Genomic DNA, 57,024 nt, shown 5'->3' on the forward strand with positions numbered 1-57,024 from the left:
CAATGCGGTCGACGCCCTGGAGCTTGAGCAGCACCCGGGTGCCGTTCTGGGGGCTGAGGCGCTCCACGCCGAAGCGGTAGAGCTTGCCCGAGCCCACGGGCCGCTCCAGGTAGACTTCCTGCACGCCGAGGTAATCGGCGGGGTTGTCTACGTCGAGCTCGGCCACTACCTGGCCGCGCAGGCCGTGGGTTTTCACCACGTAGCCCAGCTCGTAGCTTTCGTCAAGGTTCATGGAAAGGCTTAAGGAGGGAAACAAGATGCGCCGGGCGGGTAAAAAGAGTAGGAGTCTGAGAGCCTCCACCAGGGAAAACTCTCAAACTCCTAACCTCATTAACTCTTAAACCGGCGCTTAGGCGTTTTCTTCGGCGGTTTCGGCCGGAGCTTCGGTGTTCTCGGCAGCCTCTTCGGCGGCCGGAGCCGGGTTCAGGGCAGCCTGAGCGGCGGCTTGCTTAGCGCGCAGGGCCTCGGCGCGGGCTTCGCGTACCTTGGTTTCGGCGGCCAGCTGCTGCTTGCGCACTTCGTCCTTGGCGGCACCTACGTTGGTGCGCTTGTCCTCAATCTTGGCGTTCTTCTCGTCGATCCACTGCTGGTAGCGCTGGTCGGCGGCGTCCTGCGTGATGGCGCCTTTGATTACGCCCAGCTGCAGGTGCTTGCGCATCAGCACGCCGCGGTACGACAACATGGCGCGTACCGTATCGGTGGGCTGGGCACCCTTCATGATCCAATCGAAAGCCTTGTCGGCGTCGAAGTTGATGCTGGCGGGGTTGGTCAGGGGGTTGTACGTACCGATCTTCTCGATGAAGCGGCCGTCACGCGGAGCGCGCGAGTCAGCAACAACGATGTCGTACATAGCGGCCTTTTTGCGGCCGCGGCGGGCGAGGCGGATTTTAACTGCCATAAACCGTAGTGGTTAGGTGACGCATCCCGTGCGTCGGGTGAAAAAAGATTTGGGACGGCAAAGGTAGGCAAAAGCCCCGGCTTTGCGAAGGCCCCAGCTACTATAAAAGCAAAAGGCCCCGCAGCTTGGTGGCGGGGCCTTCGGTACCAACAAAACGGCCGGCTAGGCGGCCATGCGCTCGGGCTCCTGGGCCGACTTCTGTTTCTTGAGCCGGATGATGCCGACTTTATCCAAGGTCCAGATGACGGGGTAGGTGGGGTCCAGCTCCCACCACTTCACCCCAAAGTTCACCCGCATAGGCAGCTTGTGGTGGTTGTTCTGAAACAGCTCGCCGCCGGTCAGAAAGTCGAAAAACAGCGAGTTGCGCGACTTGTCGTGGTTGTCGAAGTTCTGGTAGCCGTACTTGTGGCCGCTCCAGTTCACAATGGCGCCGTGAATGGGGCCCATCAGGAAGTGAATGGGCAGCAGCAGGAACATCCACCACTGGGTAGCGAAGGCCACGTAAAAAAGCACGTAGGCCGCGCCCCAGGCCACCCGCGAGGCCCAATGGTCGCCGATGCGCTCCACGAAGCGCCAGGTGGGGTAGTCGCCCTCGAAGCGCTTGGCCAGCTCGTACTCGTTGTTGAGCACCGAGTTGTAGATGTTCTTGGTCTTCCACATCATCGTGAAGGCGTTCGACGAGTAGTGGGGCGAGTGGGGGTCTTTCTCGGTGTCGGAGAAGGCGTGGTGCATGCGGTGCAGTAGCGCGTAGGCCCGCGGCGAGAGGTACGAAGAGCCCTGCGCCACGTAGGTCAGCCCGAAGAAGAATCGCTCCCAGAAGCGGCTCATGGTGTACATCTTGTGCGCGGCGTAGCGGTGCAGGTAAAACGTCTGCACGAACAGCGACAAATACCAGTGCCCGACGAAGAACAGCAGGATCGGCATGGGTGAAACAAGAAAAGATGGAAAAGCCGGTTGACGCGCCTAACAACACGCCCGCGGACGTTTGGTTCATTGCGCCCCGCAAACCTACGGCCGCCCCGCCCACTTAAAAAGCTGACTTTCATCAGCCCCGCGGGCTTCGGCCTGATTCCCAGTTGCTCAGGCCGCTGGCCGCCACCCGCAACGACCGGCCAAGTGGTTCCTGGCTCGGCCTACGACAGCGTCAGCTCGCGCACTACGTCCCACACCGGCGCGTCGGGTAGTGGGGCCTCGATGGTCATTTCCTGGTTGGTAACCGGGTGCTTGAACTGCAGGCGCCGGGCGTGCAGGGCAATGCTGATGTCGGGCAGCGGAGCCATGGCGCCGTATTTCACGTCGCCGGCAATGGGCGTGCCCAGGCCGGTGGCCAGCTGCACCCGAATCTGGTGCGGGCGGCCGGTGATGGGGTTGATTTCGAGCAGGTAGCGGTGGCCGGCCTGGGCCAGGGTTTTGTAGTGCAGCTCGGCGCGCTGGCCCTGGGCGTGCTTCTGCGGATAGGCCTTGGTTACGTTGCGCATGGGGTCCTTCAGCAGCCAGTGCACCAGGGTCCCCTCGCTGGGCTCGGGCGCCTTGCCCACCAGCGCCCAGTAGGTTTTGTGCATGTGGTTGTCGCGGAACATCTCGTTCAGGCGGCTCAGGGCCTTGCTGGTTTTGGCCAGCACCACGATGCCCGTTACGGGGCGGTCGATGCGGTGGCACACGCCCACGAAGGCGTTGCCGGGCTTTTTGTACTTGAGCCGCAGGTATTCGGCGGCTTTCGAGGAAAGGGGCTCGTCGCCGGTGTCGTCGGCCTGCACCAGGGTGCCGGCGGTTTTGTTGACGATGAGCAGGTGGTTGTCTTCGAACAGAATTTCTTTCTGCTCCGACCAGATGGCAGGTCTGTTCACTGAGGGTAGGAAGCTTAAAGCCCGGCGCCGGAAGCGGCGTCTGTCGTCCGCCAGGGCGGGCGGAGAGGGGAGAGCCGGCTCCCGGGCACGAGGCCCGGAATGAAGCGGCCGCGCAGGCCGCCGGGGTACGTAGGTTAAGTGGCCGAATCGTCGGCCGGCGCGGGTGGGGCGTACCAGTCGATGCGCCGCGAGAGCAGCATCACGGTGGCCAGTACCCCCAGCAACCCGAGGCTGCCAATCAGCAGGGCGTAATCCTGCAGCTGCAGCACCACAAACACGAAGCCGTAAACCAGCACCAGCACCCCGGCCGTGACCAGGGTGAGCTGCCGCCGGCGGAAAATGCTGGCGGCATAGGCAGTAACCAGCCCGATGATGGCGGCTCCGGCCAGCAAATATGCCACATTAAACGCCATATGTTCGGAGAAGGCCAGCAGCAGGGTATAAAAAATAATCAGGGCCAGGCCCACCAGAATGTACTGGAAGGGGTGAATGCGCCGCCGGTTGAGCACTTCCACGAAGAAAAAGATGAGGAAGGTGAGTGTGATGGGCAGCAGGGCGTACTTGGCGGCGCGCATGTTTTTCTGGTACTCGTCCACCGGCACAATCAGGCGGGTGCCGAAGGTGGAGCCGTCGATCTGGGGGCGGTAGTCGGCGGTGCGCCAGCGCTGGGGGTAGCTGCGGTTCAGGTGCAGCACCTGCCAGTCGGCCGTGAAGCCCTGGGCCGATACGGTGCGGGCGCGGGGCAGAAAGGCGCCCGCGAAGCTGGGGTCGGGCCAGGGGGCGGAGAGGTGCACGCGGGTTTCGCGGCCCAGCGGGGCAAAAAACAGGGCCGAGCTGCCGTTAAGATCGAGCGCGAAGGAAAAGCGGTGGCGGGCCTGCAGGGCGGCTGCATCGGGCAGGGGCACGCGGGCGCTCATGGCCTCGGTGGCCGCGCCGCCGGCCGGCGTTACGTCGATGCTCACCGCGGCCGAGGCATAGCGCTCCAGCTGCCGGGTTTCGTCGGCCAGGGTGCCGAACTGCGGCGCCGAGGCGGCGGGCAGGGCGTCGGGCGAGGCCACGCCCGGCTCGAAGGGGTAGGCCGCGCCGTTCCAGCGCAAACTCAGCCCTGTGCGAATACCCTTCATGTCGCTCAGCCCCACGGCCACGAAGGCCTCGTTCCAGCGGATGTCGGCGGCGGGCAGATTCCAGTCGGCCAGCGAGGCGGTGTTGAACGAGCCGCTCACCTGCAGCTGCGAGCGATACACCACCACGTCGTAGATGCCGCGGCGGCGCTTTTCGGGGGCGAGCGTGCCGGTTACGGCGAGCGTGTCGGGCAGGAAACAGGCGTAGGCGGTGGTTTCGAGCAGGCGGTTCTTGTCGTCGCGCTCGAGGCGGCGGTAGGGCAGCACCAGTACCGGCCCGGTGAGCTGCTGCGGCCCACCCCATTTGGCGCTGACCTCGGCGGTGGCCTGGTCGCGGGTCTGGGCGCGCTCGGCAATGAGGTTTTCCACCATCGAGGCCGGAATCAGCAACAGCAGCATCAGAATGGCCAGGCTGAGCAGCTTGATGGTGACGGACTGGCGCAGCCAGGCGTTCAGGCGCTCGAAGAAGGAGGGAGGAGTGGGGTGCATGCTAAAGGGAACTGCCTACTGAATCCTGAAATTGCCGCCTCCGGCAAAATGCTCAGCTATTTCGCTGGTGCGAAACAAGTAAGCTTTTCCCGTGTAGCGCTGCAACGGTTCGGGCCATTGGCTCAGCGTGTCGTTATCCTCGATAAGGTCAGCCAGCGTATCGAAATCGGTCTGGCCAATGAATTCGAAGAACTGCGCTGTCTCAATAACCAGCATTAATCCACTGTCCGAACAGAATTCGTGCAGGTCGTCGGGGGTAGCCGTGGCGCTATGCACAATCCTGGCGAGTTCAAATACGCGGTGGTCGGCCTGGAATAAGGCATATGGATCATCGCAATAAGGAAAGACTTTGGCTCTGGCGGCCAACAGGTTTTCACTGCGCCACTCGTCACGGGGTAAGCTGCAGAAGTCGTCGGTGTTTAGCGCGTCGATGAATACGTAGGTCGTGCCCGGAACGAGCAGCATGCTTTTGTCCATTGGTTAATCGGTACCAAGCCGGCAAAGCGCCCTGAGCGCAGCCGCAGCCTCTTATACATTGAAGCCCGATAGAATCAGGCGTCAGCAGTAAATAGGCTGCGCTCAGCCTGACCGTTTCCGGATGCTAAATACGCGCAGGCCTTAGTACGCCTCGTCGGCGGTGGGGAAGTCGCGGCTTTTCACGTCGGCAATGTAGCGCTGCACCGCGTCGTGCATCAGGTCACCCAGCTCGGCGTAGCGACGCAGGAAGCGGGGCTTGAATTCCTTGGTAATGCCCAGCATGTCGTGCACCACCAGCACCTGCCCGTCCACGTCGGGGCCGGCGCCGATGCCGATAACCGGGATGGTAAGCTGCTCGGCCACCTGCTTGGCCAGGGTGGAGGGAATTTTTTCCAGCACCAGCGAGAAGCAGCCGATTTCCTCCAGCAGCTTGGCGTCCTCGATCAGTTTCTGGGCCTCGGTTTCTTCCTTGGCGCGCACGGTGTAGGTGCCAAACTTGTAGATGCTCTGCGGGGTGAGGCCCAGGTGGCCCATCACTGGAATGCCGGCCGTGAGAATGCGGATGATGCTTTCCTTGATTTCGGCGCCGCCCTCGAGCTTGATGCCGTGCGCGCCCGACTCCTTCATGATGCGGATGGCCGAGCGCAGGGCCTCCGACGAGTTGCCCTGGTACGAGCCGAAAGGCAGGTCGACCACCACGAAGGCGCGCTTGACGGCCCGCACCACCGAGGCGGCGTGGTAGATCATCTGGTCGAGGGTGATGGGCAGCGTGGTTTCGTGGCCGGCCATCACGTTGGAGGCCGAGTCGCCCACCAGCAACACGTCCACGCCGGCGCCGTCCAGAATCTGGGCCATCGAGTAGTCGTAGGCCGTGAGCATGGAGATTTTCTCGCCGCGCTGCTTCATGGTTTGCAGCTGGTGGGTGGTCACGCGCTTGATTTCCTTGTGCTGCGACATGGTCTTGGGGGGCTTTGTTGGGGGCTTTGTTGGGGGCTTAGGGTCTGGGGGCTTGGCGCGCAAACAACCTTGCCGCCCCCGCAAAACTGCCGATTATTCTTCGGACCGCGGGCTGCCCGAAGCAGGGCGCCCGGTTCGCGGCCAGACCTGAGGCTCTTACAATACCACAAAAGCCCGGTGCGACTACTCGCGCCGGGTGCACGCAGTTATAAATGCGGCTCCCGCCCCGGCGGCAGAGGCTTCCGCAGTTGAAAGTGTCGCCCCCGCCCAGGCGGCAGGGGGCCTCATCAGGTGGAAATATTGCCCCCGCCCAGGCCGCAAGGGGTTCACCAGTCCGAAAAGTGCCCGCCGTCAACTCGTGAGGGCCTTACGCAACTGCGGGAGTGGCCCATGCCAACTCACGAGGGGCTTCCGGGAGTGCGGAAGTGCCCCGCGCCAACTCACGAGGGGCTTCCGCAGTTGCAAAAACGGTCCGCGTCAACTCACGAGAGGCTTCAGTAATTCCGGAAGCGCCTCGCGTCAACTCGCGACGGCCTTTCGGAAGTGCGGAAATGCCCCGCGAGACGACGTGAAACCCGCCCCCGCCGCAACCCCCTGCCCCCGGGCCAGTACCACCCTGGCAACTGGCAACTGGCAACTGGCAACTGGCAACTGGCAACTGGCAACTGGCAACTGTCACCCGCTTAACGGTTCAGGAACGTGCGGTTGCGGTTCAGCTTCAGGTCCTGCAGCAGCGACGACTTGGCGCCGATGGTCACGTTGAAGCCCTGGCGGGCGCCGAACAAATCAAACCACTGCCCCGAAATCTGCCAGCAGTGCAGGTCGCGGAAGAAGTCGAGGTTGGTAAACGACACGTTGCGGTTGGTGAAGTCGTAGCCCGTGCTGTAGCCGATGCGCATCTTGTCGGTGAGCTTGAGCTGGCCCTGCAAGCCCAGCGTCACCACTGACCACGAGCGGGGCCGCGGCTGGCCGCGGGGCACCGGGGCGGGGTTGGTGAAGCTGGTGTTCAGCGAGGCGTTCAGCGACCAGGGAATGGTGAAGTCCACGTAGTCCTCGTAGGGGTCCACGGGGTTGGGGTTGCCCAGCTCGGGGTTGTTGGCCGGGGCCACGCGCGGCTCGCGGTCGGCGGCGCGCTTGCTGCGCTGGTTGCTGTCGAACTGGTAGGTCAGGTTGAAGTTGGCGCGCTCGAGGCGGGCCAGGCGCGGCCGGGCCTGGCTGATCAGCAGCTGGTCGTAGGGGCGGCCCAGGGTATCGCGCTGGTAGAGGTTGAAGCTGGCGCCCACGTTCAAATTCAGCTTCTGGGCCACCTGGGTGCGCATGTTCACGTCGATGGGCTGCCAGTTCAATGAGTCGCCAATAGCGGCAAAGTCGTAGCCGCCGCGGAAGTCGAGCCCGTCGAGCAGACTCACTTTCTTGAAGGGCTCGGTGCCGGTGGTGTCGCGCTGGTTGCGCACCTTCATTTCCACCTGGTTGGTGATGCCGAACGAGAGGCGGCTGGAGCGGGTGCCGGTGGGTACGCCCCCACCCAGGCCGGCAAAGCGCGAGAAGCTGCGCTTGCCGTAGAGGCGGCCGGTGGCGTCGGTGAGGTCGCCCAGGAACAGGCTGCGCTCATACAGCCGCTCGTTGGCCGTGTAGTTGGGCGAGTAGCTGTAGTCGATGCTGGGGGAGAGGCGGTGGCGCAGGGCCTGAATCTTGCGCGTGCCCTTGCGCACCACCGTGCCGAACAGGTTGGTTTGCAGCGAGGCCCCCGCCGAGTAGCTGCCCACGGCGTAGAAGCCGCGGGTGGTATCTACGCGCACAGCCTGGGCCTCGGGCAGGTACTCGTAGTTCAGGCGCTTGAGAAACCAGGCCTGGCTGTAGCGCGCCGAGGGCGTGAAGTTGAGGTGCTTCAGGATGGGGTAGTTGCCCAGCGCAATCTGGAAGTTGTGCTGCAGGTCGGTCTGGCTGTTGCGCAGCAGGGTGCCCAGGTTGCCCAGGCGCACCGGCACCTGCCGCGAGGTGGCGCTGCCGCCCAGCACCGGCAAACCACCCTCCAGGTTGCGGGCCGCAATGGTGTTCGACACCCGGTTCTGCCCCGTGAAGTCGTAGCCCACCGAGAGCTGCTCGAACCACTTGCCGCGGGCGGGCAAACCCAGCAGGTCGTAGAAATACTGGCGGGCCACGCCCAGGGTCACGCTCGGCAGCGTAGCGCTGATGTCGCCGGTCTGGGTATTGAGCGTCTGGTTGAGCACCACCGAGTAGTTGATGGGCAGGTTGCGCAGCTGCTTGGAGTAGTTGATGGACGAGTTGAACGAGGGCGTGAGGTAGTTGCGCACGTTCAGCGAGTTCTGCTGGTTGTAGGCCGCGGCCCCGGTTTGCACGCTGGCCGAAAAGCGGCCGCCGCCGGGGCGGGCCACCGGGTTGTGGCTCCAGTTCAGCCAGAAGGTGCGCGGCTTAAAGGTTTGCAGCGGCGCCACGTCGGGGCTCACCGCGCCGCGGGGCAGCAGGGGCTGGCCGGGCCGCTCGGCGTAGTCGAAGCTCAGGCGGCCGTCGTAGGTGTAGCGCTTGCGGTAGGTCAGCTCGGTGGTCACGTTCCAGCCCCCGAAGGCATCGGCCGCGCCGGAGTAGATGTCGCCGGTCACGCGCACGCCGATGTACTCGTTGGCCGCCCAGTAGTAGCCGCCATTGCGCAGGAAGAAGCCCCGGTCGATGGCCTGCCCGAAGGTGGGAATGATCAGGCCCGAGGCACGGCTCTTGCCCGGGGTGGGGAAGTAGCCGAACAAAAAGCCCAGAGGCGTGGGAATGTCGCCGATGATGAGGTTGAATGGCCCGGTAACCACCTTTTCCTTGGGTATCACCTTCATCTTGCTGGCGTTGATGAAGAAGTGCGGATGCTCCAGATTGCAGGTGGTGTAGCGCCCGTTGCGGCCGAAGATTTCGTTGAGCTCGTTTTTCTTTACCACCCCGGCGTGCACGAATCCCTCGCCCTGCTGGGTAATGGCGTCGGTGATGCGCCCGCGCTTGGTTTTGAGGTTGTAGGCAATGCGCCCGGCCTGGTAGGCCTCGGCCCCGCTCTTGAAGAAGGGACGGCCCTGCACCTTGCCGGTGGAGTCGGCCTGGCCCTCGGCCGTAATCAGGTTCTGGCCGTAGTTGACGGTGATGCGGGCCGCCTCCAGGTTCATATCGCCGTAGTTAATGACGGCCTCGCGGTAGAGGTCGGCCACCCGGGTCTGCACGTCGAAGCGAATCGAGTCCTGGGCCTTGTACTTGACGGTGGTTTCGATGTCGCCCTTGGGGCCGCCCACGCCCACGCGCAGCGAATCGGGCGAGCCGCTCACGGCCACGGCGGTATCGGGGCGGGCCGCCGCGGGCCGGGCCGGACGGGCTTGGCCGGGAGTTTGCTGAGCCGCGGCCGTCAGGCTTAGCAGCAGGGCGATGCCCAGCAGCAGCCCCCGCCAGCGCGTTCCGGCGCCGGCAGTCCTGTTTTCACCCAATAGCGCAACGCCCTTCACGCAGATTTATTCGCTTATTTTGTGGCTAAGTGTGCAAAAGTAGCGGGTTAGCGCCCCATCTAACGAACTCCGTGCGGAATATTGTCCTTCTTGGCGCCGTCCTGCTGGCCCTGTTTTCGGGCCCGGCGGCCAGCGTGGCCCAGGAGCCCGCCTCCGACTCCCTGCATACCCCGCCGCGCCGCGACACGCCGGCCGGCTACCGCCTGCGCACGGTGGTGCTCGACGCGGGCCACGGCGGCAAGGACCGCGGCTGCGCCGGCCGCTCGGCCCGCGAGGCCGACGTGTCGCTGAAGATCGTGCTGGAGCTGGGCCGCCTCATCGAGGAGCACCTGCCCGACGTGAAGGTGGTGTACACCCGCAAAACCGACGTGTTCGTGGAGCTGGCCGACCGCGCCGGCATTGCCAACCGGCACAACGCCGACGTGTTTATCTCGGTGCACTGCAACGCTGGCCCCGCCGCCGCCCGCGGCACCGAGGTGTGGACCATGGGCCCGCACAAGACCGACGCCAACCTGGACGTGGCCAAGCGCGAAAACGCCGTTATTCTGCAGGAAGACAACTACAAAACCCGCTACAACGGCTTCGACCCCCGCTCGCCGCAGAGCCACATTTTGTTTTCGCTTTACCAGAGCGCCCACCTCGACAACTCCCTGCGCCTGGCCGCCAAGGTCGACCACGAGTTCCGCCATTCGGTGAAGCGCCACTCGCGCGGAGTCAAGCAGGCCGGCTTCCTGGTGCTGTGGAAGTCGACCATGCCCTCGGTGCTCATCGAAGCCGGTTTCCTGACCAATCCGGCCGAGGAGCAGTATCTGAACGATAAGTCGGGGCAGTCGTATATGGCCTCGGGCATTTACCGGGCGTTTCGTACTTACAAGCAGGAGCTGGAGGCCATGAACACCGCCGACTAGCTGCTGTTGCCTGCCCGGGTGTTAGCTTGGGCCCGCGCCCGGCGCCCGCCGTATCCTCTCACCCCTCTTGCCCCGCGCTCCTGTGTCTAAAGAAGCTAAAGTTGCCCTGCTGGCCATCGTCGCCCTTGCGGCCTTGTTCGTCGGCTTTAAATTCCTGAAAGGCAGCAACGTTTTCTCGTCCGATAAAACCTACTACGCCACCTATGCCAGCGTGGAGGGGCTGCCGCTGTCGGCGCCCATTCTGCTCAACGGCATTCAGGTGGGCCAGGTGCGCGCCCTCGATCTGCAGCCCGAAAAGGGCAACAGCGTACGGGCCTCCCTCGATATTCGCAAGGATATCGTGCTGGGCGACTCCACCGTAGCCAGCCTCAACGGCTCGTTGCTGGGCTCCAAAACCATTGTGCTCATTCAGCACGGCCCCAACTCCAAGAACTTCGAGGGCGGCGAAGAGCTCAAGTCCTACACCGTGGCCAGCATCACCGACGCCTTTCAGGCCAAGGCCCTGCCCGTGCTGGGCACCGTCGACTCGACTTTGCTGAAGGTGAACAGCTTTCTGAGCAAGGAAGCCCGCATCAGCCTGCAGCAGACCCTGCTCAACGCCCAGGGCTCGACCGAGGCGCTGCGCAACCTGCTGGTCATGAACCAGCGCAACGTCAACCAGATTACCGCCAACATGGCCGAGCTGACCCGCTCGCTCAACGCCACCGAGAAGAAGTTCGACCGCCTGGCCGACAACCTGGCTTTGATAACCGACACGCTGAAGGCCGCGCCGCTGGCCAGCACCGTGCGCCGACTCAACACCACCGTGGGCGAGGCGCAGATAGCCATGAAGTCGCTCAACCAGTCGCTGACCAGCACCAAAGGCTCGCTGGGCAAGCTCATGAACGACGACTCGCTTTACACCAACCTGAACGCCACCGCCGCCAGCTCCAACGCCCTGCTCATCGATCTGAAGGCCAACCCCAAGCGCTACGTGCACTTCTCGGTGTTTGGCGGGGGCGGGAAAGAGAAGAAAAAGAGCGAAACCGAGGTCAAGAAAAACGGCAGCGTGGAACGCGAAACCAAGACCATTACCCAGACGGGTGACTCGGTGGTGAAGCCCTAACGCCCCTGCGCTTTACCTGACCAGAATGAAAAGCCCGCGCCACCCGGCGCGGGCTTTTTTGTGGCTGAAGCACGGCAAACTCCTCTCCTTATTTGAAGGAGGAGACGCTTCGGCTTTAGCCGGAGCAGGGGTGGTTTTGTCGGTGCTGATGCCTGGGGCATTCGGGTAGGTTTAGCCCGCAGAGGGCGCAGAAGCTTCCGCAGAAGGCGCTGAGCTGTTCTGATCCAACCAACGTCTGCTCCTCCTGAAACCAAGAGGAAACGACCTGCCTTCACGCCTCCTAACGCTCGTTAGGCTGATGCCCGAAATCAATTACCTTTGAACTGCTTCCGCCCCGGCGGTTTTTCCCCGTTTTCCACTGCCTCCGCTTTCCCCGTGAACCAACCCGCAGCCCCTTCCCGCCAGGACCTCGAATTCAACAAAAACGAAGACAGCAACAAGCAGCTTTCCTTTCAGCTGCGCCAGCGCCTGAAGAAGGTGGAGCTGGGCGGCGGCGAAAAGCGCATTGCGGCCCACAAGGCCAAGGGCAAGCTCACGGCCCGCGAGCGAATCAGCTACCTCATCGACAAAGGCTCGGAAACCGTCGAAATCGGCGCGTTTGCCGGTGAGGGCATGTACCCGGAAGAAGGCGGCTGCCCGAGCGGCGGCGTGGTGGTGGTTATCGGCCACGTGCAGGGCCGCCAGTGCGTCATCGTGGCCAACGACGCGACGGTGAAGGCCGGGGCCTGGTTCCCGATTACGGCCAAGAAAAACCTGCGGGCCCAGGAAATCAGCATCGAAAACAAGCTGCCCATTATTTACCTGGTCGATTCGGCCGGCGTGTACCTGCCCATGCAGGACGAGATTTTCCCCGACAAGGAGCACTTCGGCCGCATCTTCCGCAACAACGCGGTAATGTCGTCGATGGGCATTGTGCAGCTGGCGGCCATCATGGGCCCCTGCGTGGCCGGCGGCGCTTACCTGCCCATTATGTCCGACGAGGCCATGATCGTGGACGGCACCGGCTCGGTGTTTCTGGCGGGCTCCTACCTGGTGAAGTCGGCCATCGGCGAAAGCATCGACAACGAGACGCTGGGCGGGGCCACCACGCACTCCGAAATTTCGGGCGTAACGGACTACAAGTTCCAGAATGACGAGGAGTGCCTGGACCACATCCGCAACATCTTCGACAAGATGGGCGGGCAGGCCACGGCCGGCTTCTCGCGCAAAGCCCCGCAGGCGCCGGCCCACGACGAAAAGGAAATCTACGGCCTGCTGCCCTCCGACCGCGTGAAGCCCTACGACATGATGGACCTTATCCATCGTCTCGTGGACAACTCGGAGTTTGAGCCCTACAAGGACCTGTACGGCCAGACGCTGATTTGTGGGCTGGCGCGTATCGACGGCTGGGCCGTGGGCATCGTGGCCAACCAGCGCAAAATCGTGAAGAGCAAGAAGGGCGCCATGCAGATGGGCGGAGTCATCTACTCCGATTCGGCCGACAAGGCGGCGCGCTTCATCATGAACTGCAACCAGAAGAAGATTCCGCTGGTGTTTCTGCACGACGTATCGGGCTTCATGGTCGGCTCGCAGTCGGAGCACGGCGGCATCATCAAGGACGGGGCGAAAATGGTCAACGCCATGGCCAACTCGGTGGTGCCCAAGTTCTCGGTCATCATCGGCAACTCGTACGGGGCCGGCAACTACGCCATGTGCGGCAAGGCCTACGACCCCCGCCTGATTGTGGCCTGGCCCACGGCCCAGCTGGCGGTGATGAGCGGCGCGGCGGCGGCCAACACGCTGCTGCAGATTCAGGTGGCCTCGCTCAAAGCCAAGGGCGAGCAAATCACGCCCGAAGCCGAAAAGGAGCTGCTCGACCGCATCAAGGCCCGCTACGAGGAGCAACTCTCGCCCTACTACGCGGCGGCCCGCCTCTGGGTCGATGCCGTGATTGACCCGCTGGAAACCCGTCGCGTCATCTCCCAGGGCATCGAAATGGCGAATCACGCACCCATTGAAAAGCAATACAACGTGGGGGTAATTCAGGTGTGATAACCATTCTGCTGGAGAATGAGCCCCAGTTTCGGTGGCAAACTGATGTAGACAACCTGCTGCCGGTAATTCGTCTGCAAGTTGAAGAGTTGAACTGGGTTATTTCTAATCTGGAATGCTGGCACCTCAAAGACGTTGTGCCAGCGGTGACAGTTTGGGGAGAACAGATGGAGCACTACTATTCATACATAGTGGTGCCCGGCAAGACGCTGTACGACACTATCGTCGGTAAAGACCTCCAAATAGTGTGGGGTGTTTTTTGCGGCGTACCAGGCAACGTGCCAGAACTGTCAAAAGACGAAGTCCCGTACGCTGATGGGAATCGAAAGCTTTGGACTGAGCCCGAATCATTCCAACTGGCTTATTCTGAAATAGAAATTGTGTGCTTCGATAGCTCCGCAACTATCGTAAAGTTTCGGGATGAAGAGCTGGGTCGTCAGTTTCTGGAATCATTCCCGGATGGAGAGATTATGCGAGGCTCTGCGGCTGAATAGAGTTTTGTAAGCTGCCTGACCTACTTCGTCACTGACAATGGACAAAGTCTATTCCTTCGACTGGTACGACGGGGTAAGAGGCGGGGTAGCTACGTACAACGGGCAGCCCTGCTACTTCGAAAGTCAATGCGTGGATATCTATTCGCAAGGCGTCGACTGGTTTAAGTTGAGCCCGATATCAGAGGAAGTCTTTAAGCAAGAAATTGAGCAGTGGGCTTTGTGGCGCAAATACGAAGCTGCCTTTCATGCGGGGCAGATTGGTATTGAACAGCATCCTTTCTTGCCGGAAGACAGGGAAAGAGGAGAGGAGCTAAAAAAGCAGCTTGAGTATCAGCTTGTAATTAATGAGCAAAATTTCATGATAGCCCAAGCTGAGTTTCTGGCTTTAGATGAGCAGATACAGCAAGCTGAGGGAGCTGAATTGGAGGTGCGTTGGACTATTCTTGTTGCACCGCCTTCGGCCAGCTGGCGCGCCAGCTACAATAGGTAACTTGAAGTACTCCGCTAGTTTGGGTAAGCAGGCGCTTGTCAAACCAGAATTCACTGCACTAAAAATCTGCCCAGGCAATGTCTCGCTCACGCCGCCGTAACCCCATTTTAGCCGTAACCAACGCCGACTCGGAGAAGCAGAATAAGCGCGACGCCAACAGAGTGCTACGCCGCAAAGTGCGGCAGGGACGCCTTTACCTGACGCTGCGCGAGGTGAGCAATGTGTGGGGCTTCGATAAGGATGGCAAACACTTTCAGCGCAGTGCCGAGGCTAAGCGGATGCGTAAATAGCGGCGCTGACCTCAGGCTACTGATGCCCGCAGCCACAAACGCCCCGGCCACCCAGCCGCACTAAATCAGCAACCCCGTGAATCTTAAATCGGCTATTCAGAGCTTGTTCAGTCGGGTGCGCTCATCCGCCAACGCCATCATCTCGCCCGAGTTTATTCCGAACAACCCTGGCGAGTGGCAATACACCTCCAACGACTGGCGCATTACCCGGCGCACCCACGTAGCGACACCCTTTACCCGGGACGGCTTGCAGCAGTGGCAAAACAAGAAGTATACCCATCTGCGGTTGCGGGCCGACGATGCCCGGCGGCTGTACCTGGAAATTCGCTACACCTGGCCCGATGACGTGTATTACAGCCTGCACGAGCTGCAGGCCACCGAAGCCGAGGCCGCGGAGCGAGGCGGCGTGTACCTGGCGGAGTTTGCGCTGGCCGACGACGGTTCGGCGGAGCTGGTTGTGCAGCAGGTGCCGGCAGTACTGGGCTACATCTGCTTTAAGCTGGAAGGCGTAACCACGGAGGAACGCCAGGCCCTGCGCAGCCTGATAGCCGACCAGTACTGCCTGTAGCCTTGCTGTGGGGCGGCGCCTTGCACCGGCCCAACCCGATTGCAGGCCCTTACAGCCACAAACGCCCCGGCTACCCAGCCGGGGCGTTTGCTTGCTAACAGTAGCTAAGCATTGGTCACGTTCTAAGCGCGTCCTTCACTGCCCCAAAGCTCGGGCGCGGGTGTGAAGCCGGTGTTGCCGGCGCGTGATGCTTGCGTGATGGATGCTGGGTGCCAAGTCAGCCCGCCATCAGGCACGCATTTAGCGCAGCGTAACGCGTGCCCAGTTTTGCCGGGAGGCTGCGCCTCCTCCGCCAGAACGACTCTGTGGCCAAACGGCCCAGCCCTGTCTTGCCGCTGGAGCGGCAGGGGAGGCCCAGCTTCCACCTCATGCCGGACACGCGCGTTACGGCTTCGCCTAACGGTATTGCTCGGCGGCCTGCTGCTTGTTGCTGAATCCAACCGAAAAACTCTGGAAGGTCCAGACAAGATTGTTTTTGCCCTCCGGAGTTTTCCCAATGCCCCAAACAAGGTTAATTGGACCGTCCGGAGTTTTCTCGATGCCCCAAACAAGGTTGTTTCGGCCATCCGGAGTTTTTCGGTGGCATAAAACAACCTTGTTTCGGCCACCCGAAGTTTTCCGGAAGCCTGAAACAAGGTTGTTTTTGCCACCCGGAGTTTTCCGGGGGTATAAAACAACCATTCTTCAGCCAACGAGAGTTTTCCGGTTGGCTGAAGAATGGTTGGACAGGGGAGTGAAGGTTTTTGGATGGTGCGGAGGATGACGAAGTGTAGGCTGACTACCGCGAACAGCAAAAGCGGCGGAACAGCCGAACCTGGTGCCCGGCCGCCTACCTTCGCTGCGATGAAAACCCTCGTACTGCTGGCCGGCCTCGCGCTGACTGTTGTTGCTGCTTCCGGGCAGGATCTGAAAAAGACTGCCCGCGAAGTGGCCGCCGCCCGGCCCAAGCCCACGGTGGAAGTGATGGTGCTCGGTAGCACGCATTTCGGCCAGAACAGCTACAAAAACGCCCCCACCGGCGACCTGCTCAGCGCGCCGCGGCAGCGCGAAGTGGCCGAGATAAACCGGCTGCTGCTCAAGTTCCGGCCCGACCTGATCATGATCGAAAATACCCCCGAGGAGCAGCCCGGCGTGGACAGCCTCTACGCGCTCTACCAGGCCGGTAAGGTTGAGCTGAAAGACCTGGAGTACGGCCGCGCCGAGCGGTTTCAGTTTGGCTACCAGCTGGCCAAAACCCTGGGCCACCCGCGCATTTTCGGAGTCGATTGCTACGAAAGCGTTTCGAACCGCATTCTGACCCAGGGCGACAACATCGAGGAATTTCAGCGGGAAGCCGGCAAGTTCTCGGCCCTGGGCAAGGAGCCCGATGCGGCGTTTCGGGAGCGTAACCTGCCGCTGAAGGACTTTCTGGTTTTCCTCAACGACCCCGCCGTACTCGACTTCACCTACCGGGTAATGTTCGTGAACCCGGCGCGGGTGCAGCACGGCCGGTTTGCCAACCCGCCCGCGCAGTACGTCGACACGGCCTTCGTGAACCCGCGCTACATCGGGGCCGAGTACATTTCGCTGTTCTACGAGCGCGACCTGAAGGTGTACTCCAACATCGTGACCACCCAGCAGCGCGAAAAAGGCCGGCGCATCCTGGTTATCATGGGCCAGCGCCACGCGGCCGTGCTGCCCAAAATCTTCGCCCACGACCCTCAGTACAAGGTGGTGCCCGTGGGCAGGTACTTGCGCTAGGCAGCGCTTGGCCATAACTGCCCGGAGTGGTATACTTGGTAGTCCGGCCCCGGCCGGGAAGGTCAACCCCAGCCCTCAGTGCCATGCAGCTTTCCGCCCGCGTCAGCAGCCGCTACCAGCAGCACGAAGTTGAAGTGCAAACCAACGGCGTCGCCAAAACCCTGACGCTGGTGCCCAAGCCCGAGGGCTACGGCTCGGTTGTAAACGGGGGAGAGCTGCTGCTGCTGGCCCTGGCTACCTGCTTCTGCAACGACCTCTACCGCGAAGCCGCCCGGCGCGGGTTGCTGCTGGATGGGGTAGAGGTGGAAGTAACCGGCGAGTTTGGCGCCGCGGGCGAGCCGGGCCGCAACTTCCGCTACCGCGCCCGGGTGCAGTCGGGCGCGCCCGCCGCCGCTATCGACGAGCTGATTCAGCACACCGACCGCGTGGCCGAGGTGCACAACACCCTGCGCCGGGGCCTGGAAGTAGTGCTGCAGCCGGCCACCGACGAGCCCGCGTGAGTGCGGGCCGGGCTGCCCGGCAAAGCGCAAAAGCCCCGGCTCCCTTTAGACCGGGGCTTTGCTTCAGCATGCGGGTAACACCCCGTCGGGTGGCACTTCACTCACCCCAAAGCTCGGGCGCAGAAATGACTGGAATGTTACCCCGGCGTTACGGTTTCGGTACCGGCATTCCGCCAGTTGCTTTTGGCTCGCCAACGGCGGGTTCGGGCCGGGTGAGGCGGCCGCATTTCGCTTTCTTTGACGCCGCTTGCCCGTCGCCGGCCCCTAGTGGGCCGCGGCGCGCCAACTGACCGAGCCGATGAAAACCGAGAAAGAAAAGATGCTGGCCGGGGAGCCGTACCTGGCCTACGACCCCGAACTGCTGGCCGAGCGCACCCGCGCCAAGCAGCTGCTGCACCGCCTCAACGTCACCGAGTACCTGCTCACCGATGCGGCCCGCGCGGTGCTGCGCGAGCTGCTGCCCCACGCGCCCCGCAGCCTCTACATCGAGCCACCCTTTCACTGCGACTACGGCTACAATATTCACTGCGGGGAAAATGTGTACTTCAACGTCAACTGCGTGGTGCTCGACGTGATGCCCGTGCACATTGGCTCCCACGTGCTGTTTGGGCCCGGCGCGCAGCTCTACACCGCCACCCACCCGCTCGATGCCACCGCCCGGCGCACGGTGGAGTCGGCCCGCGCCATCACCATCGGCGACGACTGCTGGATCGGGGGCGGGGCCATCATCTGCCCGGGCGTGACCATCGGCCACCGTTGCGTCATCGGGGCCGGCGCCGTGGTCACCCGCGACGTGCCCGACGACTCGCTGGCCGTGGGCAACCCCGCCCGCGTCGTGCGCCGCCTGTAGCAGTTTTTCCTCAGTACACCTTGTTGCGCTGTTTTGCGCCAGTACCTGCCTCAACTATGAAAACCTGGCTTCCCGAGCGCCTGGCCCTGCGCGCCCTGCTGCTGATTCTGTCCCTGGTAGTGGGGTTTCACCTGCTCATTCTGCTGGGCATCATTCCCTATAGTATTGTGTGGGGCGGCCGCCTGCAAAGCCCAGAGCAGATGTACCGCTTCGAAACGGTGTCCATAGCGCTGAATTTGCTGATGCTGGCCGTGGTGGCGGCCCGGGCCGGCTGGCTGCCGCTGCGGCTGAATCCCAAAATTCTGGCTACGGCCCTGGCCGTGATGTGCGGGCTGTTCGCGGCCAACACCGTGGGCAACCTGTTTTCGACCAACGGTTTCGAGCGGGCCTTTTTTACCCCGCTTACCCTGGTGCTGGCTGTGCTCAGCTACCGGGCTGCGCTGGGCCCCGCGCCGAACGCGGCCCGGCAGCCCGAGTAGGGCAGGTGCGCCGGTGGGGCGGGTGAATTATGCCGCCCCGACCGGTGTTACCGCAGCCGGAGCCGTATCTTTGAACTTATCCCGCATTCCCGGGCCGTGCCGCAACCCGGCACGGTTCTGCTTTTAGGCATGACCAATAAAGAAATCAAAGCCCTCATTTCCCTGCTCGACGACGCGGAGGTGCGCCCCCACGTGGAGGGCCGCATTCAGGAGCTGGGCGAAAGCGTGATTCCGTTTCTGGAAGAAGCCTGGGAAGAAACCCTCGACCCCGACCAGCAGCACCGCCTCGAAGAGCTGATTCACGACCTGCAGTTTGCCGGTTTGCAGGAGCGCCTGCGCGTGTGGCGCGATTCGGGCGGCGAAAACCTGCTGGAAGGCATGTGGCTCATCAACTCCTACCAGTATCCCGACGCCGACCTGCAGGCTCTGAACCGGGCCGTGGAGCAGCTGCGCTACGAGGCCTGGATGCTGCTGTTGCCGCAGATGGGACCGGTCGACATTGTGCGGGCGCTCAACCACGTGCTGTTCAAGGTGCACCGCTTCTCGGCCAACACCCAGAACTTCCACGCCCCGGCCAACTCCATGCTGCACCTGGTGCTGGAAACGCGCCGCGGCAACCCGCTCACGCTGTGCGTGATTTACCTGCTGGTGGCCCAGCGCCTGGGTTTGCCCGTCGCGGGGGTAAACCTGCCCAACCTGTTCATTCTCACTTTCCGCCCCGAAGCAGAGGCCGACGAAGACCCGTTCTACATCAACTGCTACAACCGCGGCCTGATTCTGACGCGCACCGACATCGAGCACTACGTGGCCCAGCTCAACCTGCCGGCCAACGCCATCTTCTTCGAGCCCTGCTCGCACCTCGACATCGTGCGCCGCGCCCTGCGCAACCTGGCCGTGAGCTTCGAGAAGATGCAGGAGCCCCAGAAAGCCGCCGAAATCGGCGTGCTGCTGAGCATTCTCACCGACGAGCCCGGCACGCCCCCGGCCCGCGCTGCCGAGGAGGAAGCCAGCGACGAAGCGCCCGAAGAATAGCCCCGCCGGCCCGGTTCCCACGCGCCCAACTACCCGCAAACGTTCGCGCCGCAACGCCTCCTGATTCCACCGGAGAAGGGAGGCATTGCGGCGCAAACGGGTTTTTTCGATCGGTCAGGTACTACTTTTTAATCAGGCAGCCCGAGGCACGCTTTTCCACCAGTCCGGTGCTTTTGCCGGCCAGGGCCGCGTCCAGCGCCACCTGCAGGTAGCGTTCCTTCACGTAGCTTTCTACCTGCGGGTTGTCGTCGATGGCGCCGCGGTAGCGCAGGCTGAAGCCGCCGGACGCCGGCAGCAGCACCACGGCCTCGGGGGTTTTGCTGACGCCCAGCAGGGTGGCCGCTTTCTGGCCCTCGTCGGTGTACTGGCTCAGGTTCGCGGTTTCGGCCTTAACCTTGATTTTGTCGGCTCCGGCGGCGGCGGGTGCCTGCTCCAGGTTGATGGGCGCATTCACAAACAAGAACTGCACACCCTGGCCGGCGTACTGGCCGGCCAGCGCCTGCAGGCGGCTTTCGTAGAGCTTGGAGAAGGGGCAACTGCCGTTGACGAACACCACTACCACGGCTTTCTTGCCGGCAAAGGAGCTCAGAGCCACGGGGGCGTTGTCGCTGCCGCGCAAACTGAAGTCGGCCACTACGCCCGACTGGGCGCGGGCCGAGGAAACGGCCACCGTGGCGGCAATGAGCAGGGCAGCGGCAAGAAGTGAGAGGCGGCGAAAGGACATAGGAAGGGAAAAATCAGCGGGAATGGCTCCAGGTCAGCACGCAGTCGGGGCCGAGCTGCTCGTAGCGGATACAGTGCTGGCTGGGAGCCGGGTCGGTGAGCAGGTGGCCGGTAAAGGAGCCTTGTTCGTGACGGGTGTAGGAGTCGAGGTGAATGTGCTCCTTGAACAGCAGGCGGCGGCGGCTGTAAAGCTTGTAGAGGGTTTCCTTGGCGCTCCAGTTCAGACTGTACTTCACGTCGTCGTCGCCGGCGTCGGCCAACTCGGTTTCGGTGAGGAACTTGGGCGCCAGCAACCGGGCTTTGGGGCGCACTAGTTCAACATCTATGCCAACGCGCCCCGAGGTCGTGAGCAAGGCCGCCACCCAGGGCCCCGAGTGCGAAAGCGAAACGCCGAAATCGGGCAGGCCAGCCAGCAGGGGCTGATTAGTGGCCTCGTCGTTGCGCACGAAGGCGGGCGTAGCCGTCAGTTCGGGCAGCAGCGTGTGCACCAGGGCGCGGCCCGCCAGCCACTGCCGCGGCCGCTGCGGGTCGCGCCCCGCGGGCAGCAACCCGGGGTAGCCGCCGGCTGCCGGCAGCGCGGCCAGCAGCTCGTCGGCCGATTCGCTGAGCTGCCACAGCCCCAGCAGGGTCTGGCCATCGGGTAGGGGAGTGAGGCGGTGCAGGGGCATGAGTAGGAAACGAGACGGGCAGTACGTGGGCGGTAAACGGAACGGCGGGCCCGGAAGAGGGCCTGCGCCACAAACTAAATGGTGCCGCTACGGCCCAAGTTGCGAAAAACGCGGGCAACGCGCCGGAAAGCGGCTGGTTCCGGGCAACGGCGCAGGCCGTACTTTCGCGCCGCCGACTTTCCCGGCCCTCACGTTTTCTCCCCGGCATGAACCCGCTCCCCCGCCCGCAAGTACAGAAGCTGGCCTCGCTCACCGGCCACCGCGACTGCGTGTACGCGCTGGCAGGCAGTGCGGCCGACGATGCCTTCTTCTCGGCCGGGGCCGATGGCCTGGTAGTGGCCTGGAGCGTCGACGCCCCCGAGCAGGACGGGCAGCTGGTGGCCCGGGTCGAAAACTCGGTGTACGCCCTGCGCTACCTGCCCGAGCGCGACCTGCTGCTTGTGGGCCACAACTACCAGGGCGTGCAGGTCATTGCCCTGGGCGAAAAGCAGCTGTGGCGGGCCACGGCCCTGCCGCCGGTGGCCATCTTCGATCTGGCCTACTCAGCCCCGCGCCAGCGCCTGTACGTGGCCCTGGCCGACGGCACGCTGGCGGTTCTGCGGGCTGCCGACTTCAGCCTGGAAAAGCTAGTGCGCGTGGCCCACAAGAGCCTGCGCTGCCTGGCCCTGCACGAGGAGCGCGGCGAGCTGGCCATCGGCAGCTCCGATGCCACCGTGCGCGTGCTCGACGCCGACTCGCTAACCGTGCGCCACACCCTGAGCGAGGCCGGCAACTCGGTGTTCGGCCTGGGCTACAGCCCCGATGGCCGGCGCCTGTACGCCGCCGGCCGCGACGCCCACCTGCGGGCCTACGACGTGGCCGCCGGCTACGCCGAAGTGCTGACGGTGGTGGCCCACCTGTTTGCCATCAACCACCTGACGTTTAGCCCCGACGGGCAGCTGCTGGCCACCTGCAGCATGGATAAAAGCATCAAGCTCTGGGACGCGGCCAGCGGGCGGCTGCTGCGCGTGGTCGACCGCGCCCGGCACGCGGGCCACGGCACCTCCGTCAACCGCTTGTTTTGGTCGGGCCGGCAGAATCGGTTAGTTTCGTGTAGCGACGACCGCAGCCTGGCCGTTTGGCAGGTTAGCAGTACCGAGTAGTTGGTATCGAGTAGTAAGACGCGCGCTTGGTAAACCCTTGGTGGTTTTCGCCAGCCGGTCGAGTTTCTACCCTTGGCTTACTACTTCATACTCTGTACTCAAGACTCCACTCATGAAAATCACCCCGCTTGATATTCGGCAGAAAACCTTTGAGCGCGCCTTTCGTGGCGTCGACAAAGACGAGGTAGACGCCTTTCTGCTGACGCTTTCGCAGCAGTGGGAGCGGCTCACCGACGAAAACCGGGAGCTGCGCCGCCAGCTCGACCAGGCCCAGCACGACGTGCAGAAGATGCGCGAGGTGGAAACCTCGCTCTACCGCACCCTGAAAACCGCCGAAGACACCAGCACCAGCATCGTCGACCAGGCCCAGAAATCGGCCGAGCTCAAGCAACGCGAAGCCCAGCTGCAGGCCGAGCAGCTGCTGGCCGACGCCCGCCAGAAGGCCCGTCGCGTGGTGGACGAGGCCTACCAGCAGGCCGAAAAAGCGGTGGCCGACATGCAGGCCGAGGTGAACACCCTGGGCCAGGAGCACCAGCGCTTGGAAAGCGTGCTCGACACGCTCATGCGCGACTTGCAGCACCTGGCCGCCGGCGTGCAGGAGAAAGTGGAGAAGGCCCAGCAGCGCCCCCGCGGCTCGGTGGCCGCCATCCTTTCGCGCGCGGCCAGCGTAAAGGTCAACCGTGAGGAACCCGCCTCGCCCCAAACCGAAACGCCCATGTTCGTTCACTCGCCGTCCGCTTCTTCGGCCGCGGCCATTCCGGCTACCTCGGCCACGGTCGGCGCCGCTCTGGCGGCCGAGCCGGCCAGCCGCCCCATCGGTCCCCAGCCGGGCCAGCAGCCCCAGCCCGGGGAGCCGGCCCACACCCCCGGCCCCGACATCGACCCGCTGCGCCCGCACGAGCACCCCGGGGTGGCCGAGCCCTCGCGCATTCATGTGCCCGAGCCGGCCCGCGTGCCCAGCCCCGATGCGCCCACGGTGGAGCCGCCGCGCCCCGATATTCAGCCGGTGAGCCCGCCCTCGCCCGAAATTACCCCGCCCACGCCGCAGCCCCATCCCGGCCTGGCCGCGGTGCCCGCCGTAGCCGAAGCCGAGAAGTCCTTCTTCGACGAAATCTAACCGCTCCTGCCCGGCTGCCGCGCCGCCAGCCAGCGGGAAGCCTGCCCCTCGGGGCGGGCTTTTTCGTTTCCTTTGCAAGGCCCGGGCCCCTGAGTTGATAAACCATCGTTCCAGCCGGTCGAGCTACCCTATCACCATTTCACCCCCTCACCCCATGGGCCAGATTACGCTGGAAGGACTGGAGTTTTTTGCGTTCCACGGCTACTACGACGAGGAGCAGAAAATCGGCAACAAGTACGGCGTCGACCTGAAGGTGCGCACCAACCTGTACCGGGCCGGCGCTACCGACCTGCTGCCCGAAACGGTAAACTACGAGGTGCTCTACAAGCTGGTGGTCGAGGAAATGCAGGCCCCGGCGCGCCTGCTCGAACACCTGGCCCACCGCATCATCGACCGCGTGCTGCACGAGTTGCCCCACGTGCGCCGCGTAGAGGTGAGCGTATCCAAGTTCAATCCCCCGCTGGGCGGTATCTGCCACCGGGCGCGCGTTACGCTCAAGCGCAAGCGGCCCGCGCCGGCCCTGTAACTTTTCCAAAGCCCGCATACCCGCCCGCCGCCTGCCCCGCGCAGCCGGCGGGCGTTGCATATGGGGCAGGTTCGGATCGGCGGCTTAAGGTAAATCGGGTGGCCGGCAACGCAGCCATTGAACTGATTCAGCGTCTGCTAACTAGTTTGACGAAATATTTCGTAGCCAGAGCTTGACAAGTACGAGGTGTTTCGTATATGTTTGGGTTTACGAATGACTTCGTAGCGTAACCAGTTTTGTGTGATGGGAAAAACCAACGTACCGCGCCCGACGGAATCGGAGCTGGAAATTCTGCAGGTGCTCTGGCAAAACGGCCCGAGTACGGTGCGCTTCGTGAACGACGAGCTGAGCAAGCGGCGGGAAGTGGGCTACACCACCACGCTCAAGCTGCTGCAGCTCATGCACGAGAAGGGCATTGTGGCGCGCGACGACTCCAGCCGCACCCACGTGTACCGCCCCGCCCTGCGCGAGCAGGAAACCCAGGGCGTGCTCATCGACCGTCTGCTCGAAGCGGCCTTCGGCGGCTCGGCCCTGAAGCTGGTGCAGCAGGCCCTGGGCAACCGCCGCACCTCCCGCGAGGAGCTCAGCCAGATTCGCGACCTGCTCGACCAGATAGACCCCCAGGAACCCCGTCCAACCAATTCCCCTAACCCCGATGAACTGGCTTGAGAACCTGCTGACGCCCGCGCTGGTGCGCGCCGTTGGCTATACCATTCTGCATTCGTTGTGGCAGGGGGCCGTGGTGGCCCTGGCCCTGGCGGGGCTGCTGCTGCTGCTGCGCCGGCACTCGGCCCGGGTCCGTTACTCCGTTACGGCGGCGGCCCTGGGACTACTGCTGCTGCTGGCGGGCGTCACGTTCCTGCGCTATTACCTCACGGCCCCGGTTGCTATTGTCACGGCCGCCGGGCAGGCCCAGCTCTCGGCGGCCGTGGCGCCGGTGGCCGCCGTGGCAAGTAGCCCGGCGGCGGCGCACCCGCTCAGCGCCCAGGTGGTGCTGGCCTACTTCGAGCACAACCTGCCGCTGATTGTGACGGTGTGGCTGCTGGGTTTGCTTACCATGAGCCTGCGCCTGCTGGGCGGCCTGGCCTACGTGCAGCGCCTGCGCCACTACGGCACCCGGCCGCTGGGCTTGGCCTGGCAGCACCGGCTGGCCAGCCTCTCGGCCCGGGCCGGCCTCAAGCGCCCCGTAACCCTACTGGAATCGAGCCTGGTGCGGGTGCCGGTGGTGGTGGGTCACCTCAAGCCGCTGATTCTGCTGCCGCTGGGGGCCGTGGCTGGCCTGAGCCCTGCACAGATGGAAGCCATTCTGGCCCACGAGCTGGCCCACGTGGCCCGGCGCGACTACCTGGTCAACATCATTCAGTCGGTGGCCGAAATCCTGTTCTTCTACCACCCGGCCATGTGGTTTCTGACGGCCACGCTGCGCGCCGAGCGCGAAAACTGCTGCGACGACGTGGCCGCCTCGCTCTGCGGCGACCCGCTGGTGCTGGCCCGCGCCCTGGCTGCATTGGCCGAGCTGGGCCTGGAGCGCACCGTAGCGCCGCGCCTGACCATGGCCGCCGTGGGGCCGCGCGGCTCCCTGCTGGGCCGGGTACGCCGCCTGGTGCAGGGCCGGGGGGCGCCTACTTTCTCGGAAGGTTTCTGGGCCGCCTGCGTGGTAATGATGGGCATGGTGCTGCTGGGCATCAGCGCCGTGACGGCCCTGGCGCACCCGCAGCTGGCCGTCGCGGCCCCGCGCCTGCTGCGCCAGGCTGTGCTGCCGGTACTACGCGCCCCGGCCAGTCCGGCCCCGGCGTTGGTAGCGGCGCTGGCTCCCGCGCCGCCCACCGTGGCCGCCGACGACGATGACGACAAGGACCGCAAGCGCAAAGCCAAGCGCCGGAAGGGCGGCGAAACCCGCGTCATCGTGCTCGACGGAGCCGACGCACCGCGCCGCCGCGGGCAGGCCGGCTCGGTTATCATCGAGAAAGACAAGAAGGGCCGCCTGACCGACCTGTACGTGGACGGCCAGCGCGTGGAAACCGCCGCCCCCGACCGCCGCGGCGGGAAAAAGGACGACGAGCGGGTAGAAGTTATCCAGTTGCCCCAGCCGGGCCGCGGCTACGCGCCCGCCCGCGCCTACACCTACTGGTCCGATGGCAAGTCGGCCGATAAGTACCTCGCGGGCAAGCTGGGCCGGGACTTCGACCAGGCCCGCTTCCAGGAAGAAATGGCGCGGCTGCAGGCCGAGCTGCACCGCAGCGGCAGCCAGCTGCACGCCCTGGCCGGCGGCCACGGCCCCAGCCCCGATACCGACCGCATCGTGCGTGAGGCACTGCGTTCGGCTGAGCGCGGCCTGGAGCAGGCCCGCCTGCGCGGCGACCTGAGCGAGGCCGACAAAGCCAAAATTGAGCAGGAGCTGGAGCGCGTGCGTGAGCAGCGCCACGAGCTGGATGAAAAGCGCCACGAAGCCGAGGAGCAGCGCCGGGAAGAAACCCTGCGCCTGCAGGACGAAGCGCGCGTGGAGCGCGACCGGCTGCGGGCCGAGCGGGACCGGGCCCGGGCCGAACGTGACCGGGTGCGCGCTGAGCGCGATGCCCGCATCCGCAAAGCCGAAGACGACATCATCACCGAGCTGGTAAAAGACGGCCTCATCAAGGACAAGCAGACGTTTCAGTTATCGCTCACGGCCCGTGAGCTGGTGGTGAATGGGCAGAAGCAGCCCGCGGCCACGGCGGCCAAGTACCGCCGGCTGTACGAGGAAGGCACCGGCCGCACCATCAGCGAAACCGGCACGGTGCTGCTCAACGCCAGCGGCGGCAACATGAACCGCATCTACACCAGCAGCTCCAGTTCCGACGGGTTCATGCCCGCGCCGCCGGCGCCGCCTACCCCGCCCACCAACCTGGCTCCCGCGGCACCCAAGGCGCTGCGTGCCCCCCGCGCCCCGCGTCCTCCCCGTGCCCCCAAGGCCGTATTCAATTCCACCGACGTGCGCGCCGCGCTGATCCGCGACAACATCATCGGCGCAACCGACCAGACCCTGCAGCTGCGGCTCAACAGCAAGGAGATGGTAGTGAACGGCAAAAAGCAGCCCGCCGACGTGGCCGAGCGCTACCGCAAGCTGCTGGGCGGCACCGAGGGCGGCAGCATCAACATGAACGTGACCATTACCAACGACTAAGCTCTGAACCCGTCTGGTTTGGTGAGTGAAAAGCAGGCGGTAAGGCCGGCCGGACTCCTGATCCGGTCGGCTTTGTTTTGCCGCTGCGGATAGCACAATTCCAGCATCATAGGTGGCCGCCACAATTAGTTTCGGGGGCAAGCAACGCCCGGGCCGCCGCCTGCATCTATTCGCCCAATCCGGCCCCCCTTCCGGCCTTTTCGCCCCGCTTTTCTGCTCACCACCACTATGCCCACGCGTACGCTGTGTTTGCTGCTTCTGCTGTTGCTCACCAGCGCAGCCCGGGCCGCCTCCGACGACCCCAAACCCGATAAGGGCCTGGCGCCGAAAAAGCAGCTGACGGCGCTGCGCGTGGCCGGGGGCATTAAGCTCGACGGGGCGCTGGACGAGCCGGAGTGGCAGCAGGCGGCCGTGGCCACTGATTTCATCCAGAACCGGCCCAACCCCGGCCCGCCCGAGCGCCACAAAACCGAGGTGCGCATCCTCTACGACGACGCCAACCTCTACATCGGCGCCATCATGCACGACGTGAGCCCCGACTCGATCATGCGCGAGCTGAACGCCCGCGACAACCTGGGCAACACCGATTTTTTCGGGGTGTTCTTCGATACCTACCACGATAAGCTCAACGGCTACGGCTTTATTGTGACGCCCGGCGGGGTGCAGCTGGACGCGCGCTACTCGCCCGCCAGCGGCGAAGACTTCAACTGGAACGCCGTGTGGGACGCCCGCACCGCCTTGCGCGGCACCGATTGGGTGGCCGAAATGCGCATTCCCTACTCGGCTATTCGCTTCAGTGCGCAACCCGAACAGCTCTGGGGGCTGAACTTCATGCGCCAGCGCAAAAAGGAAAACCAGGCGTTTTTCTGGAACGAGGTGAAGCCCGCCGTCGACGGTTTCGTGAACCAGTGGGGCACGCTCACGGGGCTGCGCGACGTGAAGCCGCCGCTGCGCCTGTCGCTGACGCCCTACGTGTCGGGCTACGTCAACCACGACCCGCTGAGCAAGGCGGACGAGCGGCGCACCACCACCAGCTTCAACGGCGGGGCCGACGTGAAGTGGGGCATCAACGAGAGCTTCACCCTCGACGCGACGCTGGTGCCCGACTTCGGCCAGGTGCAGAGCGACAACCAGGTGCTGAATTTGTCGCCCTTCGAGGTGCAGTTCGCCGAAAACCGCCAGTTCTTCACCGAGGGCACCGAGCTGTTTAACAAGGGCGGGCTGTTTTACTCCCGCCGCGTGGGCGCCCAGCCCATCGGCCACTCCGACGTGGAGGGCCAGTTGCGCCCGCGCCAGCGCGACAACGAGGGCCGCATCATTCCGGGCGAGTTTGTGAAGCGCAACCCCGGCACTACCCAGCTGCTAAACGCCACCAAAATTTCGGGCCGCACCAGCAAAGGCCTGGGTGTGGGCGTGTTCAACGCCCTGAGCAACAACGTGTACGCGACGATTCAGGACAGCGCCTCGGGTGCTCAGCGGGAGGTGCTGACCCAGCCGTTCTCGAACTATAACATCGTGGTGCTGGACCAATCGCTGAAAAACAACTCCTACGTCTCGCTCATCAACACCAACGTCACCCGCTGGGGCCGCACCTACGACGCCAACGTGACCGGCGGGCTGTTTCGCTTCGCCAACAAGAAAAACGAGTACGCCCTAGACGGTCGGCTGGTGTACTCGCGCCGCCGCGGCACCGTGTTCGGCTCCGAGGAGCGCATCGGCGACCAGGACGGCTACAAGTACCAGCTGGGCTTCGGCAAAATCAGCGGGGCCTTCACCTGGGGACTGAACCAGGGCATCGAGTCGGACCGCTACAACCCCAACGACCTAGGCATTCTGTTCGGCAACAACAAGATTGCCCAGAACGTGTACTTCAACTACAACAAGTACAAGCCATTCTGGAAGGTCAACAACCTCTACACCTACGGCGGCATCGAGCACTCGCTGCTGTACCGGCCCACCCGCTACCAGAACCTGTACCTGTACGGCGGGGCCAACACCACCTTTACCAAGAACTTCCTGAGCGCGGGCTTCGACTTCGACTGGAGCCCCGAAACCAACGACTTCTACGAGCCGCGGCGCTTTCCGCTGGGCCAGTACTGGGTGCGCAAGCCCGCCAACGGCAACCTGGGCGGCTACATCTCCTCCGACTACCGCAAGAAGGTGGCCATTGACGTGAACGGCGGCCTGCGCGTGTTTGCCGCCGACGACCGGTTGCCGCGCCCGCGCCGCCTGGGCTGGGGCCTGAACGTGAGCCCGCGCTACCGCTTCAACAACCAGCTCAGCTTCCGGTATTCGGCCGAGTGGAGCCTGAGCCAGAACCAAATCGGCTACGCCGGCAGCGTCAGCGCCGCCGACACCGTGGGGCGGCCCCCGCTGCGCGACATGCGCCTCGCCGGCGACCCGCTGCTGGGCCGCCGCCGCGTGGTAACGGTGGTCAACACCCTCAACGGCAGCTACACCTTCAACAACCGCATGTCGCTCACCGTGCGCGTGCGCCACTACACCAGCACCGTCAACTACCACGAGTTCATTCGCCTGCGGCCCGGCGGGGCAGAGGAAGTGGTGGCCTACCCGCGCAACCGCGACAACACCTATAATGCCTTCAACGTGGACGCGGTGTACGGCTGGTGGTTTGCGCCCGGCTCGCAGGTGAGCGTGGTGTGGAAAAACGCCGGCGACTTCTCGCGCGACGCCAACGAGGCCACTCCGCTGTACTTCGACAACCTGGCCAACACCATCAACACCCCCCACAACAACTCCCTTTCCATCAAAATCCTCTACTACCTCGACTACCTGGCCCTGCGCCCCAAGCGCGGGTAGCAGCCCGCAGTAGCTTGCTGAGCCCGTCGGCTGCCCGTACCAAGCGGGTGGCCGACGGGTTGCGTGTTTAAGCCTCCTGGCCCCCGCCGGCTGAGGTCGGTTTAAAGCGGCCGGCGGGGCGGCCAACCAGGCCGGGCAGGCGCAAGCGCAAGCAAAGTCACCGTAATTTGCCCCGGGTTCCGCGCTCAACGGCGAAGACGAGTTGCCGCCGGCGGCCCCGCGGCCCGCCCGGCAGCTACCGGTTTCACTGCCTCACTTTTCCCAGTCCCTTACCCGCTACCAATGGCCCTGCATCTTGCCCAACTCACCCTGCTCGTACCCGACTACGACGAAGCCCTGGCCTACTACGTGGGCGTGCTTGGCTTTCAACTGCTCGAAGACACCGACCGCGGCGCGGGTAAACGCTGGGTGGTGGTGAGTCCCGGCCCCGAGTCGGCGGCGCTGTTGCTGGCCCGGGCCGACACGCCCGAGCAGCGCGCCGCCATTGGCCGGCAGGGCGGGGGCCGGGTGTGGCTGTTTCTGCGTACCGACGATTTTGCCACCGACCACGCCCGCCTGCACGCCGCCGGCGTGGCGTTTCAGGAAGCGCCCCGCCACGAATCCTACGGCTCGGTAGTCGTCTTTGCCGACTGCTACGGCAACCGCTGGGACTTGCTGGGGCCCGCCCCGGCCACTGTCTGAGCCGTCAGGCGTCGCCCAGCCCCAGCAGCTCCTCGGCGGCCCCGAAGGCCGAGGTGCGGCCCTGCTCCACCAGCTCGCGCAGGGCGGGCAGCCGCCGGGCCACCTCGGGGCGGGCGTAGAAGCGTTCCTCCAGGGCTTCCCGAACACTTTGCTGCAGCCACTGCAGATTTTGCTCGCGCCGCCGCTGATCGAAAAAGCCGTTGGGCTGCGTCAGCGCCAGGTAGCGGCCGATTTCTTCCCACACCCCGGCCACGCCCTCGCCCGTGAGGGCCGAGCAGGTGCGCGCCACCGACGCCCAGCCCGAGGCGGCGTGCGGAAACAGCTGCAAGGCGCCTTGGTACTCGCGCCGGGCGCGCCGGGCTGCCAGTTCGTTGCCCGAGTCGGCCTTGGTGATGACCACCGCGTCGGCCATTTCCATGATGCCACGCTTGACGCCCTGCAGCTCGTCGCCGGCGCCGGCCAGCATCAGCAGCAGAAAGAAGTCGACCATGCCGTGCACGGCGGTTTCGCTCTGGCCCACGCCCACGGTTTCCACGAAAATCACGTCGTAGCCCGCGGCCTCGCACAAGAGCAGCGCCTCGCGGGTGGCGCGGGCCACGCCGCCCAGCGAACGGCCGGCGGGGGAGGGGCGGATAAAGGCGTGCTCGTGGGCCGCCAGCTGGTTCATGCGGGTTTTGTCGCCCAGGATGCTTCCCCCGCTGCGCTGCGAAGTGGGGTCGACGGCCAGCACGGCCAGGCGCTGCCCGCGCTCGGCCACCACGTGCATGCCCAGCGCCTCGATAAACGTGCTTTTGCCCACGCCCGGTACACCCGTAATACCGATTCGTACCGAGCGGCCGGTGTGCGGCAGCACCCGTTCCAGCAGTTGGCGAGCCAGCTCCCGGTCGGTGGGCAGGGTGCTTTCGACCAGAGTGATGGCGCGGCTGAGCACGAAGCGGTTGCCGGCCAGCAGGCCGGCTACGTACTCGTCGGGGGAAAGGCGTTTGGCCAAGGCAGCGAAGAAGGAAGAGGGAAAGCGAAAAAGAAGCGCCGCTGGCAGCTGGCGGGATGGGCCGGTCGTTGTTTGCGACGCTTAAAAGTAGCTACTTGCCCCGCGTTGCCGTTCGGGGCGGCCCGTGGTTACGCTTTTCACTTCCCCGGTTTACCTTGATGAAGTCATTTTTACGGGCGCTGCTGCTCCCGGCGCTGGCGCTTGGCAGCCAGGCCGCGCAGGCCCAGAACGAGCTGAGCAACTTTACCGCCACCGGGCGCGGCGGCGTGGCCACCACCTTCGCCGGCGACTACCAGGCCATCGGCATCAACCCCGCCAACCTGGCCCGGGTAGGCAGCCCCAAGGTCGCCTTCACCATCGGCCAGTTCGGGGTGGGCGCGGCCTCGCAGTCGCTCACGCGCAGCCAGCTCAACCAGTTTATCTTTCACCCCGACGAGAAGCTCAGCCAGGCCGACAAGCTGGCGCTGGCCGCCTCGTTCACCTCCGCCAACGCGCTCAACGCCAACATCGACGTGACCACCTTCGGTTTGTCGGTGTCGCTGCCCGTCATCGGTAGCATTGCCATCAGCAACCAGCAGCGCATCAGCACCCACGTGGGACTGAACCGCAACGCCGCCGAGCTGCTGTTTCTGGGCTACAACGCACCCATCATCACCCAGAACTTCAACGCCGACGGCACGCCCAAGAATCCGGCCACGGTGCCGCTGGTATCGGAGGCGCTGGCGGGTACCGAACTGCAGATGGCCTGGCTCAACGAGTTCAACGTGGCCTACGGCGTGCGCGTGCTCGACCTGCCCAAGGTGCAGCTGATGGCCGGCGCCGGCTACCGCTACATCGAGGGCGTGGGCGTGGTGGACGTGCGCGTGAATGGCGGCAAGGTGGAAGCCTACGGGTCCATGTCGCCGCTGTTCGACATCAACTACGGCAAGCTGGCCAGCAACCCGCAATTCAACCTGCGCCAGCGCGACTCCGGCCTGCAGCCCGTGGGCAAGGGCAACGGCTTCGACCTGGGTTTGTCGGCCGAACTGGGCAAGGTGGTGCGTCTGGGCCTGGCCGTGACCGACCTGGGCAAGATGACCTGGGAAGGCAACCTGGTAACGGCCAATGACCAGAAGCTGAAGCGCCTGCGCTCGGCCGGCGTGGGCAGCTACAACTTCATCAAGGAAGCCACCGAACTGTTTGCCGCCGGCTCCGACAGTTTGTTTCAGTACCAGCCCGGCACCAAGCGCACCGCCGATTTGCCCACCAAGCTGCGGGCCGGCGCCGGGGTGCGCATCAGCGAGTATTTCGAGGCCGGCGTCGACGTGACTTTGCCGCTGAACGAGGTGGCCGGCAACCTGAGCGCCCCGTTCGTGGGCGTAGGCGTCGACTTCAAGCCGGTAAAGTGGATTCGCCTCAGTTCGGGCGCCACGGCCGGCGCGGGCTACAACGTGGGCATTCCGCTGGGCATCACCCTCACCAGCAAGGTCTACGAAGCCGGCATCAGCACCCGCGACGTGGCCGGGCTGATTTCAAAGGATAACCCCTACGTGTCGGTGGCTATGGGCTTTTTGCGCTTCAAAATCGGCCAGACCCAGTAAGAGGCTGATTGGCTAGAAACAAGCGGTGCCCCGGCTCAGAAGTCGGGGCACCGCTGTTTTTTGTAGGAGCCTGGATTAACTCTGGAGCCGCCTTACGGGGCCGCCGGCTGGATGAAGTTGGGCAAACCCAGCTTGCTGCGGCGGCCGCCCAGCTTGAGGCCGTTGTCCTGGTACTGGCAGGCGGCGCCGGCGGCATCGGGGTTCTGGATGACGCCCAAGAAGGGGTTGTCTTCGCGGGCCACGTAGATGCGGCCGTCGGGCCCGCGCTGCAACGAGCCGATTTTGCGGTTGGCCGAGTTGCCGATGGCGGTTTTGTCGCCGGTTTTCAGGTCGAGCTGCCACACCTGGGCGTTGCCGCCGCCGTTGCCGTTGCTGGTCACGTAGAGCTTCGTGCCGCTGGGCGAAAACTCCACGCCGTAGGCTTCCTCGAAGCCCTTGTAGGCCCTGGGCTTGCTCACCTTGCCGGTGGCGTTGTCGAAGTCGAACACCTCCACGCGGTTGGCCTCGCGCCAGATGGCCACGGCCAGCTGCCGGCCCGAGGGCGAGAATTTCATGGTGCCGATGGCGTTGCGGCCGGGGCCGGCGTGCATGCTGCCCACGTTGCTCAGGTTGGGCTTGGCGTCGATGCCGTCGGCCGTTACCAGGTAGCTCACGAAAGCGTTGGAGTTCCAGCGGTGGCCCACCACCCACACGTCGCGGCCGTTGCGGTGGCGCACGGCGGCCAGCTTCTCGGCCACGGGCGAGATGAGCAGCACGTTGCTGCGCTTCACGTCGCCCAGGCCCCCGGCGTCGGTCATGTCGACCACCGAATAGCGCAGGCCGTTGGAGCTGCCCTCGGCGCCGGTGGTGAAGATGTAGAACACGTTGCCGCTGCCCGGGTCGGGCACGATGAGCGCGCTCTGACTGCTGGACTTGCTGCCCATCAGATTTTTACCGTTGGGCATGAGCTGGTGCTGGCGGTTCCACACGTTCACGCCGTTGGTGTAAAACAGCAGCTGCCCGCGCGAAGTGGTGGCTACGGCGCTGCCCTCGTAGGTGCTCATTTTGCCGTCGAGCAGCACCGCGGGGGCGCCCTGGCGGAAGTCCAGGCCGGCCTCGCCGCCGAAGTACCAGAGGGCGTTTTGCAGTTGGGCCGAAACCGGCGCGCTCAGCAGCCACAGGCCGAGCAAAAGCAGAAAACGGTAGTGCATGGAGAAAGGGTGCGGCGCCGCGGGGTGGTGAAAAGCGGGGCCGTCCGCAGCGTTTAACGCAATTCCGTGCCAAAGATTGGTGCCAGCATCAGCGCCCGGACCTTACACCTCCCATTCGCCGGCCAGCAGCCGCGGCAGCAGCCCGCGCACGATGCGGTAGCTCAGGCCCCAGAGCTGGTGGCCGCCGGCCACGCGGTAAAACGACACCGGGGCCGCCCGGGGCCAGTCGGGCAGTTGCCAGGTTTCGGTGGCGTGGGCCCCGGGGGCCAGCAGCGCGGAAACGGGGACTTCCAGCACTTCCTCGATTTCGCCGGTTTGCCAGCGCCATACCTCCGGCCGCTCGATGCGGCCCAGAAAGGGTGCCACCCGGAAGCCGGTGGTGAAGGTGTTGAGCACGGGCAGGGCGGCCAGCACGCGCACCTGCTCGGGGCGCAGGCCTACTTCCTCTTCGGCCTCGCGCAGCGCCGTGTGCAGGGGCGAGGCGTCGGTGGGGTCGGTTTTGCCGCCGGGAAAAGCCAGCTGCCCGCCGTGCACGCCGAAGTTGCCGCGGCGCACCAGCACCAGGCGCAGTTCGCCGGCCTCGTCGCGGAACACCGGCACCAGCACGGCGGCCGCGCGCAGGGCCGGCTCCAACGAGCCCGCCGCTTCGCCTACCCCCACTGCTGCAGCTCAATCACGTTGCACTCGGGGTCGGCCACGTAGGCCCAGGTGATGGTGCGGCCCAGGGGAGTCATCTGCGTGGCCACTTCGCCCAGCGCCGAGCCGCCCTCGGCAATGACCACGGCGCGGGCGGCCGCCACGTCTTCCACCTCAAAGGCAATGTGGCCGAAGCCCGGGCGGTGGGGGGCGGTGCGGGCGCGGTTGTTCAGCGGGTCGTAGCCGAAGATTTCCAGCGTGGGGCCGTCGGAGCCGTGGCCCGGCAGGCGCAGGTGCACGCCCCGTTGGCGGGGCCGGGCGTTGCCCTCAGTCGTCAGCGCCTCGTCGTGGTAGTCGCGCCGGGGTAGCAGCGGCTCGCAGCCGAACACCCGCTCGTAGAAGGCAGCCAGGGCTTCCCAGTCTTCGGCGGTCAGGTTGGTGTGGGCGTAGCGGGCGTGGAGCAGCGGCATGGCAGAGCGGTGGTGAGGCGGCGAATAAAAAGAGTGCAGTGCAGCGCGCGGTTAGGCGGGCTGCACTGCACAACGAGCGGCGGCGCAATCTAGTGATATGCCCAGAATTATGGAACCTGCTGTCGGGGTCCTATTCCAGCACGTAGGCACCCTGCGCGTCGGTGCTCACGCAGGGCAGCGTGCGGTGCCGGGCAAACTGCTGGTAGCCCGGGGCCAGGGTTTGCCAGAACGCATAGTGCACGCTGCCGCGCCGGTTGTGCAGCTGCTCCTCGCTCAGCTCGAAGGGAAAGATGTGCACCCACTGCTCGGTTTGGCCGGCCTGGCGGGCCTCGGTAGCCAGCACGTACACCTCGCGGATGCCCGCGTCGGTAATGGGCAAGCAGCCGATGGTCACGTTGGAGCCGTGGATGAAAATGTCGCCGCCGGGGCGGGCGCTGCCCAGCCGGCGGTCGGCGGCGTTGGGGTAGTCGAGGCCCAGGGAAAGGTGGTAGAGGCTTTCGGGGTTGAACCGGTCGATGCGGTAGAAGCCCTCGGGCACCTGCCCGTCGCCCTCGCGGCGCTTGGGCCCCAGCGTACCCGAGCTGCCGGCCAGGGGGTAGGTTTTCAGCAGCTGAAAGGCCGGCGCGCCGGCGTTGCGCACCCACACTTCCAGCTTCCGCCCGATTTTGAACACCCGGAAAAACACTTCCAGGCGGGCCGGGTCGATGCCCTGCTGGGCCAGCTGCCGCCGCAGGGCGGGCCAGGCTTCGGTGTAAGCCGCCTGCACGCGCGGATGCTGCAGCTGCTGGTCGCGGAAGCTCGGGCCGGTGGAGCGGGCCGCCAGCGTGACGGTCAGCAGCGCGAGCAGCAAAATTGGGCGTAACATAAGAATAACGGGGCGCGGGCTTGCACGAAGCGGCGCGGGCCGAAATAACGACGAGCTACGGGCTTATTGTACTTCGCCTATATATCGTCTCTTTAAGCGTTTGAATGTGAGTTGCCTATTTCATCGGATGCGGCCTAACCGGGGCAACTGGTCATTGAAGTTCGCTTGGCCAAGCTCCCGCTGCGGGCAGGCGCCGCCAAACCTCCGCTTGGCATTTGGGTTAGTTAATGGTATGCTTGTCCCAGTAGCCTTGCATCCGTCACCCTAGTGCTGTTGCCATGTCCTTTTCCTCATCCCGCCCCGAAGACCTGCTGTTCGACGCCGCCCGCCGCGGCGACGTTGCCTACCTCAAGCACCTGATTGAGAGCCAGGTCGACCTCAACATCCAAAACGGCAAGGGCTTCACCCCGCTTATTGTGGCGGCCTACGACGGCCACCTCGAAGCCACCCAGCTGCTGCTCGAAGCCGGCGCCGACCCCAACGTGCAGGACCACGCCGGCAATTCGGCGCTGATGGGCGTTTCCTTCAAGGGCTACCCCGAAGTGGCCGAGCTGCTGCTGCAGCACGGGGCCGACGTAAACCTGCAGAACGGCAACGGCGGCACGGCGCTCATGTTCGCCACCCTGTTTGGCCGCCACAACATGCTGCCCGTGCTGCTCGAAGCCGGTGCCGATGCTACCCTGCGCGACGTGCGTGGCCTCTCGGCCCGCGACCTGGCTTTGCAGCAGGGCAACGAAGCGGCCCTGCTGGTGCTGCCCGCCGAAGCCGCCGGCTAAGCCGGACCGGGCTTGCGCAGCAGAAAGTAGGCGTAGCGGCGGTCGTGCACCAGGGGCTGCTCGGGCTCCAGCGCCACCGCCTGGGGGCTCAGGCCGCAGGCCTCGGCCAGGGTCCAAAATTCCTCGATGCGGTAAGTGGTCATGTTGGCCATGTTGCGGGCGTAGCCCCAGCGGTAGGGCTGGCTGGCCAGCGTCAGGTCGCTGTACTTGATCTGAATAAAGGCCAGGCCACCGGGGGCGAGCAGCTCGGCCGTGAGCCGTAGCACGCGTTGGCCGTAGGCTTTCGAAGGAAACAGCTCGTACACATAAGTCGACAGCAGCAGGTCGCAGGGCTCGGTAATCAGTGCCCGCACCTGCTCGGGGGCCGCGGCCGGCAGCAGCACCGGCACGAAGCCCGGCAGCCCGGCGGCGCGCATCTGCCGCTCGCACTCCGCCAGGGTGGTCCCCGTGATGTCGATGCCGTAGTAGCGGGCTGCGCCCGGCGCGAAGTGCACGGCATTGGCCCCACCGCCGCACCCCCAGTCGACAATGCACGCTGGCTGACGGGGCGGCCACTGCGGCCCGGCCAGTCGCCGAAACCGGTCGAGGTTGTTGCGGCCGATGGCCAGCCAGCGCGCGTCGTCGTGGGCAAACACGCCGTTGCCGCGCCAGTGGGCGTTGCCGCCTTCCTGCCCCGGCGCCGATACGGCATCCCAGTACTGCTGCGCGTCGGCAATGATTTTGTCTTCGGCCTCGTGCAGGCCCAGGCTGTCGTGCAGCAGCCGCTGGCCGGCACGGTAACCGGTGCCCAGCAGGCTGCGAAGGGTAGAAGTGCTCATGAAAAGCGGAGTCGAACAAGGTCAGGCAATTGTGTAATAATATGAATTTTATTTATAAATATTTTAATCGTTTATGAGCTGCTCTGGAGCCCGGAGCGGCTCCGGTAGCAGAGCAGAAAGATGGTTGCATGCACCCTGGCAGGCTGAATTGGGCCACATGTTGATGTGGATGCTGCAACCTTTGGCGAGGTGAAACTATCTTCGTGGCAAGCTTTTCCACCTTTCATCATACGCTTTAAGCTCTATGCGTAGCTCTACTTCGCGTTTCGCCCTTTTGCCCCGACTGGGGCTGCTCGCTATGCTGGGCCTGGCCTCATTTGCTGCCCAGGCGCAGGTAACTCCCCCTTCCTGGGCTTCGGTGCAGCGGGCTACCGGCGGCGCCGGCGACCTGAACATCGGCCGCAAGACGGTGGTTGCCGCCGACGGCAGCCAGATTCTGGGTGGGGTATTTGAGGGTACCATGACCATTGGCGGTACCACGCTCACGGCCGGGGCCGGCGACACCCACTACTTCCTGGCCAAGTTCAACCCCAACGGTACGCTGGCCTGGGCCGGTACGGCCGACGAAACCTCCGGCGACACCGACGCTTCGCTGGCCGTCGACCCCCAGGGCAACGTGTACATTGCCGGTTACTTCGCCGGCAGCATCACCTTCGGCCCGCTGGTGATTAACGGTCCGACCGATGGTTCGACCGATGCCTTCCTCGTCAAGCTCGACCCGCAGGGCGTGCCGCTGTGGTACAAGACCGGCGGCATCAGCAACGGCGACGCCTACGTGGGCGGCGTAGCGACCGACGCGGCCGGCAACGTGTACGTGTCGGGCGACTACAGCGGGCAGATCAGCTTTGGCGGTGGCGCGGCCAACCAGCTGGTGTCGGGCAACAGCAACGTGTTTCTCTACAAGTTCTCGGCCACCGGCACACCCGCCTGGGCCCGGCAGGGTGGCGGTACCAACGGGGACTTCAACTACGACCTGGCGGCCGACGCGGCGGGCAACACCTACCTCACTGGCAGCATGCGCGGTACCGCAGTGTTTGGCAACGTAACGCTGAATACGGCCAACACCGACGAGGACATCTACGCCGTGAAGTACAACCCCAGCGGCACGGCGCTGTGGGCGCAGCGCACCGGCTCGGCGGCCGACGACAACGCCAATACCATTGCCGTTGACGCCGCGGGCAACGTAGTGGTAGGCGGGTACGCCAACGACCGGCAGGTAGGCACCAGCTTCGAAAGCGACGCCTTCCTGGCCCGCTTCGATGCCCAGGGCAACCCGATGTGGACGGAAACCATCACGCCCAGCACGGGCGGCGAGTACGGCATCAGCGGCGTGGCCTTTGACAACCGCGGCGGACTCTACGCCATCGGTGCCTTCGCGGGCACGCTCACGCTGGATGGCAACACCCTCACCGCGGCCGATGAAACGCCCTTTATTGCCCGCTACGACGGCCAGGGCCGCGCCATTTGGCTGAACGCGCCCACCGGCGCCACCGTCGACGACCAGTCGGTGTTCTTCGACGTGACCACCGACGCAGCCGGCAACGCCTACGTGGCCGGTGGCGCGCTGGGCAACATCTCGTTTGGCCCCATTGCCAGCCCCGGCACTGGCATCGGCGCCTTCCTGGCCAAGCTCAACGCCGGCGGCACCATCACCGCGGCCCGCAGCCGGACCACCGAGCTGGCCCTGGGCGTGTACCCCAACCCAGCTGCCGAGCGCGCCACGCTGCAGCTGCCCCAGGGCGGCGGCCAGCTGACGATGAGCGACGCGCTGGGCCGCACCGTGCGCCAGCAGGCGCTGCCCGCCACGGCCGGCACCCACGAGGTGTCGCTGGCTGGCCTGCAGCCCGGCCTCTACCAGCTGCGCGCCACGCTGGGCAACGGCCAGGTAGCCACGGCCCGCCTGACGGTGCGCTAGCCCGCATCGTTCTCATCAAAGCCAACAAGGCCGGGCAGCTTGCCCGGCCTTGTTGCGTTTAGGAGCTAGGCAGCGGCTGACCGGCTGCGGGCTGGCCAACGCGGAGCGGTTGCGGCGGGGCGACTTATCCGACGCCGGCAATATCCGCTGCCGGGGTGTCGGCGGCGGAAAAGGACAGCTGGGTGCGCAGCAGCAGAGCGGCCACCGGGCCGGGCAGCTCAGCCAGCGTAAGCGGCCAGGCGGGGCGGGCTACCAGGTGGTAGCGCCGGTCGGCGGCTTCGTGGAGCTGGGTTTTGTCGAAGGAAAACAGCCCGCGGCGGGCATAGCGCACGAAGCTCTCGGCGCTGCGGCCGCTCTGCGCGGCGTTGGTTTGGGGCTGTACTTGCGCCGCGTCAGCGGTTTCGGGCAGTAGCAGAAAGTACTGGTGCAGCGTCAGCAAATCTTCCTCCGACGCGGCGACTGATTCGGGCAGCGGGCCGCCGCCGGAGGAAAAATGCACCACGTGGCCTTCGGCGTCGACGGCAAACCAGTCGATGTCGGCGTCTTGCTGGTCGAGGGGGCTGATGCGCATGGGAAAAGAGCTGAGAGGACTGCGCAAAGCTAGGGCCCGCGGGGCAAGTGCACGCTGGCCGGGCTGCAACGCTGTTCCCGACTTGCCTATCTTTGCCGGCGGAATCACGTCAGCAGTACCCCAATGGAAATCATCTGAGCACGGTAGCCTAAAGGTGGCCCACCCACGTTCCGGCTGCCGGAACGAGCCGGTACCAGCGCCGCTTAGTTGCCCAGCTTGCCACCCCCGCGGGTCGGCAACCAGCCTCAGACGTATGTGATTTTCTGCTTGCCGGCCACCGCGTGTCCTTGCGCCCCGGCCCCCACTTCCGGCCCGCTACCCGCCGCCGGACCTCCTGCCTTCATTGACCTGTACCGCTGGTCGCCGCTCCCTTAATGGGCTGGCTGCCGGTTGGTGCGTCTGGTATATTTCCCGAACCCTGCGGCGGGCCCGACGCCCGCTATAGCCGCGCCCGCCGCCGTGCAGGGGCAGTTGCGCGTGGCCGGCCGGCGCGCCGCGTTTTCCCTTCCTGTATGAGTATCCTGATCAACGCGCTGGCGTACCGCCACGCCGACCGCGAAATCCTGTTCCGCAACCTGCACCTGGTCCTGGCAACGGGCGCCCAGGCTTCAATTGTGGGCGCCAACGGCGTGGGCAAATCCACACTGCTGCAGCTCATTGCCGGACGCCGAGCCCCGGCCGAGGGCACGGTGCAGGTTACGGAACCACCCTACTACGTGCCCCAGCACCTGGGCCAGTACGACGACCTCACGGTGGCGCAGGCGCTGGGGGTGGCCGAAAAGCTGCGGGCCCTGCAGGCTATCCTGGCCGGCGCCGCCCGCCCCGAGCAGTTTGCCTGCCTCGACGACGACTGGACCCTGGAAGAGCGGGTGCAGACGGCCCTGGCTTTCTGGCAGCTCGACCACCTGTCGCTGGCCCAGCTCCTGGGGGCGCTCAGCGGCGGCGAGAAAACCAAGGTATTCCTGGCCGGCGCCCTCATCCACCAGCCCGGCGTCATCCTGCTCGATGAACCCTCCAACCACCTCGACGCCGATAGCCGCGCTTTGCTCTATGATTTCATCCGCCGCAGCCGGGCCACGGTGCTGGTGGTGAGCCACGACCGCACCCTGCTAAACCTGCTGCCCCTTACGCTGGAACTCACGCCCACCGGCCTCGAGGCCTACGGCGGCAACTACGACTTCTACCACACCCAGAAGCAGGGCCAGCTCGCGGCCCTGCAGGCGCAGCTCGACGAAAAGCAGAAAACTCTGCACCAGGCCCAGCAGAAAGCCCGCGACCTGGCCGAGCAGCGCCACAAGCTGGAAGTACGCGGCAAGGCTCAGGGACAGAAAAAGGCCCTGCCGCGCATCGTGGCGGGTAACCTCAAACGCCAGGCCGAGCAAACGTCGGCCCAGCTTCGGGAAACCCATCAGGACAAGATCAATGACCTGGGCCATGATTTGCGCCAGCTGCGCACGCAGCTGCAGGAGCGGCAGCCGCTGAAAACCGACCTGCGGCAATCGGAGCTGCACCGGGGCAAGGTGCTGGTAGAGGCCCGGGGCATCAACTTCGGCTACGGCCCGCGGCTGCTATGGCCCCGGCCGCTCACGTTTCAGCTGCGCTCGGGCGATAGGGTGCGCATTACGGGGCGCAACGGGGCCGGCAAAACCACCCTGCTCCGGCTGATGACGGGCCAGGCGGCGCCCACGGTGGGGGAGGTGTTCGTAGCTGATTTCGAGGCCTTCTACATCGACCAGGATTACTCCCTCATCGACCCCGCGCTGACCGTGTTCGGGCAAATCGGGCACTACAACTCGCGCCAGCTGCTCGAGCACGAGCTCAAGACCGTGCTGCACTACCACCAGTTTCCGCGCGAGGCCTGGGACCGAAAGTGCGCCGACCTGAGCGGGGGCGAGAAGCTGAAGCTCATTCTGTGCTGCCTCACGGTGCGCAACAACGCCCCCGACGTGCTGATTCTGGACGAGCCCACCAACAACCTCGACCTGCGCAGCCAGCAGGTGCTTACCGCCGCCGTCAAGGAGTTCAGCGGCTCGGTGCTGCTCATCTCCCACGACCAGTACTTCGCCGATGCCCTGGGCATCGATGCCACCATCAGCCTCGTGTAGCGGGGACTTCGGGCCTTACACTTGCGCGGAAGCGGGAGCCGGGAGGCGCAGCGTTTCGCCGGCCTGCAGCACCTGCACCGTGATGCCAGCCTCGGGCGGGAGGGCGGCGCGCAGCTGCTCGGGTGTGCCGGTGAGCGAGGGGTAGGTGCCGTAGTGGAAGGGCACCACCAGCGGCGCACCCAGCAGGCGGGCGGCGTAGGCGGCCTCCCGCGGTCCCATGGTATAGCGCCCCCCAGTGGGTAGCAGCGCCACGGTGGGCTGGTAGAGCTCGGCCAGCAGGCGCATGTCGCCGAACACGGCCGTGTCGCCGGCGGCGTACAGCACCACCCCGTCGGAGCAGCGCACCACGAAGCCCACGGACTCGTGTGGGCAGTCGGTGCCGCCGTCGGGCAGGTCGATGTGGGCCGGGTGGTGGGCGCGGGTCATGGTCAGCTCCAGCTCGTGCACCGGCACGCTGCCGCCCACGTTCATGGGCTCCAACTGCTCGGCCGGCACGCCCTGGCGGCCCAGGTACAGGCGCATCGGGGCGGGCGCGGCCACCCGGGCGCCGGTACGCGTGAGCCGGGCCAGCAGCTCGGCGTCGAAATGGTCGCCGTGGCCGTGGGTTTGCAGCACCAAATCGGCCGCGTCGAACAAGGGGCGCAGGGCTTCGGGCAGGAAGGGGTTGTGGTTGAGCCAGGGGTCGATGAGCACGATGCGGCCCTCGGGCGTGGTGAGGCGGAAGCTGGCGTGGCCCAGAAACTGGAGCTGCGTGGGGGCTTGGGGCATGGGAGCAGAGCTGCGTTCAGCCGCAAAGTAAGAAGAGCGGCCACAGCCGCGCGCCGGCTCGGGGCCGCCCGCTGTGCCTGGCTGAACCAGCCCGTCCAACGAACCGCCGCGTGCCGGCCTGACTGCGGCAGCCACCTTCAGTTCCAGGGTTGTAGGCGAGGATTCCTGGGATGTTTCGCCCGCCGCCGCAAGTTGGCTTAAGCTGACGCGCGGCCGCTCCGGCCCGGGCCACATGATAATGCTATTGCTGGCAACCCGCCTGGCTCATAGGTTTGGCCCCTCGGCCACCGCCCCGAACCCGCTTAGCCGATTCGGAACGCGGCGCGCAATTTCCTTCGCCCGTTGTCATGAACCCAACTGCCCAAGTCCCCGCCGTGGTCCTGCGGCGTCCCGGCGTCCTCTTTACCGTCGTGCGCGTTTTCGCCGGCGTGCTGCTACTCGCCACCGGCCTCAGCGGCTTGAGCGTGGTGCTGGGGTTTGCATCGTTGTTTCCGGTGGCGCCGGTCGAGTTCATGCACCTGATGATCGGCTCCGGCTTCCTGGCGCCGGCGAAGGGCATGGAAACGGTGGCGGGACTGTTGCTGCTGTTCAACCGCTACCCGCGGCTGGCTTTGGCCCTCGAAGCGCCCGTGGCCCTCAACGTGCTGCTCTTTCACCTCTGCTTCGACCGCGCCAACCTGTGGATGGGCGTGGTATTGCTGAGCCTGGTGGCGGTGCTGGCCTGGCCCCACCGGCAGTTCTACGCGGGCTGGCTGCGCCAATTGCTCACGCGCTAAACGCACACGAGCGGCCGAAGCGGCCAGCCCTCAGGAAATCTGCACCACCCCGGCAATGTGCTTAAGCGCCCATTGGTCGAGGCGGTGCAGAATAGGGGCCAGCTCGGCGCCTTTGGCCGTGAGGTGGTAGCTGACTTCGGGCGGAAAGTTGTTCTGGACGGTGCGCTCCACCAGCTCGGCCTGCTCCAGCTGGCGCAGCTGCTCCAGCAGCACTTTCTTCGACACCCGCGGAATCTGGCGCCAGAGCTCCGTGAAGCGCAGCGGCCCCGCCGAGAGGTGGAAGAAGATCATCGGCTTCCACTTGCCCGAAATCAGGTCGAGGGCCACTTTGGTGGCGCACTGCTCGACGTCGCGGTAGGTAAGGCGCATGCGTGGGATACGAAAAGGTAACCGGGTAACCGGCGGGTGAACTTCTTGAGCCGACGCACCGGGGGCGCCACCTTTGCCTGGTCGAACGTCGACGGCCGCGGCCGGTAGCACCGGCCGCCAAGGTAGTACGCAACCAGCTTCCCCTTATGCAAGTTCAACTGATCCGCCACGCCACGCTCCTGGTAAAAGCAGCCGGCAAAACCCTGCTTGTCGACCCCATGCTGGCCCCGCACGGCCAGTACGACCCAGTGCCCAGGTCGGCCAACCAAATCCGTATTCCGCTGGTCGATCTGCCGCTGCCGTCCGACGAGCTGCCCGGGCTGCTGGCTTCGGTGGATGCCGTGCTGCTCACCCACACCCACGCCGACCATTGGGACCCGGTAGCCCAGCAACTGCTGGATAAAAGCCTGCCCATCCTGTGCCAGCCGGCCGATACCGAGACGGTGCGGGCGCAAGGCTTCACCCACGTTCAGCCCATCGAAACCCAGCTCGACTGGGAAGGCATCCGCATCAACCGTACCGGCGGCCAGCACGGCACCGGCGAAATCGGGCAGATGATGGGTGCCGTGTCGGGCTTCGTGCTCGAGGCCGACGGGCAGCGCCTCTACCTGGCCGGCGACACTATCTGGTGCGAGGAAGTCAGCCAGGCCCTCGACCAATACCGCCCCGACGCGGTGGTGCTGAACGCGGGCGGCGCCCGGTTCCTGCAGGGCGACCCTATTGTGATGACTGCCGCCGAGGTAGCGCAGGTAGCCCGCCACGCCCCGCAGGCCGCCGTGTACGCCGTGCACCTCGAAACCGTCAACCACAGCGCCGAAGACCGGGCCGCTACCAAGTCCTCGCTTGCGCAGGCGGGCCTGAGCGCCCGGGCGCACGTGCCCGCCGACGGCGAGTGGCTGCCCCTGCCCCGGCTGGTTTAGCCCGAGGGCGGCCACGGCCCGGCAAGCCACCGGCGCCGTCCGGGGCCGGCTAGGGCTGGAGCTTTAGGCGCACCCGGTACAGATTGGCCTGACCGTTCAAGACGGCGGCTGAGCCGGAGTCGGCGGCCGTGCGCGTGCTGGCGAAGTAAAGCCACTGCCCGTCGGCCGAAAGGGTGGGGGTGAAATCGAACTGGGGCGAGTTTAGCTCGCCGGGCAGGCGCACGGCCGTACCCCAGCCGGTTTCGGTGCGGGGGGCAGCGTACAGGTCGCCGCCGCCCGCGCCGCCGGGCCGGTCGCTCCAAAACAGCACCCAGCGGCCATCGGCGGTTATTTCCAGGTCGCTTTCCGAGGCGGCGGTGTTGAGCGTGGGGCCCACGTTGTCGGGGGCAGCAAAGCCGCCGGCCTTCGGCCGGGCCCGGTAGCCGTCGAGGCCGCCCAGGCCGCTGCGCCGGGCCGAGCTAAAGTGCAGGGCGCCTGCCGACCAGCTGGGCCCCAGCTCCATGCCTTTGCCGTTGATAGCCGGGCCCAGGTGCTGGGGCTGGCCCCACTGGCGGCCGTCCCACGATACTTGCCAGAGGTCCAGGTCGCGGCGCGTAGAGTCGCGACCTGGAGCGGGGCGGTCGGAGGCAAAGTACAGGGTGCGGCCGTCGGGGGTGAAGCTCGGGTCGGAGTCGGAATAGCGGGCATCGGTGAAGGGCACCGGCTGCGGCTCCTGCCATTGGCTGCCCTTCTGGCGGGTGACGAAGATGTGGGCATCCGCAAAATCGGCCTTGCTGCGCGCAAATACCAGGGTACGGCCATCGGGCGTCAGGCTGGGATTGTACTCGTTGGCGGAGGTGGATAGGGTGCCCGGCCCCAGCAGCTCGGCGGGGCCGGTGATGAGCGCACCAAAGTCTGGAGAGGTAGACCTGGAGGCAACCCTGGTACCTGGCAGGCGCCGGCAACTGCTGCCAACCAGGGCAGTCAGGGCCATGAGGCAGGATACAAGGACTGCACGTAACACGCGGCGGGAAGTCATGGAATCGAAATGTCGAACGGTTGCGGCTATGGACCTGGGACCAAGCCGCACGTTGCAGGCGCGGTTTCACATGATGATGTAGGTGGGCGGCCTGTACCCGCCGCCCGGCCCTGCCCCGGCAGGGCACCCCGCCCCATCAGCCCCCGGGGCAGCGCCCCACGCAGCGGCCCGCCTCACCAACACATAACCGGCCCGCCTGAAAGGCGGGCCGGTTGGCAGAGCGCAGGACCGAAGCAGCCCGTGGTAAAGAACCGAGCCAGGCCCGGGCCTAGGGGCCGGAAAACGAAAGGATGCTTACTCCCGGGCCTGCCCGCCGCCGGCTTCCAGGGCCCGCAGGCGCTGGGCCAGGCTTTCGAGTGCGGCTGCGGTCCGGGTTCTGTCGGCAGCGGCCGCGGCCTCGCTGGTAGCGGCCCGGACCTTGAGGGCGTCGTTTTCGGCTTTCAGCTCCTTGATGGCCTCAATCAGGATGGGGGTGAGCTGGGCGTAGTTGACCGCTTTGAAGCCCTGGGCGTCGGTACTCACCAGCTCGGGGTAAATCTTCTCCACCTCCTGGGCCAGCAGGCCCACCTGGGGCGCGCCGGCCGTGCCGCCGTGCCGCACGCCCAGCGCGTTCCACTCGTAGCGCACCCCGCGCAACGCCAGCACCGCGGCCAGGGCACTGGTAAGGGGGCGCACGGCGGTTTTGAAGCGGGCGTCGGAGGTCAGCACCACGCCGTTGGCCCGCACCTGGCCGTTGGCGGTGATGCCGCCATCCACACTCAAGAGGTAGGTGGGCTTGGCCCCGGACGCGCCGCCGTAGAGCAGGTTGAGGGCCCCACCGTACGAGAGCAGGCGGGTGGTGTAGTCCACGCCGCTGGTTTCGGCAAAGTCGATGTAGGGCGTGCGGTTGTTGCCGCGTAGCTCGATGCTGGGGTTGCCGCTGCTGCCGCCGCTGACAAGTACGCCCAGGGCCGAGCCGCTGCTGCTCTCGGGCGCGTCGACGTGCAGGCCGGCCAATGGGCTGGTGGTGCCGATGCCCACGTGGCCGCTCCTGTTCCAGACCAGCACCGAGCGGTTGCCGCCATCTTTGGTGCCCAGCATGCCGCTGCTATAGCCGTAGAGCACCGGGCCGTCGAAGCCCGTGACGGGGGTGAATACCTTGCCCGTGCCGGTGCTGCCGTACCAGCCCAGGCCCACGTTCACGTCGCGCAACAGCAGCTCGCTACTGGCGTTGATGAGGGCCGTGCCATTTACCTCCAGCTTGTAGCCGGGTGTGGCCGTGCCAATGCCCACGTTGCCGTCGGCCGTGATGCGCAGGCGCTCTACGGCCCCGTTGCCGCCGGGGCTGGTCTTGAAGAGCAGCTGGCCCGTGTCGTCGAAGTCGCGGCTCAGGGCCTGGATGCCGGCCGAAGCCCGCGGACGGTTGAAACCCACAAAGCTCAGCTCGCCCAGGTCCTGGCCAGCCGTGTTGCTCACGCTCGTTACCTGGCTGATGCTCAGCGCCGACACCGGAGCCGTAGTGCCCACGCCCACCCGCCCCGTGCCCGTGATGGCCAGGCCGGTGCTGCCGCCGTTGCCCACCAGCTGATTGGTGCCCAGGTTCAGGTTGCCGCCCACGGTGAGCCCGGCGCCGGTGCTGACGGTGCCGTTGTTGGCAATGCTGATGCCGCTGCTGCCCCCGTCGCCGACGAGTCGGTGCAGGTTCAGGTCCAGGTTGCCATAGAGCTCCGCGTTGCCGTTGGCAGCTACGCCCAGCCCACCCGTATTGCCGCTGCCCACTAGCTGATGAAACCCCAGGTTCAGGTTCTGGGTGGCGGTGTGGTTGCCCAGGTGGTCGCCGGGCACGTTCACGAAGTTCGAGCCGTCGAGGGCCGGGGCGGCATACTGGCCGCCGGGCGTGATGGTGAGGGAGCCATTGCCTCCGTTTACCCCCGCCTGCATGGTGATGCTGCTGCTGCCGGTGGGCGTTACCCACGACGAGCCGCCGCCGCCGCCGCCCGAGACGCTACCCGACTGGCCGCCGCCCCCGCCGCCGCCATAGTAGCCGCCCCCGCCGCCTCCGCCGCCGCCCGACCGGACGGGGCTGCCCCCCGTGCCAAGGCTGCCGTCCGCGCTGCCCCCGGCCGTTTGCGTGGCTCCGGTGCTGGTGATGTACGTATTGAAATTGAACCAACCCGTGCCGTCGCCACCCGCGGGCGCGCCCCCGGCTCCGCCTTGGGAAGTTCGGCCCGTGTAGCCGCCGCCGCCGCCGCCGCCGGCCACCACCAGGCGGTCGGTCAGCTGGCCCCCGCTGCTGCGCACATCCGTTGCTCCGCCGCCCGCGCCCCCAATCGAACTCACGGCGCCACCTCCGTTGTAGCCCCCGGCCAACGTGCCCGAGTTAATGTACCCCCCGGCCCCGCCTACCCGAATGTCCAGTACCTGACCCGGCGTTACGGCCAGGGTGGCCTGCACCCGCGCCCCGAGCCCGCCTGCCTCAGACATGTTAAAGGGCGGGGCATAGGTATGGCTCCCGCCTTGTGCCCCCTTGGCCTCCACGGTCAGGCTGTACACGCCGGCCGGCACGGTATAGGTTTGCGGCGCCCCGGTGTAGCCAAAGGTCACCGCGGTTCCCGGCAGGGGCTGCTCGTTGGCACTCAGGCCGGACTCCCAGCTGGTGCCGTTCCAGGTGTTGAGCCGGTTGGTGGTGGTGTTGTAGATGACCAGACCCGCCGCGGGGCCGGCAATGGCATCGCGCTGGGTGGTGCTCAGGCGCGGGGGCAGCAGGCCTTTGCTGGTGCTACTCACGTCGAGCGCAGCCGAGCTGTTGGGCGTAGTGGTGCCGATGCCCACCGAGCCGCTCACGGCGGCGTTGCCGTTTACCTCCAGCTTGTGGCCGGGGCTGTTGGTGCCGATGCCCACGTTGCCGTTGCCTTGCAGGGTCAGCACCGTTTGGTCGGCGTTGCCGTTGCCCCCGTTGCCGAGGTTGAAGTCAAGCCGGGTCTGGCTGTTGACGCCCGTCGCGTAAGAGCCCACCGCCAGGTCCACGGTGTTGTTCCACTTCTGGTTGAGGGTGCCGGGGCGGCTCAGGCGCAGCATTCCAGCCGTACTGATGGTGGTGTACGGGGCGGCCGGGCCGCTCACTTCCAGCTTTTGCTGGGGCGTGGTGGTGCCAATGCCCACGTTGCCGGCGTTGCTGATGGCCAGGCCGGCGGTGCCGGGCGCGGCGGCCGTGCCGCCCACCAGCAGCTTGTCGGCCAGGTTCAGGTTCTGGGTAGCGGTGTGGTTGCCCAGGTTGTCGTTCAGCCCGGTCAGCACCACGCTGTTGCCCCCGCTGATGCTCAGGGTGCTGCCGGTCAGGCTTAGCTGCTGGGCATCGGTGGGCAGCGCCGCCGAGCCCAGCGTACCATCGGCGGCCGTGGTTACCACGCGGCTGCCGGTGCCGGCCAGGCTACCCAGCCGGGTTGCCCCGGCTACGGCCAGGCCGCCGGCCGCCGTCACGGCCCCGGCGCTGCTGATGGTGAGGCCGGTGCTGCCGCCGTTGCCCACCAAGGCGTTGGCTCCCAGGTTCAGGGCGCGGGTGGCGGTGTGGTCGCCCAGGTTGTCGCCGGGCACGTTGATGAAGTTGCGGCCGTCGAGCACCGGGGCTGGGTTCGGCTGGTTCGGCATGGGGGTGAGGGTGAGGCTGCCGTGGCCCGCATTCACCCCGGCCGTGTAGCTGGTGCCGGTGGTGCCGGTGGTCGTTACCCAGGAGCTGCCGCCCCCGCCGCCGCCACCGCCCGACCAGAAGCCGCCGCTCCAGGTAGAGGTGTAGGCGTACGCCTGGCCGAAGCGGCCCCCGTAGTAGCCGCCGCCGCCGCCGGCCGAATAGGTGTTCGGGAAGTTGTTGCCGCCCTGGCCGAGGGCATTGCCGCTGGTTTGGGTGGCCCCGGCGCCGCCACCGCTGCCGGTGCCGGCGCCGCCGTTCGGGGCGCCGCCGTTGCCGCCGTTGCCGTTGAGGCTGCCGCCCCCGCCGCCGCCGGCCACCAGCAGGCGGTCGGTGAAAGCCGTGCCGCTGGCGCTGGTGCGAATGTCGGTGGCGCCGCCGCCGCCGCCGCCCTGGCCGTTATCCACCCCGCCGTTGCCGCCGCCGTTGTAGCCGCCGCCGCCGGGGGCCGTGGTGCCCCGGCCGCCCACGTACACGTACAGCACCTGGCCCGGCACCACGGTCAGCTGGGTTTGCACCCGCGCCCCGGCGCCCCCGCCGGAGCCCGAGCCGCCCCGGTTGCCACCTCCTGCACCGTAGGCATCCACCATCAGGGTTGTCACGCCGGAGGACACGGTATACATCTGCACCCCACCGGTGTAATTGAACGTGACGGCCGGGCTGGGCACGACCAGCGTGGCCGTGCCCAGCATCTCGGTCCATTCGGTGCCGTTCCACACGTTGGTTTTGCCGGTGGTGGTGTTGAAGATGGTCAGGCCGGCGGCCGTAGCGGCCGGGGCAATGGCATTGCGCTGGGCCTCGCTCATGCGCGGGGGCAACAGGCCCTTGCTGGTGCTGCTCACGTCGAGCGCGGCCGAGCTGTTCGGCGTGGCGGTGCCGATGCCGACTGAGCCCGTCTGGGCCTGAGCAGCGAATGGAGCGGTGGCCAGCAGCCCAAGCAGGGCCAGCACCGGGGCAAGCAGGTAACGGTTTAGCATACAGGAAGCAGAAGAAATGAGGGTGCCGCAAGCCGGCCGGGGCAGCGGTGAGTCGATGGTTTGCCGCAGGGGGAGGCGACCCGGCCCTGGTCGCCACGCGGCAGCCCGGGCCGCCGCGTGGCGGCAGCCCCGCCGCCGAGGGCCAACCTCTGGCGACGGGGTGCCGCCGGCCCCACGCAGGAGCCGAGGCGGGGCCGGCCAACGGCCAGACCAATGGAAGAGACAATCCCGTGAAACACGGGGCAATAGTGGGCCGCGGCAGGCCCGTATTCCTAAAAGGGCGCGTAGACAAAGTGTAGACAGCTTTGTCAACTGGCTGTTTATCAATTCATTTTTTTGCCGGGGCGAGGGGTGCCGGCCGCTGCAGCTTGGGGTCAGTCGCCGGGCAGGGCGGGTGGCGGGGTGCGGCCAGCAGCCTCGTCGGCCGCAGCAATTTTTTTGTAGAGCCGGGTTTTGGCCCGCCGCACGCTGGCCGGATCGATGTTGAGCAGGGCGGCAATTTCCTTCGTGGAAAGCCGGATGTGGAAGTAGCAGTACAGCCGCTGCTCGTTGGTGGTGAGGGCCGGGTAGCGCGCCTGCAGCTCCTCGAAGAAGCGCGGGTGCACCTGCTCGAAATGCCGCTTGAACTTGCTCCAGTCTTCGTCTAGGTACAGGCTGGACTGCAGCAGCGACTGAATGCCCGACAGCTCCTTTTGCTTGCCGGGGCTCTGCGCATTCAGCTCCTGAATCTGCTGTTTGAGCTCGGCCAGCAGGGCGTTCTTTTGCTGCACGTACAGGGTGGTAGAGGCCAGCTCGCGCTGGTTGGCTTCGAGCTGCTGCTGCAGGTCCTGGTTGGTGGCTTCGTGCTGCTGGTTGTCTTCGCTCAGCTGCTGTACGCGCTGCTCGCGGGCCTGCTGTCGCCGCTGCATCTCCAGCAACGCCGTTTGAATGTGCTGGTTTTTCAGCACGATTTCCCGGTGGCGCAGCTGCTGCTGCTGAATGTCCAGCACCAGGTAAGCGGCTTCCCGCTCCTGGGCCAGCAGGGTGCGCTGCACGTGCTGGAGGCGAATACTGAGGGCGGCCGAAAAGCCCAGCGCGTGCGACACGATGGCCAGGTCGGGCAGCAGCAGGTTGCCGTTGTTGTCGACGCCCACCACGACGTGGTGCCCCGCGATGAACAGCACGAAGAGCAGCGGCAGGGCATTGGCCAGCAGGTAGGTGCGGGCCAGCGGCAGCTGCCGGCGGTAGGCCACGGCGGTAGTGGCCAGCAGCAGCACGATTACCCCCAGCACCAGCACGTTGTCGAGCAGCAGGGAGTAGTAGTTCAGGTAAAACCCGCTCAGGTTCACCAGCCCCACCAACACGGTAAACGCGCCGTAGCCCCACAACGCGTAGCGCAGGGCCGCATCGAGCCGGGGCAGGCGGGCCCGCAGCGGCAGGTAGGCGCGGGTCATCTGCACGAAGCCGGTGAGCAGCAGCACCACGCTCAGGTGCATCAGCACGTTGTTGAGCGTGTAGGCGTAGCTCAGGCCCGAGGGCCGCACCAGCTGGCTGAAGACCGGAGACGCAACCCACACCTTGAAATACCCCCGGAAGGCCGTAATGTACAGCACGGCCCCCACCTGGGTACAGATGTAGTAAAGAGTAGCCCGGTCGCGGAAACGGGCATAGGTGGGCAGATTGGTGAGCAGCAGCAGCCCCAGCACGGCCAGCGACACGGCCCAGGCCGTACCGAAAAAGGCGTCGGTCTGCTGCGCGGCCGCCGCCGGCTCCAGGCGCACCGCCAGGCCAATGGCGGGCGGCAGGGCGGCCGGCTCGCCCAGACTTACCCGCACGTAGACGGTGGTGGTAGCCTGCCCCGACAGCCGCAGGGGCAGCACGCCTTTCAGCCGCTGCCGGTCGGTGGGCACGGCCGTGCCCGCCCGGCGGCTGCGCCAGGCGCGGGCATCCTCGTCGAAATAGAAAAGCGTGTTGTCGAGATTGGGCAGCACCGTGAGCCGCACGGCCTCGGGGTAGCGGCTACGGTTGCGCAGCGTTACTTTCAGCCAGAACCGGCGGGCCTGCGCCGGCCGCAGCGAGTCGGCCGGCCGAAACGCCAGGGAAGGGTCCGTGCGGATCCGGTCCCAGGAGTAGTTTCGGTCTGCCAGCACGCCCACCCGCTCCACGGTACTGGGCAATGGAGCTGCTGCGCCCCCCACCGGCTGCGCCGCCCCGCGCAGCACAGTGGCCAATAACAAGAGCAGCAGCAGACGCAGGGAGTTGGGCACCGAATAGAAGTTGGACGAGGAACACCAACCGGCTATCCGCTACCAAAGGTACAGCAGCCGCGGGTGGCACGATTAGCCGTGAATGAGCGTCAGCAGCCGAACAGGCGGCCGGCGGATGAGCCCGGTCGCTTGCTTGCCGGATGGCAGCCAAGTGCCCAGATATGTTGCGGGGCCTGGCCCCCGATGCAGGCCCCAGAAGCACCCGGGGCCTGCATCAGAAACAAACTACCCGGTTTAAATAGGGCCGGTGCAAAGGCGGCGGACTGCCCCGGCAATGCCTGGCGCTGCTGGCTGCATCGGTGGGGGCGAGGCTTCAGCAGTCCTTGCTGGCGCCGGTAGCCGCAGGCCCCGGGCACCATTGGCCGGCCCGGCGGTGCTGCCGGCAAAGCAGGGCGAGCAGAAAAGAAACCGGCCCGCTGCCTGGGCGGGCCGGTTTGCAGGCGCGGGGGCCGGAAAAAGAACCGGCAAGCGCCGACCCGGGCGGCCGCCTTAGCGGTGGGGCAGCGAGATGCTCACCCGCACTTCGTCGGGGCCCAGGTTGTGGGCGGCCAGGTACTGGCCCTCGGGGCCCAGCTCGGCGGCCGATACGTAGCGGGGCGAGGTGGCCGCGTCGAGCAGCTCGCCGCTGCCCAGCGGGGCGGCCGGGAAGGGCAGCCGGCCCAGGCGCACCGGCCCGCTGCCTTCCAGCAGCGTCAGGCGCAGCACGGTATCGGGCAGCAGGCGGGTTTCCATCGATACCACCTGCTGCTCGCCCAGGGCCAGCGTCAATTCGTGGGTATCGGTGGGAGTGGGGGCGGGGTCGGTGAGGCGGTAGAGGCGCTGGCGCAGGGGCTGATCGGCCAGGAGCAGCTTGGCGGCTTTATTCAGGCGCTGGCCGAAGCCGAAGGCCGCGTTTTGCAGGCGCACGTAGGCATCGGTGTCTTCCTGGTTGAGGCCCTTCTGCATTTGCTGGGCCGTGTCCACGGTGTCGAGCTGAGCGGCCAGGTCTTGCAGCTCGGCGAGCTTGGCGGCGCTGAAACCTTTGGTCGTGAGGGCGGCCAGGTCGCGCTCGGCGGCCTGGGCGGCCATATCCAGCACCACGCGCATCTCGTCCGAGTTGGTGGCGGCCTTGGCGTAGCGGTCTTTGCCGTACTGGCTCAGGCGGCCCTTGTTGCCGGGGAAGGCCTGGCTCACGTAGTAAAACACCTGCTGCACCATGGCGCGGGCGCGGTCCATCTCGGTTTCCACCACCACCGTGTCCTGGCGCAGCTCACCGCGGCGCACGTCCACGTTGGGGGCCAGGTCGGCGGCTTCGAGGGCCGCCAGCCAGTCGGTGCCAAAGCTGCCGCCCAGCTCGGGGTTAAAAGCGGCGAACTTGGCCGCATCGGAGAGATAGTGGCCGTGCATGGTGCGCATGCGGCTGCGCATGGCGGCATCGGAGCCAGTGAATAAGCGAACTTCGGTTTTTGCCCGTTCCATAGAGCTGAAAGATTAAAAGGGTTTTGGTGAATTGTGGAGCTACGATAGTATTATGTATAGGCAATTCCAACTTATAAGCCGGATAAATTTTATAGAATCGTCTTATAATTATGAAAATGTGCTTAGAAGCGACCGAAACCGTCTTAGATGCGACCGAAGCCTTCTTAGAAGCGACCGAAACGGTCTTAGAAACGACCCGAACGGTCTTAGAAGCGACCGAAACGGTCTTAGAAGCACTCGGGGTGAACGTAGAAGCACCCACGGCCAACGTAGAAACGCACTGGTTCCTCGTAGCAGCATCCGATTCGGGCTACGGCCCACCCGTCCCGCGCTGCTGGAGTAGCTGCGGCGGCTGAGGAAGCGGGAGGGCGCAAAAAGAAACCGGCCCGCTGGGCGGCGGGCCGGATAAAGACTCTTACAGTATGACTACGTTAATTCAAAATACCCAATCTAAGTCTTTTCCTATTAATAATTCCTTTTTCTTGATATTGTGGCTGTTTAAGGTGCTTATCTCTATTGAGTGAAATCCATGCTTTTTAGTTAGATATCTTACTGATAAATTGTCGTCATATGTCATGATGAAATCTATATTTTTACTTTTTATTATTTCAAATAACAAATCGTGATTCAACTCGTGTACATCATAAAGATGTTTTCCAATTTTTTTATTATCAGCTGTATAAGGTGGGTCAATGAAGAACAAATCATTTGCTTTGAAGTTTTGATTTTTGATAAAATTTAGAGCATCTGTTTCTGTGAATATTATATTTTTTCTTAAGCTGTGGATTTTATCAATTCTGTTAATTAGTGTTTGTGGGTACCACCTAGAAGAGATGCCCTTGCCATTCTCTCCCTTCAGGAGAAGCCCAGCTCGTTCTTTAATTACCCCACCTCTACTAACTCTATTTTTTAATATAGTCCAAAATGCTAGGTCGATTTTGTTTACTGGATGCTGTGATAAAACTAATTTGCTGTTCTCAGGAGTTATATCAAAGTCTGATATTCTTTGCTTTAAAATAGCTACGTCCTCAGAAAGAATGGTTTGCCAGACGGCTGCCACCTTCCTGTCTAGTTCGCATATGTAAAGATTTTCGCATAAATCTGCTACCAATACGTTTAGACCAACTATTGCCCCTCCACAAAATGGCTCATGGAAGTTGATGCACTTATTATCTCTGGACGAAATCCATCTTTTTACAAGTGGGACAAGCCACGTCTTACCGCCAGGGTATCTGAACGGACTTAGAAAAGGTGCGCGTTTGAAAGACTCGTTAGACACTTTTAGTGTAAGTGTTTCTGATGTTACATGCTTATTAATTTTGCCTGTATCCATGCTGATACAGGAGCAAAATCAATTGAAGGGGAAGCTTCTTTTTGTGCCCAAAAGGCAATCCTGCATCTTTCAAAGATAATACCAGCATCGTGAGTTGCCTTACTCCATGAGCGCCGATTAAGTCGATGCGGCATGAAAAAAGATCTAATAGGCTCACTTTCTAAAGGTTTACGCATCCATTTTTTGCAAAAAGATTGTGGTTGCATCTCTGAAAGCTTCGTGTCCCAGTTTTCCCCAGTAGCACATTGACCAAATAGAACGAGCTTGCCAGGTAGCCCGTCAACAAATGGCTTCCATGCAACAATGTCTATGCCATCATCCTTTTCGTCCTCAAGAGGGGAGTCGGAAATAGAGTCACCTTCTTTAAGCATTTTGCAAAGATATTTGACAGCATCAGCAAAACCTTTGGGAACGGGGCTTCCACTCCTAGGGGCTCCGAACTCAAGAAGATAACCCCCTATATATTCTTTTGCGGCAATTCCTGCAATTCGTTCGAACATTTTTGCTGGATTGTCTTGCGCACTCCATCCAAAATATGATAAGCATAGGCAGAATACATAAGGCGTATATTTCAAATAATCGTCTTTTGCCTGTAAAAGGCTAGGTGAAGTTAATTCAAATGGATATCCATCTGAAGCAAAAAAAGCTCTGTCACTAAGTTCTGAAAATACCTCGACGCATTTACTTTCAATAGATTCGTTATTGGGTAATTCTTTCAGTGCGGCTGCATTTAATGCTCGCTCTAAATCTCCTCTGCTGTAGTTTAGGTCAGGTGATATTAGTGCGTTCAACTCTATCCAGTCAGCTAATTTGATTGCGTCTGTTGGGTCTGATTTAGGAAGAGTGAACATATTATTTGTTTTTTTCCTGAGCTATTTCATCCATTTCTTTTATAATAGATGATATTATTTTTTCACAGTCCTTTGCTGATTTTAAGTATTCTATTGAGCCATCGTAGCCTGTAGATACAG

Annotated in this window: 51 protein-coding genes (2 of these 51 cut by a window edge); 25 read left to right on the forward strand and 26 right to left on the reverse strand. The window is 64.8% G+C overall.

Translation table 11 applies throughout. The annotated features are described in order from the left end of the window. The 8 genes from rimM to ACE191_RS18645 all read right to left on the reverse strand — a co-directional run. On the reverse strand, positions 1–232 hold the beginning of the coding sequence (rimM, locus tag ACE191_RS18610) for a ribosome maturation factor RimM (RefSeq protein ID WP_400193745.1). The gene continues 341 nt to the left of window position 1, outside the view; only the first 232 of its 573 coding nucleotides appear in the window; it begins with the start codon at positions 230–232; the stop codon falls past the left edge of the window. Positions 233–349: 117 nt separating this feature from the next. After that, entirely contained in the window at positions 350–898 is a 549-nt protein-coding gene (locus tag ACE191_RS18615; RefSeq protein WP_400193746.1) for a 30S ribosomal protein S16, read from the reverse strand. Between the two features lie 162 nt (positions 899–1,060). Further along, a complete protein-coding gene (locus ACE191_RS18620) occupies positions 1,061–1,822 on the reverse strand; it encodes an acyl-CoA desaturase (RefSeq protein WP_400193747.1) in 762 nt (253 codons plus the stop codon). Positions 1,823–2,031: 209 nt separating this feature from the next. Continuing rightward, complete coding sequence (locus ACE191_RS18625) at positions 2,032–2,745, reverse strand: RluA family pseudouridine synthase (RefSeq protein ID WP_400193748.1); 714 nt, start codon at positions 2,743–2,745, stop codon at positions 2,032–2,034. Between the two features lie 134 nt (positions 2,746–2,879). After that, on the reverse strand, positions 2,880–4,355 hold the full coding sequence (creD, locus tag ACE191_RS18630; RefSeq protein WP_400193749.1) for a cell envelope integrity protein CreD: 1,476 nt from the start codon (positions 4,353–4,355) through the stop codon (positions 2,880–2,882). Positions 4,356–4,370: 15 nt separating this feature from the next. Further along, positions 4,371–4,820: a hypothetical protein gene (locus ACE191_RS18635; RefSeq protein ID WP_400193750.1), complete on the reverse strand. Its 450-nt coding sequence runs from the start codon at positions 4,818–4,820 to the stop codon at positions 4,371–4,373. Between the two features lie 153 nt (positions 4,821–4,973). After that, complete coding sequence (gene panB, locus ACE191_RS18640; protein ID WP_400193751.1) at positions 4,974–5,789, reverse strand: 3-methyl-2-oxobutanoate hydroxymethyltransferase; 816 nt, start codon at positions 5,787–5,789, stop codon at positions 4,974–4,976. Between the two features lie 683 nt (positions 5,790–6,472). After that, positions 6,473–9,280, reverse strand: coding sequence for a putative LPS assembly protein LptD (locus tag ACE191_RS18645; protein WP_400193752.1), 2,808 nt, complete (start codon positions 9,278–9,280; stop codon positions 6,473–6,475). 161 nt (positions 9,281–9,441) lie between these two features. Here ACE191_RS18645 and ACE191_RS18650 point away from each other — a divergent pair, with 161 nt between their 5' ends. The 12 genes from ACE191_RS18650 (at position 9,442) to ACE191_RS18705 (ending at position 19,767) form a co-directional block, all read left to right on the forward strand. Beyond that, a complete protein-coding gene (locus ACE191_RS18650) occupies positions 9,442–10,188 on the forward strand; it encodes an N-acetylmuramoyl-L-alanine amidase (RefSeq protein WP_400194117.1) in 747 nt (248 codons plus the stop codon). Positions 10,189–10,270: 82 nt separating this feature from the next. Continuing rightward, positions 10,271–11,293, forward strand: coding sequence for an MlaD family protein (locus tag ACE191_RS18655; protein ID WP_400193753.1), 1,023 nt, complete (start codon positions 10,271–10,273; stop codon positions 11,291–11,293). 375 nt (positions 11,294–11,668) lie between these two features. Next, entirely contained in the window at positions 11,669–13,324 is a 1,656-nt protein-coding gene (locus ACE191_RS18660) for an acyl-CoA carboxylase subunit beta (RefSeq protein WP_400193754.1), read from the forward strand. Next, positions 13,321–13,818 (forward strand): hypothetical protein, encoded by a 498-nt coding sequence (locus tag ACE191_RS18665; RefSeq protein WP_400193755.1) that lies wholly within the window; start codon positions 13,321–13,323, stop codon positions 13,816–13,818. The genes ACE191_RS18660 and ACE191_RS18665 overlap by 4 nt, the downstream gene beginning before the upstream one ends. A 37-nt stretch (positions 13,819–13,855) precedes the next feature. Beyond that, positions 13,856–14,308, forward strand: coding sequence for a hypothetical protein (locus tag ACE191_RS18670; RefSeq protein ID WP_400193756.1), 453 nt, complete (start codon positions 13,856–13,858; stop codon positions 14,306–14,308). A 77-nt stretch (positions 14,309–14,385) separates the two neighbouring features. Continuing rightward, complete coding sequence (locus ACE191_RS18675; protein WP_400193757.1) at positions 14,386–14,598, forward strand: hypothetical protein; 213 nt, start codon at positions 14,386–14,388, stop codon at positions 14,596–14,598. Between the two features lie 76 nt (positions 14,599–14,674). Beyond that, positions 14,675–15,166, forward strand: a complete 492-nt coding sequence (locus tag ACE191_RS18680) for a hypothetical protein (protein ID WP_400193758.1) — start codon at positions 14,675–14,677, stop codon at positions 15,164–15,166. Positions 15,167–16,009: 843 nt separating this feature from the next. Then, entirely contained in the window at positions 16,010–16,906 is an 897-nt protein-coding gene (locus ACE191_RS18685; protein ID WP_400193759.1) for a DUF5694 domain-containing protein, read from the forward strand. Positions 16,907–16,989: 83 nt separating this feature from the next. Next, a complete protein-coding gene (locus ACE191_RS18690) occupies positions 16,990–17,406 on the forward strand; it encodes an OsmC family protein (RefSeq protein WP_400193760.1) in 417 nt (138 codons plus the stop codon). 298 nt (positions 17,407–17,704) lie between these two features. Then, positions 17,705–18,256, forward strand: a complete 552-nt coding sequence (locus ACE191_RS18695; protein ID WP_400193761.1) for a sugar O-acetyltransferase — start codon at positions 17,705–17,707, stop codon at positions 18,254–18,256. A 56-nt stretch (positions 18,257–18,312) separates the two neighbouring features. Next, positions 18,313–18,735, forward strand: coding sequence for a hypothetical protein (locus ACE191_RS18700; RefSeq protein WP_400193762.1), 423 nt, complete (start codon positions 18,313–18,315; stop codon positions 18,733–18,735). A gap of 129 nt (positions 18,736–18,864) precedes the next feature. Continuing rightward, a complete protein-coding gene (locus ACE191_RS18705; RefSeq protein ID WP_400193763.1) occupies positions 18,865–19,767 on the forward strand; it encodes a transglutaminase-like domain-containing protein in 903 nt (300 codons plus the stop codon). Positions 19,768–19,888: 121 nt separating this feature from the next. On the opposite strand, the gene ACE191_RS18710 is transcribed toward ACE191_RS18705, so the two are convergent. Together ACE191_RS18710 and ACE191_RS18715 are read right to left on the reverse strand one after the other, a co-directional pair. Beyond that, positions 19,889–20,491, reverse strand: coding sequence for a redoxin domain-containing protein (locus ACE191_RS18710; protein WP_400193764.1), 603 nt, complete (start codon positions 20,489–20,491; stop codon positions 19,889–19,891). A gap of 13 nt (positions 20,492–20,504) precedes the next feature. Beyond that, positions 20,505–21,158, reverse strand: coding sequence for a 4'-phosphopantetheinyl transferase family protein (locus tag ACE191_RS18715; RefSeq protein WP_400193765.1), 654 nt, complete (start codon positions 21,156–21,158; stop codon positions 20,505–20,507). A 206-nt stretch (positions 21,159–21,364) separates the two neighbouring features. Between ACE191_RS18715 and ACE191_RS18720 the strand changes: the two genes are divergently transcribed. From ACE191_RS18720 to ACE191_RS18750, 7 genes are all read left to right on the forward strand, one after another. Then, on the forward strand, positions 21,365–22,300 hold the full coding sequence (locus ACE191_RS18720) for a WD40 repeat domain-containing protein (RefSeq protein ID WP_400193766.1): 936 nt from the start codon (positions 21,365–21,367) through the stop codon (positions 22,298–22,300). A gap of 112 nt (positions 22,301–22,412) precedes the next feature. Next, on the forward strand, positions 22,413–23,417 hold the full coding sequence (locus tag ACE191_RS18725; protein WP_400193767.1) for a DivIVA domain-containing protein: 1,005 nt from the start codon (positions 22,413–22,415) through the stop codon (positions 23,415–23,417). Between the two features lie 154 nt (positions 23,418–23,571). Next, positions 23,572–23,943 (forward strand): dihydroneopterin aldolase, encoded by a 372-nt coding sequence (folB, locus tag ACE191_RS18730; protein ID WP_400193768.1) that lies wholly within the window; start codon positions 23,572–23,574, stop codon positions 23,941–23,943. Positions 23,944–24,186: 243 nt separating this feature from the next. Next, positions 24,187–24,612 (forward strand): BlaI/MecI/CopY family transcriptional regulator, encoded by a 426-nt coding sequence (locus ACE191_RS18735; protein ID WP_400193769.1) that lies wholly within the window; start codon positions 24,187–24,189, stop codon positions 24,610–24,612. Beyond that, positions 24,599–27,106 (forward strand): M56 family metallopeptidase, encoded by a 2,508-nt coding sequence (locus ACE191_RS18740; protein ID WP_400193770.1) that lies wholly within the window; start codon positions 24,599–24,601, stop codon positions 27,104–27,106. The genes ACE191_RS18735 and ACE191_RS18740 overlap by 14 nt, the downstream gene beginning before the upstream one ends. Positions 27,107–27,334: 228 nt before the next feature. Beyond that, positions 27,335–29,926 carry a DUF5916 domain-containing protein gene (locus tag ACE191_RS18745; protein WP_400193771.1) on the forward strand — a complete coding sequence of 864 codons (2,592 nt, stop codon included), beginning with the start codon at positions 27,335–27,337 and terminating at the stop codon, positions 29,924–29,926. 282 nt (positions 29,927–30,208) lie between these two features. Further along, complete coding sequence (locus ACE191_RS18750; protein ID WP_400193772.1) at positions 30,209–30,607, forward strand: VOC family protein; 399 nt, start codon at positions 30,209–30,211, stop codon at positions 30,605–30,607. A 4-nt stretch (positions 30,608–30,611) separates the two neighbouring features. Here ACE191_RS18750 and meaB read toward each other — a convergent pair whose 3' ends face one another. Further along, the gene (meaB, locus tag ACE191_RS18755; RefSeq protein WP_400193773.1) at positions 30,612–31,598 is read right to left on the reverse strand and encodes a methylmalonyl Co-A mutase-associated GTPase MeaB; all 987 of its coding nucleotides are present in this window, start codon (positions 31,596–31,598) and stop codon (positions 30,612–30,614) included. A gap of 158 nt (positions 31,599–31,756) precedes the next feature. Between meaB and ACE191_RS18760 the strand changes: the two genes are divergently transcribed. Further along, positions 31,757–33,178: a DUF5723 family protein gene (locus ACE191_RS18760; RefSeq protein ID WP_400193774.1), complete on the forward strand. Its 1,422-nt coding sequence runs from the start codon at positions 31,757–31,759 to the stop codon at positions 33,176–33,178. A 92-nt stretch (positions 33,179–33,270) separates the two neighbouring features. Here the strand turns inward: ACE191_RS18760 and ACE191_RS18765 are convergent, their stop codons facing one another. The 4 genes from ACE191_RS18765 to ACE191_RS18780 form a co-directional block, all read right to left on the reverse strand. Continuing rightward, positions 33,271–34,368, reverse strand: a complete 1,098-nt coding sequence (locus ACE191_RS18765) for a hypothetical protein (RefSeq protein ID WP_400193775.1) — start codon at positions 34,366–34,368, stop codon at positions 33,271–33,273. Between the two features lie 102 nt (positions 34,369–34,470). Next, complete coding sequence (locus tag ACE191_RS18770) at positions 34,471–35,028, reverse strand: NUDIX hydrolase (protein WP_400193776.1); 558 nt, start codon at positions 35,026–35,028, stop codon at positions 34,471–34,473. Further along, positions 35,019–35,474 carry a VOC family protein gene (locus ACE191_RS18775; protein ID WP_400193777.1) on the reverse strand — a complete coding sequence of 152 codons (456 nt, stop codon included), beginning with the start codon at positions 35,472–35,474 and terminating at the stop codon, positions 35,019–35,021. Before ACE191_RS18775 ends, ACE191_RS18770 begins: the two co-directional genes overlap by 10 nt. A gap of 130 nt (positions 35,475–35,604) precedes the next feature. Next, the gene (locus ACE191_RS18780; protein ID WP_400193778.1) at positions 35,605–36,339 is read right to left on the reverse strand and encodes a murein L,D-transpeptidase family protein; all 735 of its coding nucleotides are present in this window, start codon (positions 36,337–36,339) and stop codon (positions 35,605–35,607) included. A 278-nt stretch (positions 36,340–36,617) separates the two neighbouring features. Between ACE191_RS18780 and ACE191_RS18785 the strand changes: the two genes are divergently transcribed. Further along, positions 36,618–37,115, forward strand: coding sequence for an ankyrin repeat domain-containing protein (locus ACE191_RS18785; protein ID WP_400193779.1), 498 nt, complete (start codon positions 36,618–36,620; stop codon positions 37,113–37,115). Here the strand turns inward: ACE191_RS18785 and ACE191_RS18790 are convergent. Further along, complete coding sequence (locus ACE191_RS18790) at positions 37,112–37,933, reverse strand: SAM-dependent methyltransferase (RefSeq protein ID WP_400193780.1); 822 nt, start codon at positions 37,931–37,933, stop codon at positions 37,112–37,114. The two genes, ACE191_RS18785 and ACE191_RS18790, sit on opposite strands and share 4 nt — an antisense overlap. 244 nt (positions 37,934–38,177) lie before the next feature. On the opposite strand from ACE191_RS18790, the gene ACE191_RS18795 reads away from it, so the two are divergent. Further along, entirely contained in the window at positions 38,178–39,848 is a 1,671-nt protein-coding gene (locus ACE191_RS18795) for a T9SS type A sorting domain-containing protein (protein ID WP_400193781.1), read from the forward strand. A gap of 124 nt (positions 39,849–39,972) precedes the next feature. On the opposite strand, the gene ACE191_RS18800 is transcribed toward ACE191_RS18795, so the two are convergent. After that, positions 39,973–40,419 (reverse strand): hypothetical protein, encoded by a 447-nt coding sequence (locus ACE191_RS18800; RefSeq protein ID WP_400193782.1) that lies wholly within the window; start codon positions 40,417–40,419, stop codon positions 39,973–39,975. A 512-nt stretch (positions 40,420–40,931) separates the two neighbouring features. On the opposite strand from ACE191_RS18800, the gene ACE191_RS18805 reads away from it, so the two are divergent. Next, on the forward strand, positions 40,932–42,524 hold the full coding sequence (locus ACE191_RS18805) for an ATP-binding cassette domain-containing protein (RefSeq protein WP_400193783.1): 1,593 nt from the start codon (positions 40,932–40,934) through the stop codon (positions 42,522–42,524). Between the two features lie 15 nt (positions 42,525–42,539). Here ACE191_RS18805 and ACE191_RS18810 read toward each other — a convergent pair whose 3' ends face one another. Next, complete coding sequence (locus ACE191_RS18810) at positions 42,540–43,292, reverse strand: metal-dependent hydrolase (protein WP_400193784.1); 753 nt, start codon at positions 43,290–43,292, stop codon at positions 42,540–42,542. Between the two features lie 347 nt (positions 43,293–43,639). Between ACE191_RS18810 and ACE191_RS18815 the strand changes: the two genes are divergently transcribed. Then, positions 43,640–44,068: a hypothetical protein gene (locus tag ACE191_RS18815; protein ID WP_400193785.1), complete on the forward strand. Its 429-nt coding sequence runs from the start codon at positions 43,640–43,642 to the stop codon at positions 44,066–44,068. A 30-nt stretch (positions 44,069–44,098) separates the two neighbouring features. On the opposite strand, the gene ACE191_RS18820 is transcribed toward ACE191_RS18815, so the two are convergent. Further along, positions 44,099–44,437, reverse strand: a complete 339-nt coding sequence (locus ACE191_RS18820) for a winged helix-turn-helix transcriptional regulator (protein WP_400193786.1) — start codon at positions 44,435–44,437, stop codon at positions 44,099–44,101. Positions 44,438–44,583: 146 nt separating this feature from the next. Here ACE191_RS18820 and ACE191_RS18825 point away from each other — a divergent pair, with 146 nt between their 5' ends. After that, entirely contained in the window at positions 44,584–45,357 is a 774-nt protein-coding gene (locus ACE191_RS18825) for an MBL fold metallo-hydrolase (RefSeq protein WP_400193787.1), read from the forward strand. A gap of 49 nt (positions 45,358–45,406) precedes the next feature. Here the strand turns inward: ACE191_RS18825 and ACE191_RS18830 are convergent, their stop codons facing one another. From ACE191_RS18830 to ACE191_RS18860, 7 genes are all read right to left on the reverse strand, one after another. Further along, on the reverse strand, positions 45,407–46,330 hold the full coding sequence (locus ACE191_RS18830) for a hypothetical protein (protein ID WP_400193788.1): 924 nt from the start codon (positions 46,328–46,330) through the stop codon (positions 45,407–45,409). A gap of 339 nt (positions 46,331–46,669) precedes the next feature. Then, positions 46,670–51,016 carry a beta strand repeat-containing protein gene (locus tag ACE191_RS18835; RefSeq protein WP_400193789.1) on the reverse strand — a complete coding sequence of 1,449 codons (4,347 nt, stop codon included), beginning with the start codon at positions 51,014–51,016 and terminating at the stop codon, positions 46,670–46,672. Positions 51,017–51,390: 374 nt separating this feature from the next. Further along, entirely contained in the window at positions 51,391–53,262 is a 1,872-nt protein-coding gene (locus ACE191_RS18840) for a 7TM diverse intracellular signaling domain-containing protein (protein WP_400193790.1), read from the reverse strand. Between the two features lie 489 nt (positions 53,263–53,751). Then, positions 53,752–54,720: a hypothetical protein gene (locus tag ACE191_RS18845; RefSeq protein ID WP_400193791.1), complete on the reverse strand. Its 969-nt coding sequence runs from the start codon at positions 54,718–54,720 to the stop codon at positions 53,752–53,754. A 436-nt stretch (positions 54,721–55,156) separates the two neighbouring features. Then, complete coding sequence (locus tag ACE191_RS18850) at positions 55,157–56,053, reverse strand: DNA adenine methylase (protein ID WP_400193792.1); 897 nt, start codon at positions 56,051–56,053, stop codon at positions 55,157–55,159. After that, complete coding sequence (locus ACE191_RS18855; RefSeq protein ID WP_400193793.1) at positions 56,023–56,904, reverse strand: hypothetical protein; 882 nt, start codon at positions 56,902–56,904, stop codon at positions 56,023–56,025. The genes ACE191_RS18850 and ACE191_RS18855 overlap by 31 nt, the downstream gene beginning before the upstream one ends. Position 56,905: 1 nt before the next feature. After that, on the reverse strand, positions 56,906–57,024 hold the 3' portion of the coding sequence (locus ACE191_RS18860; protein WP_400193794.1) for a ParB N-terminal domain-containing protein. Its footprint extends 1,009 nt past the window's final position; only the last 119 of its 1,128 coding nucleotides appear in the window; its start codon lies off the right edge, out of view; its stop codon occupies positions 56,906–56,908.

The sequence above is a fragment of the Hymenobacter sp. B81 genome (assembly GCF_044628455.1).
Classification (GTDB): Bacteria; Bacteroidota; Bacteroidia; order Cytophagales; family Hymenobacteraceae; genus Solirubrum.

Coding starts and splice junctions, on each gene's coding strand:
- ACE191_RS18720 (WP_400193766.1), top strand. CDS start 21,365: ATGAACCCGCTCCCCCGCCCGCAAGTACAGAAGCTGGCCTCGCTCACC.
- ACE191_RS18615 (WP_400193746.1), bottom strand. CDS start 898: ATGGCAGTTAAAATCCGCCTCGCCCGCCGCGGCCGCAAAAAGGCCGCT.
- ACE191_RS18780 (WP_400193778.1), bottom strand. CDS start 36,339: ATGTTACGCCCAATTTTGCTGCTCGCGCTGCTGACCGTCACGCTGGCG.
- ACE191_RS18675 (WP_400193757.1), top strand. CDS start 14,386: ATGTCTCGCTCACGCCGCCGTAACCCCATTTTAGCCGTAACCAACGCC.
- ACE191_RS18765 (WP_400193775.1), bottom strand. CDS start 34,368: ATGCACTACCGTTTTCTGCTTTTGCTCGGCCTGTGGCTGCTGAGCGCG.
- ACE191_RS18700 (WP_400193762.1), top strand. CDS start 18,313: ATGAAAACCTGGCTTCCCGAGCGCCTGGCCCTGCGCGCCCTGCTGCTG.
- ACE191_RS18835 (WP_400193789.1), bottom strand. CDS start 51,016: ATGCTAAACCGTTACCTGCTTGCCCCGGTGCTGGCCCTGCTTGGGCTG.
- panB (WP_400193751.1), bottom strand. CDS start 5,789: ATGTCGCAGCACAAGGAAATCAAGCGCGTGACCACCCACCAGCTGCAA.
- ACE191_RS18800 (WP_400193782.1), bottom strand. CDS start 40,419: ATGCGCATCAGCCCCCTCGACCAGCAAGACGCCGACATCGACTGGTTT.
- ACE191_RS18705 (WP_400193763.1), top strand. CDS start 18,865: ATGACCAATAAAGAAATCAAAGCCCTCATTTCCCTGCTCGACGACGCG.
- ACE191_RS18670 (WP_400193756.1), top strand. CDS start 13,856: ATGGACAAAGTCTATTCCTTCGACTGGTACGACGGGGTAAGAGGCGGG.
- ACE191_RS18820 (WP_400193786.1), bottom strand. CDS start 44,437: ATGCGCCTTACCTACCGCGACGTCGAGCAGTGCGCCACCAAAGTGGCC.
- ACE191_RS18695 (WP_400193761.1), top strand. CDS start 17,705: ATGAAAACCGAGAAAGAAAAGATGCTGGCCGGGGAGCCGTACCTGGCC.
- creD (WP_400193749.1), bottom strand. CDS start 4,355: ATGCACCCCACTCCTCCCTCCTTCTTCGAGCGCCTGAACGCCTGGCTG.
- ACE191_RS18795 (WP_400193781.1), top strand. CDS start 38,178: ATGCGTAGCTCTACTTCGCGTTTCGCCCTTTTGCCCCGACTGGGGCTG.
- ACE191_RS18760 (WP_400193774.1), top strand. CDS start 31,757: ATGAAGTCATTTTTACGGGCGCTGCTGCTCCCGGCGCTGGCGCTTGGC.
- ACE191_RS18735 (WP_400193769.1), top strand. CDS start 24,187: ATGGGAAAAACCAACGTACCGCGCCCGACGGAATCGGAGCTGGAAATT.
- ACE191_RS18710 (WP_400193764.1), bottom strand. CDS start 20,491: ATGTCCTTTCGCCGCCTCTCACTTCTTGCCGCTGCCCTGCTCATTGCC.
- ACE191_RS18745 (WP_400193771.1), top strand. CDS start 27,335: ATGCCCACGCGTACGCTGTGTTTGCTGCTTCTGCTGTTGCTCACCAGC.
- ACE191_RS18715 (WP_400193765.1), bottom strand. CDS start 21,158: ATGCCCCTGCACCGCCTCACTCCCCTACCCGATGGCCAGACCCTGCTG.
- ACE191_RS18620 (WP_400193747.1), bottom strand. CDS start 1,822: ATGCCGATCCTGCTGTTCTTCGTCGGGCACTGGTATTTGTCGCTGTTC.
- ACE191_RS18685 (WP_400193759.1), top strand. CDS start 16,010: ATGAAAACCCTCGTACTGCTGGCCGGCCTCGCGCTGACTGTTGTTGCT.
- ACE191_RS18740 (WP_400193770.1), top strand. CDS start 24,599: ATGAACTGGCTTGAGAACCTGCTGACGCCCGCGCTGGTGCGCGCCGTT.
- ACE191_RS18810 (WP_400193784.1), bottom strand. CDS start 43,292: ATGCCCCAAGCCCCCACGCAGCTCCAGTTTCTGGGCCACGCCAGCTTC.
- ACE191_RS18785 (WP_400193779.1), top strand. CDS start 36,618: ATGTCCTTTTCCTCATCCCGCCCCGAAGACCTGCTGTTCGACGCCGCC.
- ACE191_RS18855 (WP_400193793.1), bottom strand. CDS start 56,904: ATGTTCACTCTTCCTAAATCAGACCCAACAGACGCAATCAAATTAGCT.
- ACE191_RS18845 (WP_400193791.1), bottom strand. CDS start 54,720: ATGGAACGGGCAAAAACCGAAGTTCGCTTATTCACTGGCTCCGATGCC.
- ACE191_RS18725 (WP_400193767.1), top strand. CDS start 22,413: ATGAAAATCACCCCGCTTGATATTCGGCAGAAAACCTTTGAGCGCGCC.
- ACE191_RS18850 (WP_400193792.1), bottom strand. CDS start 56,053: ATGGATACAGGCAAAATTAATAAGCATGTAACATCAGAAACACTTACA.
- ACE191_RS18690 (WP_400193760.1), top strand. CDS start 16,990: ATGCAGCTTTCCGCCCGCGTCAGCAGCCGCTACCAGCAGCACGAAGTT.
- ACE191_RS18830 (WP_400193788.1), bottom strand. CDS start 46,330: ATGGCCCTGACTGCCCTGGTTGGCAGCAGTTGCCGGCGCCTGCCAGGT.
- folB (WP_400193768.1), top strand. CDS start 23,572: ATGGGCCAGATTACGCTGGAAGGACTGGAGTTTTTTGCGTTCCACGGC.
- ACE191_RS18805 (WP_400193783.1), top strand. CDS start 40,932: ATGAGTATCCTGATCAACGCGCTGGCGTACCGCCACGCCGACCGCGAA.
- ACE191_RS18750 (WP_400193772.1), top strand. CDS start 30,209: ATGGCCCTGCATCTTGCCCAACTCACCCTGCTCGTACCCGACTACGAC.
- ACE191_RS18775 (WP_400193777.1), bottom strand. CDS start 35,474: ATGCCGCTGCTCCACGCCCGCTACGCCCACACCAACCTGACCGCCGAA.
- ACE191_RS18635 (WP_400193750.1), bottom strand. CDS start 4,820: ATGCTGCTCGTTCCGGGCACGACCTACGTATTCATCGACGCGCTAAAC.
- ACE191_RS18790 (WP_400193780.1), bottom strand. CDS start 37,933: ATGAGCACTTCTACCCTTCGCAGCCTGCTGGGCACCGGTTACCGTGCC.
- ACE191_RS18815 (WP_400193785.1), top strand. CDS start 43,640: ATGAACCCAACTGCCCAAGTCCCCGCCGTGGTCCTGCGGCGTCCCGGC.
- ACE191_RS18825 (WP_400193787.1), top strand. CDS start 44,584: ATGCAAGTTCAACTGATCCGCCACGCCACGCTCCTGGTAAAAGCAGCC.